Origin of the sequence: Salmonella sp. SAL4457 (assembly GCF_046548235.1) — a bacterium.
GTDB lineage: Bacteria > Pseudomonadota > Gammaproteobacteria > Enterobacterales > Enterobacteriaceae > Salmonella > Salmonella enterica.
In genome coordinates, this window is the sequence record NZ_JBGDZO010000009.1 from 1 (window position 1) to 57,671 (window position 57,671).

Here is a 57,671-nt window from a genome sequence, read left to right on the forward strand (position 1 = left end):
CTGCCCGGCCGAGAGCCGGGCGACCGGCACGTCCTCAAATCCCGCCAGCCCGGCCTGCGCCAGCGCCTCCGGGAGACGCGCGCCGTCGCCGGGGTGGAAGAAGTGCAGGTTCTCCCGCGCCGTCAGGCGGGTTTTAATCCCCGGCTGGTGCCCTATCCACAGCAGGCTGCGATGGAAGCTGTCGCGCACGCGGCGCAGGGGCTCGCCCTGCCAGTACACCTCGCCGCCATCCGGGCGCGCCAGCCCGGTCAGCAGGCGCAGCAGGGTGGTTTTTCCGGCGCCGTTGCCGCCGGTGACCTGCACCCACTCCCCGGCCTCCACGGTGAACGACAGCCCGCGAAACAGCGTCCTCTCGTCCCGCTCGCAGTACAGATCTCTGGCTTCAAGCATTCCCACTCATCAACGTCCTGTCAGAAACCTGGTTTAACATCACGCATATCCGGCAGTTTATGCGCGATCCCTTTGTGGCAATCGATACAGGTCTGTCCATCTTTTACCGCCTGATCGTGCATTTTCGCCGCGACGCCTTTTTGCGCGGTCAGATCCATAAAGTCGAAATTGTGGCAGTTACGGCATTCCTGCGAGTTGTTGTCTTTCATGCGCCGCCACTCATTTTGTGCCATTGTCAGGCGATGAGCTTCAAATTTCTGCGGTGTATCTATCAGCCCAAATACCTTCGCATACAGCTCTTTACTGGCTTTGATCTTACGGATCATCTTCGGCCCCCACTCATGCGGCACATGGCAGTCAGGACAGGTGGCACGAACGCCGCTACGGTTGTTGTAGTGGACGGTTTCCATATACTCCTCATACACCGTGTTGCGCATTTCATGGCAGCTAATACAAAACTCTTCGGTGTTAGCCTTTTCCATTCCGGTATTGAAGCCGCCCCAGAAGATGATGCCGCCGATAAAACCGATTAACAGCAGCGTCCCCAACGCCAGGCGGCTGGGGCTGCGCCACCATCGCCAGACGCGCTTTATCCAGCCGGGTTTACGGTTAGAATTTTCCATAATGACCTCTTATTTCCCGTAACCTTGCGAGGGGGTAAAGGTATTGTCGATAATCGGCGCGGTATCAGACTGCGGTACGTGGCACTGCAGGCAGAAATAACGACGCGGCGCGACGTTGCCCGACACTTTACCGTCGCTGTCCATAAAGTGCGTCGGACTGATACGCGGCGCGCCCGTCGTACGATAACTTTCCACGCCGTGGCATTGCAGACAGCGGTTGGTATTGGTCGTCACCTGGTAGCCCTCGACGCTGTGCGGGATCATCGGCGGCTGGTTGACGTAATTTAGCGGCATACGCTCCTGCTCTTTCGGCATACGAATCGCCCCTTCCTGCGTCCCGGATACTTCCGGCGACTGGCTCAGATCCACTCCGTTTGCCGCCCAAACCGCACCACTTACCACCAGGGCAAGCGTGGCCATCCATTGACACAGCGCTTTCATCAGGTCATGGCTTTTCATTGTTTCGCTCCCGAACTCCATCGCATTTACACTTCATCCTTCGAGCTGCCTCTTTGTTGGCTGCGCTCCAAAATCCCAGTCACATCGTTATCTATGCTCCTGGAGATTTCCTCGCTTACCGCCGCGATGCATCCCGAATGATGTTGCGTATCGTTATTGTAAAAACATCCTCAGAACAGACATCCACGCAGCGACCGCAGGTCATGCAGTCGCGGTGAGTGACCTGCGCCGGGCTTTGCTCATCCAGCACCGGCGCACGTAGCACATGCGGTTCCGGGCAAACATGAAAACAATCCATACAGCGATTACATTTCTCACGTTTTTTGGCCGTCACGGTCACTACGCCTTTACTGCCCAGCACGCCATACAGCGCGCCCATCGGGCAAATATGGCCGCACCAACCGTGCTCAACGACTAATAAATCAAATAAAAACAAAGCAATAATCAGCAACGCGCCGCTACTAAATCCCATAATCAGACTACGACCTAACAGCGACACGGGATTAATCCATTCCCACAGCAGCGTGCCGGTCAACGCCGAACCGATTAACACCACCACCAGAAGGACGTACCGTATATGGCGTGGAATCGTCGCAGACTGGTTCAGGTCAAATTTCCTGCGCATCCAGTTAGCCAAATCGGTAACGGGGTTTAGCGGGCAAACCCAACTGCAAAATAATCGCTTTCCCGCCAGCGCATACAGCACAGCGATAATCACTGCTCCCGTCAGCGCCACGGTAGCGGGAAGATGTCCACTGGCGAGACTTTCCAGAGTAATCAGCGGATCGGTCAACGGGAGGGTATCGAACAGCAAACTACTGCTGTAGTTGCCATGCAAAACCCAAAAGCCCAGCCACGGGCCGCTGAGAAACATCCCCAGCACCATAAACTGGCTGATACGGCGTAACACCAGCCAGCGGTGGCTACGCCACCAGCCTTTTTTCGCCCGCGCTTCTCGCCCGGCGTCGCGTTTACGATTTGCCATCTTTCCCCTCCAGCCAGCCGAAGCGGTAATGGTGTCCTAACTCCCCTTTCGCCAATGACAACGGCAACACTTTTATCGCTGGTTGCTCCAGTACGCAGACTTTTTCGCATTTGCCGCAGCCGGTACAGGCGTCGCTGTGTACGGTGGGCAGAAAGCGCGCATGTTTGCCGGTGCGCATGTTGCGATCCAGCTCCAGCGTGATGGCCTCATCGATTTTCGGGCATTCGCGGTAACAAACGTCGCAGCGCAGCCCCTGAAAGTTGAGGCAGTTTTCCTGATCCAGCAGCACCGCCAGCCCCATGCGCGAGTCATCAATGGAGGCGATATCTTTATTCAGCGCCCCGCTGGGGCAGACTTTGGCGCACGGAATGTCTTCACACATTTCGCAGGGGATGTCGCGAGCGACGAAATAGGGCGTACCTGCCGATAGCCCGGAGGCCAGCGTCGCCAGTTTTAGCGTGTCGTATGGACACGCCTGAACGCACTGCCCGCAGCGCACACAGGCGCTGGCGAAGACATTTTCATTCAGCGCGCCAGGCGGACGCAGCCGCACGCCCGTTGCGCGCGCGGTTTGCTGTTGCAAGCCCAGCGCCACGCCAACCGCCGCCAGCCCGCCCGCAGTGCGCACAACATCACGCAGGAAGCGGCGGCGGCCATTTTGGGGTTTCGCTGTACGGGACATAACGCGTTATACCTTCGCCAGCTTAACGGCGCACTTCTTGAAGTCCGTCTCTTTAGAGAGCGGGTCCGTCGCATCCAGCGTCAGGTTGTTCACTAGCTGAGCGGCATCGAAGAACGGCATATACACCAGTCCCTGCGGCGGACGGTTACGTCCACGCGTTTCGACAATCGAAATCACTTCGCCGCGGCGGGACGACACTTTAACCTTATCCCCACGACGCAGATCGCGCGCTTTCGCATCCAGCGGGTGAATAAAGACCACTGCTTCCGGGAAGGCGCGATGCAATTCAGGCACGCGGCGCGTCATACTGCCGGTATGCCAGTGTTCCAGCACGCGACCGGTGGAAAGCCACAGATCGTACTCGTTGTCCGGCGACTCCGCCGCGGGTTCAAATGGCAGCGCGAAGATCACCGCTTTGCCATCCGGTTTACCGTAGAATTTGTACCCTTCCCCCGCTTTTACATACGGGTCGTTGCCTTCGCTGTAACGCCATTGCGTCTCTTTGCCTTCGACGACCGGCCAGCGCAGACCGCGCGCGTTGTGGTAATCGTCGAACGGCGCCAGATCGTGCCCGTGGCCACGTCCAAACCAGGCGTATTCTTCAAACAGCCCTTTTTGCAGATAGAAGCCCAGCTCACGAGACTCATCGTTTAACTGATCCTCTTTCAGCTCGCTCAGCGGGAATTTGCTGACCGCCGGCGTGGCGAACAGAACGTCATACAGCGTTTTACCGCGCAGCTCCGGCTTCTGGGCCAGCAACGCCTCCGGCCAGACCTCCTCGGTTTTAAAACGACGGGAGAACTGCACCAGTTGCCAGAGGTCGGATTTAGCTTCGCCCGGCGCTTTAATTTGCTGACGCCAGAACTGCGTGCGGCGTTCGGCGTTGCCGTAAGCGCCTTCTTTCTCAACCCACATGGCGGTCGGCAGGATCAGATCCGCAGACAGCGCGCTCACCGTCGGGTAAGGATCGGAGACAATGATAAAGTTACGCGGATCGCGCCAGCCCGGCATCCGATCTTCATTGATGTTCGGCCCGGCCTGCATATTGTTATTACACATTACCCAGTAGACGTTCAGCTTGCCGTCTTTCAACGCGCGATCCTGCGCCACCGCATGTAAACCCACTTTTGCCGGAATAGTGCCAGCGGGGATCTGCCAGTGTTTTTCGCAGATATCACGGTGTTTTTCGTTCGTCACGACCATGTCTGCGGGCAGACGGTGTGAGAAGGTTCCCACTTCACGCGCCGTACCGCAGGCGGAAGGCTGGCCGGTCAGCGAGAAAGGACCGCAGCCAGGCTGGGAGATTTTTCCGGTCAGCAGATGGAGGTTGTAAACCAAGTTATTCGCCCACACGCCGCGGGTATGCTGGTTAAAACCCATCGTCCAGTAAGAGATCACGCGCTTATTCGGATCGGCGTAGAGCTGTGCCAACTGTTCCAGTTGATCTTTCGGCACGCCGGTCATTTCAGCAGTCTTGTCCAACGTATATTCCGCCACGAAGGCTTTATACTCGTCGAAGCTCATCGGCTCGGAAGCGTCGGAGCCCGGATTCTTCGCCGCTTTTTCCAGCGGGTGCGTCGGGCGTAAGCCGTAGCCGATATCCGTCGCCCCTTTACGCAGATTCACATGCTTTGTGAAGAAATCCTGATTTACCGCGTTGTTCTGAATAATGTAATTCGCGATATAGTTAAGGATCACCAGATCGCTTTGCGGGGTAAAGACAATACCGTTGTCCGCCAGTTCAAAGCTGCGGTGCTGGAAGGTGGAGAGGACAGCGACCTTCACGTTCGGGTCGGACAAACGGCGGTTAGTGATGCGCGACCATAAAATCGGGTGCATCTCCGCCATGTTGGACCCCCACAGCACAAACGCATCGGCCTGCTCAATATCGTCGTAGCAGCCCATCGGTTCATCCATGCCAAAGGTGCGCATAAAGCCCACCACCGCCGAGGCCATGCAGTGACGCGCATTCGGGTCGATGTTGTTAGAGCGGAAACCAGCCTTGAACAGTTTCGCGGCGGCATAGCCTTCCCAGATGGTCCATTGACCCGATCCAAACATGCCGATCGCTTCTGGTCCTTTCTCTTTCAGGGAGGTTTTAAACTTCTCCTCCATCACATCGAAGGCCTGTTCCCAGCTCACCGGCGTAAACTCGCCGTCTTTGTGATAGCTGCCGTCTTTCATGCGCAGCATCGGCTGCGTCAGACGATCTTTACCGTACATGATTTTGGGCAGGAAATAGCCTTTAATGCAGTTCAGACCACGGTTGACCGGCGCGTCGGGGTCGCCCTGGCAGGCGACCACACGGCCCTGCTGCGTTCCCACCAACACACCGCAACCCGTTCCGCAAAAACGGCACGGCGCTTTATCCCATTTGATGGCTTCCTGCTGCCCGACAACGGCGCGGGCGACGCCCGGCACGCTCAGACCGGCAGCCGCCGCAGCGGCCGCAACGGCGTTAGCTTTCATAAAGCTACGACGACTGAGTTTCATGGTGTTTCCTCACCTTGCTCATCCTGCTGGTGATAAACCAGCGACACCGCCAGTACGCCCTCGACATTGCGTACTGACTCAATTGTTTGCATCAGCGTTTCACTCTGGTCTGCTTCCGCCACCACGATCAGCTGCCCGCTTTCAACGTCGCTTAACGCGACTTCGCAACCCGGCAACGTGTTCAACTGTGTGCCAATGGCGGCGATGTTCTGACTTTTGGCCTGCACGACCAGGCTACAGACCTGCCAGTTAGTGCGCATGGTGGTTCTCCGCTTTGATGGCTGACACGGGACAGATAGCCACACACGCCCCGCATCCGTTACAGGCCTGCGAGTCAAGCTGCGGCTGGTAAATGCCGGATAGCGTGGGACGAAAGGTAATGGCCATAGGTTCACAACTGTCCTGGCAGCGATGGCATTCAACCGATTGCCTGGCGAGGCAGTTTTCCGTGAGTGTAAAAATTAAATCCCAGGCCCTGGTGTGGCGCGGAAGAAAAAGCGATTCGGTACAGGCCTGCGCGCAGGCATAACAAAAGCTGCACTCGCCCCGTTTGAAATCTACGCTCGGATACCCCCCCGTCCCTCGCTGCAGGATGTCGGCCTCACACGCCTGGATGCAGGCGTCGCAACGCAGACAATGTGCGAGAAAATAGGTTGTTTCTCTGGCCCACGGCGGAAGAATCCCATTGCTGGCGTTGCGCCAACTGCCGGTCAACATGCTTCGACGGGATAAATCAACCATGATATCGCCCTTCCATAACGACACGCTTCCATAGGGAGTGAATACCAATAAAAACCGTACAATTTATGAGTAGTTGTTTTTGTAAATAAGATATTTCAGGATGTGTAAGAGATGCATACCCCGATAGAGGTAAATGCTGTTGCCGGATCAAAAGAGTGCCGGGTAAAGACCCGTAAACGTGCTTTTTCTCACATTTCAATGAGTTATATAGATATTTATATAACGAAAACCACTAATAGCTGATAATTTCATTTGCATTATCAATATCAGAATATTCAACTATATAAAAATACGCTATTTTATTAATAATCTTGAAAATATGAGTAAATACAGATTAATAGATAATATGAATGTGTTAATCTGTTGCCCGTGCATACCGAAAACAGCAGAAAGGAAATACTGTGAACAATCAAATGAAGATGTTTGTCCCTGCCGTCGTCTTCGCCGCCCTCGCCAGCGCCTCTGCCTGGGCTAACAATGGTGATACCGCCCAGCCGCTGGAAAAAATCGCCCCCTATCCGCAGGCGGAAAAAGGAATGAAGCGGCAAGTGATAACCCTTACCCCTCAGCAGGATGAATCTACCCTCAAAGTGGAACTGTTGATTGGTCAAACGCTGAATGTGGATTGTAACCAGCATCGCCTCGGCGGCACGCTGGAAACAAAAACGCTGGAAGGCTGGGGCTATGACTATTATGTCTTTGATAACGTCACCTCTCCGGTATCAACCATGATGGCCTGCCCTGAAGGTAAGAAAGAGCAAAAATTCGTCACCGCCTGGCTGGGTGAAGACGGGATGCTGCGCTACAACAGCAAGCTGCCGATCGTGGTGTATACCCCGGCGAATGTGGACGTGAAATACCGCATCTGGAAAGCGGACGCTAACGTACAGAACGCCGTCGCGCGATAACGTTACGCTGCCCGGTCACACTTACCGGGCATCTGAACACGCCGGCTCACGCAGCGCTCCGGGGTTCTTTTCAAAACACGTCTGGAAATCCGCTCGCCCGCCGCAAGAAATAACCCGATGCCTGGTGGCGACGCGTGGCATCTTATCAGGCCTACCCGCGTGCGGACGTAGGGCTGCCATCAGGCGGTTTATCCGGCGCCATAATCCATTACGCAGTACGCGCAACCGCATCACGCGAGGCGGCATCACGTTCGTCGCCAGTGAGTTCGGTTAGCTGTCCGTTACGCATTTCAAGCAGACGATCGGCGTGAATAAAATAGTGATCATCATGGCTAATGGCGAAAATGGTTTTGCCCATTTCCTGCATTAACGGCAACAGTACCTGATAAAATTCCCGGCGGAAATGCGGGTCCTGATCGGCGGCCCACTCATCCAGCAAAATAATATCGCGCTCTTCCGCCAGCGCCAGCAGCAGCGCAATGCGCTTTTTTTGCCCTTTCGACAGTTTAAGATTCAAAATGCGCCCGTCGTTTAGCTCCAGCTTGTGCGTCATTTTCAGGTGCTCAAGCCACTTTTCGACCAGCGCGGGATTGGCGGGTTTCCCCTGCGGCCCCAGCAGGCGGTCGAATAACCACACATCGGTGAACACCGCAGAAAACAGTTTGCGATAATCTTCCGGCTGCCCGGCGGCAATAGGTTGACCATCAAGTAAAATCGTTCCCGATTGCGGCTGGTATAAACCGGTCAATAACATGGCCAGCGTCGATTTCCCGCTACCGTTGCCGCCAATTAAAAACAGCAGTTCGCCGCGGTGAATCGTCAGGTTGATGGGCCCCACGGAAAACGCGTTATCCTGATAGTGGAAAACCACGTTGCGCAGCTCCAGCGTCTTCCAGTCGGGAAAGGCTTTCGGCTGCGGAAAATCAGGCTTATACGGGGCGAGCGCGAATTTATTCAGTTTATTAAACGCCACCTGGGCGGTCAGTAGCGTTGGCAACGCCCCCACCGCAGACAGCAGCGGCGTGCGCAGGAACAGCAACGTCAGTGAATAGGTCGCCGCGACGTTGGTATCCGCCCAGCCGAGACTATTCGCCATCCAGAAGACCAGGCCTATCGCCCCCAGCATCATGATATTCGACCAGTTGACGGCGCTCAGATGAAAAGTATCGGCACGGATAATGTGATGACGGTACTCTTTGGCGTCCGGGGTATAGCATTGCTGAAAAATCTGCTCCGCACGCTCGCGGTTTAGCGTCAGCTCTTTGCGTCCTTCCAGCACCGTCTGATAGTCGTTGTACAGCTTATCTTCGGTCTCGCGCAGGGTCGCCATATGCTGGTAAACCCGCGCCACCAGCACGAATCCGCCCCAGATAGTGACCGCCATCCAGATAGCCGTAACCAGCAGCATTTTTGTCGATAGCATCGCCAGATACGCCGCCGAGCCGACGGTGAGGATAATGCCCTGCACCAGCTCAGGCAGACGCACAAAGGCGATAGTAATATTGCGAATATCGCTGGTCAGACCGGCCAGTAAAGAGGCGCTGCCCAGTTGCTCAATGCGTTCAACGTGCGTATCCAGAATACGCTTGATAAATTCGCTGCGCAGGCGGTAAACGAAATGGTGTCCCAGAGTGGTGAGCGCCAGTTGGGAACCTAATGTGACGACCATTAGTAACAGGAGCAGACCGAGAAATTCCGGCAGCACCATGACGGTGGTGTCCACCGTTTCAATCAGGCGCTGATTGATAAACGCGATCAGGCCAATCCCCAGCGCCGCGCTGGCGAGGCTCAGCGCCATCACGCTAATAAATGGCCAGCGGTACTGCCGCCAGACAAGAATAAGAAGTTCCATGCATACAACCCGGACCGATAATAACAGCCCGCAGTTTAACTAACTCCACCTGCACAGCAATAATAATTCTTATTTTTATTCTTTTTCAGCTGCCTTACGGAAGGTGAGATTGTAACGAAATTCACCGGTCATGGGATGAAAGCCCGCTTTAAGCGGCTGGATACCATGATAAAACAGCCGGGACTCGCCGCCCCAGACCACGATATCGCCATGCTCCAGTAAGATCCGCTGGAGCGGATCGCTGCGACGCAGGCCGCCAAACTGAAAAACCGCCGGCACCCCCAACGAAACTGAGATAATAGGCGCGCGCAGATCCGGCTCGTCTTTATCCTGATGCAGCGACAGTTTTGCGCCGGGCGCGTAGCGATTGATCAGGCAGGCGTCCGGTTGGAAGCTCGCATACCCTGCCGCGATTGCCGCCTGACGACATACGCTGGCAAACGATAACGGCAGCGCAGGCCAGGGTTTATCGGTCAACGGATCGCGCACGGCATAACAATAACCGTGACGATCGGTGGTCCACCCTAACGCGCCGCAGTTGGTCATCGCCACCGACATGGTGTAGCCGCCCGGCGTCACCATCTGACGAAACGGTGACTGACTGGCGACAAACCCGATATCGTCTAATAGCGACTGCGCCGCGCGAAACGCAAAGCGGCGCAACACCACCGCGCCAGGCGCCAGGGACTCTTGCCAGGGCGCTTCATCAGCAAACAGATCCAGCATTGCTACTCCTCTTTTTGTGCTTCTCGCTTTAATAGCTGCGCTTTTCGACGCACGCCCCAACGATAACCGGAGAGCGCGCCATCGCGACGCACGACCCGATGACACGGGATCACCATCGCCAGTTTGTTCGCGCCGCACGCGCTGGCGACCGCGCGTACTGCCGTGGGTTTGCCGATAGTCGCGGCAAGCTGTTGATAGCTTACGGTTTCGCCGCAGGGAATTGCGCATAACGCCTGCCAGACCTGCTGTTGAAACGCGGTTCCCTGGATATCCAGCGGCAACGAGAGCAGCACATCGCGTGTGTTGATAGCCGCGACAACCTGCCGCACCCGTTGCTGAAAAAGCGCGTCAGCAGGTTCGTGGCGGGCCGCCGGGAAAAGGGTGTGTAATTCAGCCAGTAGCGCGTCGTCGCTATCACCGGGGAGAATCGCGCAAATCCCCCGCTCGCTCTCCGCCACCAGGCACCGTCCGTAAACCCAGTCCGTCAGCGCATAGCGAACGGAGACATTATCGCCGCCTTTGCGAAACTGTTTTGCCGTCATGCCCAGCGTCTGGTCGGCATGACGGTAGTAGCTACTGCTATCCGGGAAGCCGGCGCGATAAATAGCCGCCGTGATCTGCTCTCCTTTCGCCAACGCCTCACGCAGCCGCCGGGCGCGCCACGCCTGCTGCCACCCTTTCGGCGTCATTCCGGTGCTCGCTTTAAACAGACGGTGCAGATGAAACGGGCTCATCGCCACCGCCTGCGCCAGAGACGCCAGCGTTACCGGCGTCTCCTGCTCAAGTAAACGGCAGGCGTAGGCAATCTTATCCAACCGCCGTTGCTGCGCGCGCGCATTATCCGGCTGACAGCGCTTGCAGGGGCGAAAACCGGCGTCCAGCGCCTGCTGCGCGTTGGCAAAAAAGCGAACATTTTTACGTAACGCCCGCTTCGAGCGACAAGAAGGACGGCAAAAAACGCCGGTGGTTCGCACCGCAAAAACGAAACGCCCATCCGCGCTGGCATCGCGCGCCTGCACCCGCAGCCAGCATTCATCATCGGTAAGTAACGCTTTTTTCATCATAGACTCCTTCATTAAGCATAGTGCTTGCTTACATGCAGTGTGTCCGTAAATCCGCCCACAAAAACCCGTAATCTTGCGTTTTAATTCTTATCGCTCACCAGGAACGTTTTGAACTGCGGCGACATCCAGGTTTTAAAGCCTTCACCTTCTTTCATGATCATAAAGACCGCCAGCCCTTCCCGCCGCACGACCTCTTGCGCCTTTTGCGTACCAAGCACCATCAGACCGGTGTCCCAGCCGTCCGCTTCCAGCGCCGTTGGCGCGATGACCGTAACCGATACCAGGTTGTGTTCAATGGGGCGCCCCGTTTGCGGATCGATAACGTGCGATACGCGCTTGCCATCCAGCTCATAATAGTTGCGGTAGCTGCCGGAGGTGCTGATGCCATGCCCGTTGATATCCACAATCGCCTGCACCGCGTTTTCCCGGTCGGTCGGCTTCTGAATCGCGACGCGCCACGGCTGCCCCTGCGCATTCATCCCGCGGCTGCTTAATGCGCCGCCCACCGAGACCAGATAACGCGCAATACCCTCCTGCTCCATCAGACGCGCCAGATGATCCGCCGCATAGCCCTCCCCGACCGTGGAGAGATCAACATAAAGATCCGGCAGATCTTTTTGCAAAAACTGATGTCCAGCCCTGTCGATAACCTGCAAATGTTGCAGGCCTGTTTTCGCTTTTGCCGCATCGATTTGTGCTGGCGTTGGGATATGCAGCGGCTGCCGATCCGGCCCAAACCCCCACAGATTGACCAGCGGGCCCACGGTGATATCCATCGCGCCATCCGTCTTCGCGCCAATACGCAGCGCCGAGGTCACGATATCCGCCATGGCTTCGCTGACCGGCCAGGGCGCAAGGCTGCGTGAATGGTTAAAACGCATTAGCGCGGAGTCATTTTTATAGGTAGAAAGCAACCAATCATCAGCATCAAGCTGAGTCTGGATTTTAGTCTGTAACTCTGCGGCGCGTTTCGCATCGATGCCAACCACGCTCACCCGCCAGAGGGTCCCCATCGTTTTACCTTCCAGCACCTGAGCGGCAGGTGACGCTGTTGTCGTTTCGGGAGCCTCATCGCAGCCCATAAGTAAAAAAGCCGCCGCCAGACACACGGCCCGGCAAAAAGTCATTTTCATCGCTGTTTATCCTCATTCGAATGGACGCAAGCGTATATCAAAACGTCGTATTTGTACGCCGGAATAAGGCATGAAAAAAGGGCCCGCAGGCCCTTTAGCAACATCTTTTGCTGATTAGAACTGGTAAACCAGACCCAGCGCTACGATGTCGTCGGTGTTGATGCCCGCATCGCGGGTAAAGTCGTTTTTATCCAGCAGGTTGATTTTGTAATCAACATAGGTGGACATATTTTTGTTGAAGTAGTAAGTCGCGCCGACATCAACGTATTTTACGATGTCCTGGTCGCCATAGCTGGCGCCGTAGCCGTTGCTGATGTCCTTACCTTTAGACTGCAGGTAAGCCACAGACGGACGCAGACCAAAGTCGAACTGGTACTGAGCAACCACTTCAAAGTTCTGCGCTTTGTTGGCAAAACCGTAAGAGGTGGACGGGTTGCTACCGTTAGAGGTACCAAAACGGGTTGCGTTATAGGTCTGAGAATACTGCGCTGCCAGATAGATGTTGTTCGCATCGTATTTCAGGCCGCCGGTGTAAACCGTGGCGCGATCGCCGTTACCATACAGGCGAGCGTTAGCGGTGTTGTTCTGATCGGCAGTACGTTTAGACGTGGTGATAGCGCCACCGACAGAGAAGCCTTCGCCGATTGCATAAGTCAGCGATCCGCCGTAACCGTCACCGTTCTGGTTCAGCAGGCTGCGCCCACCATCGTTTTCACCGCTCACGCTGCCGTTTTTGCCCTGATACTGCAACGCGAAGTCCAGACCATCCACCAGGCCGAAGAAGTCGGTGTTACGGTAGGTGGCATAGCCGTTACCACGCTGCTGCATAAAGTTGTCAGCGCCGTAGGTGTCGCCGCCGAACTCCGGCAGAACGTCGGTCCAGGAGGTCACATCATAGGTTACGCCGTAGTTACGACCATAATCGAAGGAACCTGCGTCAGCGAATTTCAGACCCGCAAACGCCACACGCGTCCAGGAGTCGTTGCTGCCTTCAGTCTGGTTGCCCTGAATCTGATATTCCCACTGGCCATAACCGGTCAGCTGATCGTTAACCTGCGTTTCGCCTTTGAAGCCGATACGCATGTAGGTCTGGTCGCCGTCGCTGCCTTTGTCGTCAGAGAAGTAGTGCAGGCCATCAACTTTACCAAACAGGTCTAATTTGTTGCCGTCTTTATTATAAATTTCAGCCGCATTCGCTGCGCCCGCCACCAGCAGAGCTGGTACCAGGAGGGACAGTACTTTAACTTTCATGTTATTAACCCTCTGTTATATGCCTTTATTGCTTTTTTATGCCACTGCTTACTGGTTAACCCTCATTAACCAGTCGGCAAGTCCATTCTCCGCAAAAATACAGAATAATCCAACACGAATATGATACTAAAACTTTTAAGATGTTACAGTTATCTACATAGATGTTTCAAAATATGAATTTTACGGAACTTTTTTAAAGCAAAAATCAAGTAAAAATAAGCACAAATAGACAAAATATATTCACGAAACTTTTAAAATCAACGGGTTAAATTGATGAAATTCATAGCACTGAATGATAAAACAGAATCTTCATTCGCAACTAAAATAGTGACCGCTATCATCATTAACTTTATTTATTACCGTCATTCACTTCTGAATGTCTGTTTACCCCTATTTCAACCGGATGCTTCGCATTCGGTTTTTTTTAGCCTTTTTCAGACACACCCGGCTGATTTATGCTACCTGCCTAAAACTATCACGGTTATTCACTACACTCCCCTGCTCGACCGTTCGTAAGACATTAGCAAATAATTTCTTGATATTTAGTGCTAAACATTTATAAGTAGTCTTTATATTTGTACCGTTCTGCGAAGGTTGTACGCTTTTCCCGTCCCGCCGACGGAGCGCGTGTTAAGTCGCCCGGCATGACGTAAGAGTCTGGAAATTCATTCATTACCCTTTATACTGCCCTTCACCTTCAGCGTTGCTTTTACAGGTCGTAAACATAAATGAGTCAGTCTGACACAACGGTCTCTACCCGATTCTCCCTTCTACCGGGAAGCATTACCCGTTTCTTCTTATTGCTGATCATTGTGCTGCTGGTAACGATGGGCGTTATGGTACAGAGCGCCGTCAACGCCTGGTTGAAAGACAAAAGCTATCAAATTGTCGATATCACCCACGCTATTCATAAACGCGTTGATACCTGGCGGTATGTTACCTGGCAAATTTATGACAACATCGCCGCGACCACTACGCCATCGACAGGTGAAGGACTTCAGGAAACGCGTCTGAAGCAGGATGTGTATTATCTTGAAAAGCCGCGACGTAAAACTGAAGCGCTGATTTTCGGTTCCCATGACAGCGCCACGCTGGAAATGACGCAGCGTATGTCAACCTATCTGGATACGCTGTGGGGCGCGGAAAACGTGCCGTGGTCAATGTATTATCTCAACGGACAGGATAACAGCCTGATTCTTATCTCTACCCTACCGTTGAAAGATCTCTCTTCCGGCTTTAAAGAGTCCACTATTGGCAATATCGTCGATTCCCGCCGGGCAGAGATGTTGCAGCAGGCGAATGCGCTGGATGAGCGCGAAAGTTTCTCCTCATTGCGAAAACTGGCCTGGCAAAACGGTCACTATTTTACGCTGCGCACGACCTTCAATCAGCCAGGACATCTGGCGACCGTGGTGGCGTTTGATCTGCCCATTAATGATTTAATCCCGCCGGGAATGCCGCTGGACAGTTTTCGGATAGAGCCTGACGCAACCCAGGCGACGGGGCGAAGCAGTGAAAAGGAAGCGCCAGATAGCGTCACGATTAGCTTTAACGGTTCAAAAATTGAGATCTCCTCAGCGCTTAACTCTACCGGAATGCGCCTGATCTGGCAGGTACCGTTCGGTACGCTTTTGCTTGATACGCTGCAAAATATTTTGCTGCCTTTACTGCTGAACATCGGGCTGCTGGCGTTGGCGTTATTTGGCTACGCCACGTTCCGTCATCAGCCGGGACGGTCGACGGAATCGACATCCGGCAACGCGGCGAATAACGAGCTTCGCGTCTTACGCGCCATTAATGAAGAGATCGTTTCTCTGCTGCCGCTGGGTCTGCTGGTCTACGATCAGGAAGGCAACCGCACCGTGATCAGCAATAAAATCGCCGATCATCTGTTGCCGCATCTTAACCTGCAAAATATTACCAGCATGGCGGAGCAGCATCAGGGCGTGATTCAGGCGACAATTAATAACGAACTGTATGAGATCCGTCTGTTTCGCAGCCAGATCGCTCCCCGCACGCAGATCTTTATTATCCGCGATCAGGACCGGGAAGTGCTGGTGAATAAGAAGCTTAAACAGGCGCAGCGTTTGTATGAGAAAAATCAGCAGGGCCGCGCCGCCTTTATGCAAAATATCAGCAACACGCTTAAAGAGCCCGTACGCCAACTGGCGGTTAACGCCGCGGCAGTCACCACGCCGGAAAGCCTGAAACTGGCGGATCAGGCGGATGTATTGGTACGTATGATCGATGAAATCCAACTGGCGAATATGCTGGAAAATGACGCATGGAAAAGCGAAGCAACGCTGTTCTCCCTTCAGGATCTTATTGACGAAGTCGTGCCGGAAGTGCTGCCCGCCATTAAGCGTAAAGGGCTGCAACTGCTGATTAATAACCATCTTAGCGGCAACGATGAACGCTGGGGCGATCGCGACGCCCTGCGCCGGATTTTGCTGCTGTTGATTCAGTATGCCGTCACGACGACCGCTATGGGTAAAATTACGCTTGAAGTCGAGCAGGATGAATCTATCGCGGAGCGTCTGACTTTCCGTATTCTGGATACGGGCGAAGGTGTAACGTTAAACGAGATTGATAATCTGCATTTCCCGTATATGAATGAAACGCAGGGCGATCGTTACGGCAAAGCGAATCCGCTCACCTTCTGGCTGTGCAATCAACTGGCGCGCAAACTGGGCGGTCATCTCAACATTAAAGCGCGAGAAACTCTGGGCACGCGCTATACCGTTCATGTCAAAATGCTTCCTCACGATCAGCATACTCAGGTCGAAGAGCGCCTGCTGGACGACGTGAGCGTGATGGTCGATGTGACGTCCAACGAGGTTCGCGCGATTGTGCTGCGTCAGTTAGAAAACTGGGGCGCCACCTGCATCACGCCGGATGAAAGGCAGATAAGTCAAGAATATGATCTCTTTTTAACGGATAATCCGTCTAATCTTACTGCCTCGGGCTTGCTTTTAAGCGATGATGAGTCAGGCGTGCGGAAAATTGGCCCGGGTCAGTTGCGCGTCAACTTTAATATGAGCAATGCTATGCAGGAAGCTGTACTACAACTTATCGAAGAGCAGCTGGCGCAGGAAGAGATTCCCGCCTCCCCGCTCGGCGGAGATGAAAATGCCGAGCTTCATGCCAGCGGCTATTATGCGCTATTTGTAGACACAGTACCGGATGATGTTAAGAGGTTGTATACTGAGGCGGCAACCAGCGATTTCGCTGCGCTGGCCCAAACGGCCCACCGCCTGAAAGGGGTGTTTGCCATGCTTAATCTGGTACCCGGCAAGCAGTTATGTGAAACGCTGGAACATCTGATTCGTGAGAAAGATGCTCCAGGTATAGAAAAATATATCAGCGACATTGACGCCTACGTCAAAAGCTTGCTGTAGCAAGGTAGCCCAATACATGAACAATATGAACGTAATTATTGCCGATGACCACCCGATTGTACTGTTCGGTATTCGCAAATCACTTGAACAAATCGAGTGGGTGAATGTTGTCGGCGAATTTGAAGATTCCACAGCATTGATCAACAACCTGCCGAAATTAGATGCGCATGTGTTGATCACTGACCTCTCCATGCCGGGAGATAAATACGGCGATGGGATCACCTTGATCAAGTACATCAAGCGTCATTTTCCGAGCCTGTCTATTATCGTTCTGACCATGAACAACAATCCGGCGATCCTGAGCGCCGTGTTGGATCTTGATATTGAAGGGATCGTACTCAAACAGGGTGCGCCAACCGATCTGCCTAAGGCGCTGGCCGCGCTGCAAAAAGGCAAAAAATTCACCCCAGAAAGCGTTTCTCGTCTGCTGGAGAAAATCAGCGCAGGCGGTTACGGCGACAAGCGCCTGTCGCCAAAAGAGAGCGAAGTATTACGCCTGTTCGCCGAGGGCTTCCTGGTCACCGAAATCGCCAAGAAGCTCAACCGCAGCATTAAGACCATCAGCAGCCAGAAGAAATCGGCGATGATGAAACTAGGCGTAGAGAATGATATCGCGCTGCTCAACTATCTCTCTTCCGTCACCCTGAGTCCGACAGACAAAGAATAAATCGCTTTTACGTTACCCAGCCTGATGGCGCTACGCTTATCAGGCCTACCAGTCGACTCATCTTTTGCAAGCCGGACAAGCGACGCCGCCATCCGGCATTTTTTATGCCCGCGTTTTACGTACTCGTTCGGCATACACCGCCAGCGTCTGTTTCAACACATCCAGCGTCACAGGCTTCGACAAACAGCTGTCCATACCGGACTCCAGGCAACGTTGTTTCTCTTCCGCCAGCGCGTTCGCCGTCACGCCGACGACCGGCAGCGTCAGCCCAAGCTGACGGATACGCTGCGTCAGGCGATAGCCGTCCATGTTCGGCATGTTCACATCGCTCAGAACAATATCGATAGCATTTTTACTCAGCACATTCAGAGCGTCCACGCCATCATTGGCTGTCTTACACTGATACCCCAACGATCCCAGTTGATCGGCCAGCAAGCGGCGATTGATCGGGTGATCGTCAACGACCAGAATCATCATGTCGTCATTTGAATCTGCAGTTTTATCCGTCGTCGGCAATGCGCTGGAAAGCGCTTCACTATCCAGCTCAATACTATAGATACGCGCCAACAGCGCGGGCAACTCATGCACCGACGCCACACTATGCACCCACTCGCCCGGCGCTCTTTCCAACGGAATCCCGATATGACGGCGGCAAAAGACAACCGCCGCCCTCCCCTGCCAGGTATGCTCCAGCGCGTCATCGACAATCAAAATATCGTCAGCGGCGGGTTCTTGCCCTTCATAACGCTGCGTATGAACGCCGCTACGCGCCAGACTGGTCTCAATAAACTGGCACAAAGAAGTATTGCGCACCGCCAGCCAACAGCAGGTTCCGGCAAGTCCTTCCACGCCCTTTTTCACAGGGTATTGCGCGCCATAAAGCGGGATGCGCAGCGTAAACTGGCTTCCCATGCCCGGCTCCGAATCGACGGAAATATCGCCGTCCATCATGCTGATCAATTTTTCGCAAATCGCCAGCCCCAGACCGGTCCCCTGAAAGTTACGCTGTACGCCGGTTCCCACCTGGAAGAAGGGATCGAACAGGCGAACCACCTCTTTTGCCGGAATACCGACGCCGGTATCCCGCACGCGAATGCTGAGATAATCCCCATCACAGCGCACATGCAGCACGATGCAGCCAATATCGGTAAACTTAATGGCGTTGCTCAACAGGTTTGAAATGACCTGCTGTAAACGCATCGGGTCGCCGTTCAGCGATACCGGCACGTCAGGCTCAATAAAACAATACAGACCGAGCTGCTTACGCACCACCAGCGGCAGATAATTGGCGGTGATATGGTTCATCACCTCTCGCGGTGAAAATTCGCGCGGCTCAATCTTTAGCTGTTCCGACTCAATTTTCGAGAAGTCTAGAATGTCGCTGATAATTTTCAGCAACAGACTGGAGGAGTTATTCATCGCCGTGACCAGCCGATCCACGCCTTTTGGCAGCTCTTTGGTTTGCAGCAGATCGAGATTGCCGATGATACCGTACAGCGGTGTGCGCAATTCATGGCTGACCGTCGCAAGGAACATGGATTTAGACTGGCTTGCCTGTTCCGCCGCCTGCGCCATCTCCTGCAGCGACTCTTCCATTTTGACGCGCGTACTCACATCTACCAACACGCAAATCGCGACGTTTTCATTGCGATAGCGGGAATGGACGAAGCTAATTTGCAAATTGGTATTATTGCTGGTCAATACATCAACAAAGTTGACCTGCTGGCCGCAAATGATTTGCGTCAGGCGCTGTCTGTCTTCATGCGTGAGCATGTTCAGGTAGGTGTGCGCCAGTTCGTTACTCAGAATATTGACACCATCAATAGTGCGCAGAATACAGATCCCCACCGGCGCGGAGGCAACGATTTTACGGTTGAACTGTTCATGCTCCTCCAGGCGCTGAGCATCGCTCTCCGCCGGAATGAAAATTCGCCGCTCATACATCCGCGCAAGCGTAAACAGCCCTGCACCCACCAGCACGTTCAGCAGGATAGCGTTCAGGATAAGAATACGAATACGCTCCAGGACTAAATCTACAGGCACAGAATAGACAATACTGAGCGAGGATGGCGGCAGGCTTTTTTTGAGTACCAGTTCGCGAAAACCTGGCGTATAACCAAACCAGGAACGCTCCTGCATCCAGCGCGGCTCCGCTTTAATAATGCCGTCAGGACCGGTCAACGAAATCAGCGAATGGCCGTTCTCATCAATAATGGTGACGCCCATCGGCAAACTGCCGGGCGTGAAAAAATTTTCCATGCGGATGGACTGCTCGACGCCCAGCAGCGCCTGCAGACGGTTGGCCAGATACACCGGCGTCAGCGCATAAAAGTAGCCCACGCCCTGACGCGCGCCCTGGCTTATCCAGAAAAGGTTATTCCCACTTTCTTCCTGCGGCGCGTTGCGGTATTTCATAATCCGCTCATGTAACGCTTTTAACGCATCATCGCGCTCCACGGGCATTTCACGCAGGCCGAAATTCGCCATACAGAGGTTATCGCTGCCAATCAGGAAAACGCGGTTAAGATCATACGCCGCTGAAAAGTTGTCGCGCCAGTAACGCATAAACCAGGCCAGCGACTCCAGCGAACCGCGCCAGGCGGAGCCCATCGCCGCACAGTCTGAGTCGGCGAATAGCGGTTCAAAGTCCGGCACCACCATTTTGTCATCACGCGCACGCGACGACATGACGCCGTTTTCCGCCGTTAAACGGTTCTCGGCGATATATTTGAGCTCTTTCATCACATCCGACGTGCGCTGGATAAAACGCTGCGCCTGATCGGAGCTAAGGTTGAACTCCTGACGAATTTCAGATTCCCGCTGGTGCAGGGCATTGACGATGTAAAACACCGAAACAAAGGCGATTAAGAGCCAAATGAGTAACGCTAACGCTCTGAATAAGTAGCGCGAGACTTTCAGCGTAGTTCGAAAGGAAGCAAGGTATTTCAAAGGGGCGAAGCTCCGCCTCAGGATGTAAATAGAGTGTGACTAAGGTAGCGGTAAATGACGTAGCCCGCAACGGCAAAGAAAAAGGGCCGGATATCCGGCCCTCGCACAGCAATAACATTACTCGTCAGCGTCATCCGCAACGTCGTCATCGCTTTCCGCTTCCGGGGCGATATCCTCATCCCCTTCCGCCACGCTGCCGTCGATAGCGTCGAGTTCTTCGTCATCTACCGGTTCAGCAACGCGTTGCAGACCCACCACGTTTTCATCTTCCGCCGTGCGGATAAGGATAACGCCCTGGGTATTACGTCCCACGACGCTGATCTCGGACACTCGGGTACGCACCAGAGTACCGGCATCCGTGATCATCATGATCTGGTCGCAATCGTCTACCTGTACCGCACCGACAACGGAACCGTTGCGCTCGGTCACTTTGATAGAGATAACGCCCTGCGTCGCACGAGACTTGGTCGGGTACTCGTCCGCTGCGGTACGCTTCCCGTAGCCGTTTTGCGTTACGGTCAGAATAGCGCCTTCGCCGCGTGGGATGATCAGAGAAACTACTTTATCGTCTCCCGCCAGCTTAATACCGCGCACACCGGTCGCGGTACGCCCCATCGCACGGACGGCGTCTTCTTTGAAGCGCACCACTTTACCCGCGGCCGAGAACAGCATGACTTCGTCAGAACCAGAAGTCAGGTCAACGCCAATCAGCTCGTCGCCGTCGTTGAGGTTCACCGCGATAATACCGGCGGAACGCGGACGGCTGAATTCGGTCAGCGCCGTTTTCTTCACGGTACCGCTGGCGGTCGCCATAAAGACGTTGACGCCTTCTTCATACTCACGAACCGGCAGAATCGCGGTGATACGTTCGTTGGCTTCCAGCGGCAGCAGGTTGACGATCGGACGACCGCGCGCGCCACGGCTGGCTTCCGGCAGCTGATAGACCTTCATCCAGTACAGACGGCCCCGGCTGGAGAAGCAGAGGATGGTGTCATGGGTGTTGGCCACCAGCAGACGGTCGATAAAGTCTTCTTCTTTAATACGCGCGGCAGATTTACCTTTCCCACCACGACGTTGCGCTTCGTAATCCGTCAGCGGTTGATATTTGACGTAACCCTGGTGAGACAGCGTCACGACAACATCTTCCTGGCTAATCAGATCTTCGATATTAATATCGGCGCTGTTGGCGGTGATTTCGGTACGACGCTCATCGCCGAACTGATCGCGAATTAACTCCATCTCTTCGCGGATCACTTCCATCAGGCGATCGGCGCTGCCCAGAATGTGCAGCAATTCAGCAATCTGCTCCAGCAGCTCTTTGTATTCGTCGAGCAGTTTTTCATGCTCCAGGCCGGTCAGTTTCTGCAAACGCAGATCCAGAATCGCCTGCGCCTGCTGCTCAGTCAGGTAGTACTGACCGTCACGCACGCCAAATTCTGGCTCCAGCCATTCCGGACGCGCGGCGTCATCACCGGCGCGCTCCAGCATCGCAGCGACGTTGCCCAGGTCCCACGGACGCGAAATCAGCGCCGCTTTCGCTTCCGCCGGCGTCGGCGCGCGGCGAATCATCTCAATGATCGGGTCGATGTTGGCCAGCGCAATCGCCAGAGCTTCAAGGATATGCGCGCGGTCACGGGCTTTACGCAGTTCAAAAATAGTCCGACGCGTCACCACTTCACGGCGGTGGCGCACGAACGCTGAAATGATGTCTTTCAGGTTCATGATCTTCGGCTGGCCGTGATGCAGCGCCACCATGTTAATACCGAAGGAAACCTGTAGCTGGGTCTGGGAGTAGAGATTATTAAGCACCACCTCGCCCACCGCATCGCGTTTCACTTCAATCACGATGCGCATCCCGTCTTTGTCGGATTCGTCACGCAGCGCGCTGATGCCTTCCACGCGTTTATCTTTCACCAGCTCGGCGATTTTCTCGATCAGGCGCGCTTTGTTCACCTGATAGGGAATTTCATGGACGATGATGGTTTCACGGCCCGTTTTCGCGTCAGCTTCAACTTCCGCGCGGGCGCGAATGTACACTTTGCCACGACCGGTACGGTAGGCTTCTTCGATACCACGACGACCGTTGATGATCGCGGCGGTCGGGAAGTCCGGCCCCGGAATATGTTCCATCAGCCCTTCAATGCTGATGTCTTCGTTGTCGATATACGCCAGGCAGCCGTTAATCACTTCCGTCAGGTTGTGCGGCGGGATATTCGTCGCCATACCTACTGCGATACCGGAAGAACCGTTCACCAGCAGATTCGGAATTTTGGTCGGCATGACGTCCGGAATTTTTTCCGTACCGTCATAGTTATCCACGAAATCCACCGTCTCTTTTTCGAGATCGGCCATCAGTTCGTGGGCGATTTTCGCCAGACGGATCTCCGTATAACGCATTGCCGCCGCGGAGTCGCCGTCAATAGAACCGAAGTTACCCTGACCATCCACCAGCATGTAACGCAGCGAGAATGGCTGCGCCATACGAACGATGGTGTAATACACTGCGGAATCGCCGTGGGGATGGTATTTACCGATTACGTCACCAACGACACGGGCAGATTTTTTATAGGCTTTGTTCCAGTCATTGCCCAATACGTTCATGGCGTAAAGTACGCGACGGTGTACCGGCTTCAGGCCATCTCGGACATCCGGCAGCGCACGGCCAACAATGACCGACATCGCATAATCCAGATAGGAGCTCTTCAGCTCTTCCTCAATGTTGACCGGTGTAATTTCTCTCGCAAGGTCGCTCATCTAACCGCTATCCCTCTACTGTATCCCGGATTCAAAGGTCGCAAATTATAACACATTCGCCCACGTACTGGTAAACGGAATGCAGCCAGACAATGCTTTATTCGGGTGCCGCATGCTCTCTTCATTTATAAGCGTGGTCTCGGCGTTTATCGGCTTCAGAGGCGATACAGGGGAGATCGGGGCCTGGCCAGGAAGAGGTTAGAAAATCAATACCTCCCGTGTATACCCGTCATACTTCAAGTTTCATGTGCGTTGGCGGCGAGTTACTCGGCCCATCCCTGGGCCTCGCCCCGTCGCGGTTAGCGCAAGCGCTGTTCAAGACGGTTAACCATTTTATCCTGCAACTCGAATTATTTAGGGGATATGCCGGGAGGCATAAACCATAATCAGTATCACCAGATGCTATTTAATCACATAGGCCAGATATTCTTTCACTACCTCATCGTTTAATTCCTGACCCAATCCGGGCTGTTCCGGCGCGACATAATAGCCATTTTCCGGTTGATAATCGTGGGTACAAAGTTCCCGAATAGATGCTTTCATCGCATTGGTATGATGCTCATGAATAATAAAGTTGGGAATTGCTGTTTCCATATGCAGCGCGGCTACCGTGGAAACAGGACCGCCGCAAACATGCACCTGTACAGTGGTGTCATAAATATTAGCATAGTCACAGATTTTCTTTCCTTCGGTAATTCCGCCGCAGAGACACAAATCAGGTTGCGCTACGGCAATAGACTGCTTCTCCAGTAATTCCCTGTATCCCCATCTTGTGTAGGAACGCTCGCCAGTGGCGATTGGAATCGTTGTTGAACGGGAAACTTTCTGCATATTATCAGAATTTAATGGATGAATCGGTTCTTCATAAAGAAAGATACGATACTTTTCTATCGCCTTCGCAAATTGAATAGCTGAGTTTGTACCGAGAAGAGAATGGATTTCCACGATAATATCAGCATCATCCCCCATTGCTTCACGCATAGCGGCAATTCGCGCTTCCCCCATTTTTAATTGATCGGCCAGTAACAATCCTGAATAGTTACGATTTTTATTCTGAAAAACACAGTCATCGCCATTACGATCGATTTCGAGTGGATCCACTTTAATCGCATCATATCCATCGTCAAGAGCCGCACGCGCCGCCTCAGCATATTCCTCAGGTGTCACTAATATCTGGCGTTTATCCCCCCAACCAAATTGTAACTGACTAGCATAGGTTCTTAATTTTTCATTAGTTTTCCCGCCAAGGAGCTGATAAACAGGTACACCTAAATATTTACCTTTGATATCCCAAAGAGCAATATCAATAGCGCTCATTCCGGCATAAAAAACGTTTCCGCCCCCCATCCCCCAAAAAGTCTTTCTGAAAAAGAACTCCCAAATTTTTTCGATATTTAATGGATCTTCACCCACAACCAATGGCGCCAGATCTCTGATGATCCCTACGCCAGCTTTAGCGCCTGCGCCATAGGCCAGTCCTACTTCGCCAATACCACTTAATCCTGAGTCGGTATTCACCCGGATAAGTACTGGATTATAGGATGACATCGTTTGATCTCTTTTTTTTAATTCACAGTCAAAAACTTCAATAGATGTAATTTTCATAATTTCTCCATTTATCAGGTTCGTGATACAACATTTGTTTGTTGGCTTTTTTCTTTTTTCACATCAATTTTCATTAACGCCAAAACGGCTACCGCAGCGAAGCAAAGTATTGCCTCTACAATAAATATTCCTGTCGCACCATAATGAGTAGAAACAAATCCCAGTGACTTATTAATCAGGAATCCGCCAAGACTTGAACATGAGTTAATAAACGCAATGCTGATAGCCAACCCTGACGGCGACAATAATGCAGAAGGCAGCGCCCAGTAAGGTCCGTAATAGCTGAGGATCCCAACACCATAGAACGTTAGCCCCAGCATTCTCAGCGACATTGAGGGGACAAGAGCAATCATCAGAAAACCACAGCCTGCCAGAAACATGGGTAATGCAGCATGCCATTTTCGTTCATTCTTTTTATCGGAATGCCAGCCCCACCAGGGCATGCTGAACATAGCGAAAATAAACGGAATACTCATGATTAAACCAACGTCAGTATCCGTAAAATCAGCTGAAAATCCCTTCACCAACCCCGGCAACCAGTAGTTTGCCGCCAGAGCAGCCGCCTGAATCAACATGTAGGCGAAAGAAAGCTGAAGCAAAACTGGATTTTTGATTACGGAAAGAAAGGATGAGTTGGTATTTTTATTTAATGCAGCTGCGGTTTCATTGTCAGTACGTAATTTATTAACTAAGGCCGATATCTGCTGTGGCGTAAGCCATTTAGCCTTTTCTGGACTGTCAGGCAGTAAATAAAATGTCAGGATGCCAAGGAATACGGTAGGGATACCTTCAATAGCAAAAAGCCAGCGCCAGCCTTCATAATCCGGGGTATTCAAATGCTCGATGATCCAACCAGACATCGGTGCAGCCAATACCGATGCAACAGCAATAGATAACATGAAGAAACTATTGACTTTTCCGCGTTCACGAGCCGGGAACCAGCATGCAAGATAATAAACCATGCCCGGGAAAAAGCCAGCTTCAAATACCCCCAAAAAAATGCGAGCCAGCAAAATATGTTGAGTATCTTTAGCAAAAAAAATCAGCCCTGTTACCGCTCCCCAGCCGATAATAATGGAACTAATCCATTTTCTTGCACCAAGCTTTTGCAAGCCAATGCTACTCGGAATTTGAAAGATTAAATATGATATGAAGAATATAGAAGAAATATTAGCGAAATCCTCAGGCGTAATACCGAGAGATTCATTCATGCGTAATGCAGCAAACCCAATATTGACACGATCCATATAGTTAAAAAAGTAAAGAATAAAGGCCAAAGAAATGATTTTCCTTTTTACAATACGAATTGCATCGTATAAATTTTCTTGTGGACTACTCATTTTGCATCACCTTTTATGATTCAATGAATAAGGGTATTGACCGGAATCGATGTTACGTAAAAAACAATACAATTCAAAAGCTAATGTGTCATATCTGATATATCAGCAAGCAAACTTAATGAAATATACAACAACAACAATAAAGTATGTAAATTTTCTTATATCTGATATATTAGATCCGTTAATTTTGAATAAATTAATTACAATGGAGCCGGGTTTAACCATGGAGGAGAAGAAAATGAAAAATAGATTAAAGCGTGACTTTAGTCACATATCAATTGAAATACCCAAATCCATCACCCAGGTGATTAAAGAGAAAATAAGGGAGATGATTATCCATGGCGATTTCGATCTTGGGCAAGCGATCAGTGAAAATGAACTATCAAATATTCTGATGGTAAGTAAAACACCAATTCGTGAAGCTTTTATTTGGCTGAGCTATAATGAAAACTTGGTCAACATCATTCCCCGCAGTGGGACATTTGTTTTTTCTGTCACCGACGAGGATATCAATGATCTCATCAAAATGAGGGTTATCCTTGAACAGGGCGCAATTCGTGAAGCGATGGAGAAAAATGCTAACAATGTCATAGTCGAATTAAGCAATATTTTATCGAAGTCAGCAAAAATTAATGCAGAGCGAGATACGCAAGCTTACCTCAAACTGGATCATGATTTTCATTATGTTTTTGTGAAATATGCCGATAATAAATACATTTCACAAGCACACCTGTTGATCTCAGCACGTTTATTGGCAATTCGCTACAGACTGGATTTTACCGCTGAATATATCACCAGCTCTAACCGTGGACATGCCACTATTTTGGATATGTTAAAAAACAACAACGTCGAGGGCGTCTGTAATTTTATCACGCACCACATCGGTAGCGGTTTTACAGAACGCGCAAGAAAACTTCTTGCGCTGAAAGCGTAATAAAGACGGCAGTAGATATAACGCAGCGACTTTGCACCTGCTATACTGCCCCGATAGATCAATAGCGGAATCTCATGTACTCATGAACACTGAAAAACCGTCGGTAGCTCACAACGTTGACCATAATGAAATCGCCAAATTCGAAGCCGTCGCGTCGCGCTGGTGGGATCTGGAGGGCGAATTCAAGCCATTGCATCGCATCAACCCCCTACGCCTTGGCTACATTACTGAGCGCTCAGGCGGCCTGTTTGGTAAAAAGGTGCTCGACGTCGGCTGCGGCGGCGGTATTCTGGCAGAGAGCATGGCGCGCGAAGGCGCAACCGTCACCGGGCTGGATATGGGCTTTGAGCCTTTGCAGGTCGCCAAACTGCATGCGCTGGAAAGCGGCATCGAGGTAGAGTACATGCAGGAGACGGTTGAGGAACATGCGGCAAAACACGCCCAGCAATACGACGTCGTCACCTGTATGGAAATGCTGGAGCACGTTCCCGATCCGCAATCGGTCGTCCACGCCTGCGCCCAACTGGTTAAACCCGGCGGCGAGGTGTTCTTCTCAACGTTGAACCGCAATGGAAAATCCTGGCTGATGGCGGTCGTCGGCGCTGAGTATATTCTGCGCATGGTGCCAAAAGGCACGCACGACGTGAAGAAATTCATTAAGCCTGCTGAACTGTTAAGCTGGGTAGATGAAACCGTCCTGAAAGAGCAACATATCACCGGGCTGCACTACAACCCGATAACTAATACTTTCAAACTCGGTCCCGGAGTAGACGTTAACTACATGTTGCATACCCGCGCTAAAAAAGCCTGACATCAAAGAATTTTCCTATAAGGGTTGCGTTAGATCATCGGGCGCAACCTTTCTCTTCGATGAAGAAATCAGCATTCGATCAAATTTTGATTTTTTTTTATGAATTGTTGACATCCTCTCCAGGCCTTATCAGACGCGCATTTAGCGATTCTTACGCTTTTGCAACCGCAATTTAACGCCAAAATCAACTCTTGTACTCAAAAGAATCCCTACTAGAATACTCACCATATAGCGTTTCACTTATCGATTACCCCCTATATATAGTATTTATCCACAGAGTTAGTCACAACGTGGCGTTGTGGATAAGCGGGGGGATATTTTTCTTTCACGGACAGGTAAACAGGTAGAAAACCACATGAATCAGAGTCTGCTGGTGACAAAGCGTGACGGCCGTACTGAGCGCATCAATCTCGACAAAATTCATCGCGTGCTTGATTGGGCGGCAGAAGGACTGAATAACGTATCGGTTTCTCAGGTCGAGCTACGCTCGCATATTCAGTTTTATGATGGGATTAAGACCTCCGATATCCATGAAACTATCATTAAGGCCGCCGCAGACCTGATCTCTCGCGATGCGCCGGATTATCAATACCTGGCTGCGCGTCTGGCGATTTTCCACCTGCGTAAGAAAGCCTTCGGCCAGTTTGAGCCGCCCGCACTTTACCACCATGTGGTAAAAATGGTTGAGCTTGGCAAATACGACAATCATCTGCTGGAAGACTACACGGAAGAAGAGTTCAAGCAGATGGATTCGTTTATCGTTCACGATCGCGATATGACCTTCTCCTACGCTGCCGTTAAGCAGCTGGAAGGGAAATATCTGGTGCAAAACCGCGTGACCGGCGAAATCTATGAAAGCGCACAGTTCCTCTACATTCTGGTAGCGGCCTGCCTGTTCTCGAACTACCCGCGTGAAACGCGTCTTGACTATGTAAAACGTTTTTACGATGCGGTCTCTACGTTCAAAATCTCGCTGCCGACGCCCATCATGTCCGGTGTGCGTACCCCAACCCGTCAGTTCAGCTCCTGCGTACTGATCGAGTGTGGCGACAGTCTGGATTCCATCAACGCCACCTCCAGCGCTATCGTGAAATACGTTTCTCAGCGCGCCGGTATCGGTATCAACGCGGGACGCATTCGTGCGCTGGGCAGCCCGATTCGCGGCGGCGAAGCGTTCCACACCGGCTGTATTCCGTTCTACAAGCACTTCCAGACGGCGGTGAAATCCTGCTCGCAGGGCGGCGTGCGCGGCGGCGCGGCGACACTGTTCTATCCGATGTGGCACCTGGAAGTGGAAAGCCTGCTGGTACTGAAAAACAACCGCGGCGTGGAAGGCAACCGCGTACGTCACATGGACTACGGCGTACAGATCAACAAACTGATGTATACCCGCCTGCTGAAGGGCGGCGACATTACGCTGTTCAGTCCGTCCGACGTGCCGGGGCTGTATGATGCGTTCTTCGCCGACCAGGACGAATTCGAACGCCTGTACGTGAAATATGAAAACGACGACAGCATCCGCAAACAGCGTGTGAAAGCGGTCGAACTGTTCTCGCTGATGATGCAGGAACGCGCCTCTACCGGTCGTATCTATATCCAGAACGTTGACCACTGCAATACTCACAGTCCGTTCGATCCGGTTGTCGCCCCGGTACGCCAGTCTAACCTGTGTCTGGAGATTGCCCTGCCGACCAAACCGCTGAACGATGTCAACGATGAAAACGGCGAAATTGCGTTGTGTACGCTGTCTGCATTCAACCTGGGCGCCATTAAAACTCTGGACGAGCTGGAAGAACTGGCTATTCTGGCAGTACGCGCTTTGGATGCTCTGCTCGATTATCAGGATTACCCGATTCCGGCTGCCAAACGCGGCGCAATGGGCCGTCGTACGCTGGGCATTGGCGTGATTAACTTCGCCTACTGGCTGGCGAAAAACGGTAAACGTTATTCCGACGGTAGCGCCAATAATCTGACGCATAAAACCTTCGAAGCCATTCAGTACTATCTGCTTAAAGCGTCCAACGAACTGGCGAAAGAGCAAGGCGCCTGCCCATGGTTCAACGAAACCACCTATGCAAAAGGCATTTTGCCGATCGACACCTACAAAAAAGATCTGGATGCGATCGTCAACGAACCGCTGCACTACGACTGGGAACAGCTGCGTGAGTCGATCAAAACCCACGGTCTGCGTAACTCCACGCTATCGGCGCTAATGCCGTCGGAAACGTCATCCCAGATCTCCAACGCCACCAACGGTATCGAACCACCGCGCGGCTACGTCAGCATCAAGGCCTCGAAAGACGGTATTTTGCGTCAGGTCGTGCCGGATTATGAGCATCTGAAAGACGCTTACGAACTGTTGTGGGAGATGCCGAACAACGACGGTTATCTGCAACTGGTGGGTATCATGCAGAAGTTTATCGATCAGTCGATTTCCGCCAATACCAACTACGATCCGTCACGTTTCCCGTCAGGAAAAGTGCCAATGCAGCAACTGCTGAAAGATTTGCTCACCGCGTATAAGTTTGGCGTGAAAACTCTGTACTATCAAAATACCCGCGACGGCGCGGAAGATGCGCAGGACGATTTGGCGCCTTCTATTCAGGACGATGGCTGCGAAAGCGGCGCTTGTAAGATCTGATGAATAGTGCCGGGTAGCGCTATGCTTACCCGGCCTACGATTGTACGGTTTGTAGGCCGGATAAGGCGCTTGCGCCGCCATCCGGCGCTCATCCCATAAAGGATTCACTTCAATGGCATACACCACTTTTTCACAGACGAAAAACGATCAGCTCAAGGAACCCATGTTCTTTGGCCAGCCGGTCAACGTTGCACGCTATGACCAGCAGAAATATGACATCTTCGAAAAACTGATCGAAAAACAGCTCTCTTTCTTCTGGCGTCCGGAAGAGGTCGACGTCTCCCGCGATCGTATCGATTATCAGGCGTTGCCGGAGCACGAAAAACATATCTTCATCAGCAACCTCAAATACCAGACGCTGCTGGATTCCATTCAGGGACGTAGCCCGAACGTCGCCCTGCTGCCGCTCATTTCCATCCCGGAGCTGGAGACGTGGGTAGAGACCTGGGCGTTTTCTGAGACGATTCACTCACGATCCTACACCCACATTATTCGTAACATCGTCAACGATCCGGCGGTCGTTTTTGACGATATCGTGACCAATGAGCAAATTCAGAAGCGCGCCGAAGGGATCTCCGCCTACTACGACGAACTTATTGAGATGACCAGTTACTGGCACCTGCTCGGTGAAGGCACCCATACCGTTAATGGCAAAACGGTTGTCGTGAATCTGCGTGAGCTGAAGAAAAAACTGTATCTGTGCCTGATGAGCGTGAACGCGCTGGAAGCCATCCGCTTCTACGTCAGCTTCGCCTGCTCTTTCGCATTTGCCGAGCGTGAACTGATGGAAGGCAACGCCAAAATTATCCGTCTGATCGCCCGTGACGAAGCTCTGCATCTGACCGGCACGCAACATATGCTGAACCTGTTGCGTAGCGGCGTGGACGACCCGGAGATGGCGGAAATCGCCGAAGAGTGTAAACAGGAATGCTATGACCTGTTCGTGCAGGCGGCGCAGCAGGAAAAAGAGTGGGCGGACTATCTGTTCCGCGACGGTTCGATGATCGGCCTGAATAAAGATATCCTGTGTCAATACGTTGAATATATTACGAATATTCGTATGCAGGCGGTGGGGCTGGATCTGCCGTTCCAGACCCGCTCCAACCCAATCCCGTGGATCAATACCTGGCTGGTGTCCGATAACGTTCAGGTCGCGCCACAGGAAGTGGAAGTTAGCTCTTATCTGGTCGGACAAATCGATTCAGAAGTCGATACCGACGATCTGAGTAATTTCCAGCTCTGATGGGACGCGTCACGCTGCGTATCACTGGCACACAGCTGCTGTGCCAGGATGAACATCCTTCTCTGTTGGCCACGCTGGAATCGCATAACGTTGAGGTGGAGTATCAGTGCCGCGAAGGATATTGCGGCTCCTGTCGTACCCGGCTGGTTGCCGGTCAGGTTGACTGGATTACAGAACCTTTAGCGTTTATCCAGCCGGGAGAGATTTTGCCCTGCTGCTGCAGGGCAAAAGGCGATATCGAAATCGAGATGTAACTCAGTGCAACTCGCTGGTGGAAACCAACGGCATCACGCCACGTTTTTTCATCTGCACGGCATACAGTGCGCCAGCGAGTACCACCAACACCGCGCCAGCGACATAAATCATACGATAGCCAACTGACTCAACCATCATTCCCATGATAAAGGCGCCAATCGCCATTCCGGCGTCCATCGCGTTAAAGAACAGTGAATTCGCCACACCGATTTTATGCGGTTCAACCGAGCTGATAATTTGCGTCTGGAAGACCGGCGTGACCGAACCGTAGCCGATACCGATGAGACCGCCGGAAATAATCATCATGATGCTGCCATTGGTGTAGCCCAGCGCCACCAGACCGATGGTAAAAGCCAACAGACATGGGAAAACAACGTATTTCGGCCCTTTTTTATCACAAATATTCCCGGTGAAGGTACGGCATATCATCAGGAAAATCGCGTAGCACAGCAGGAAATTACTGGCCGCCGCCATTAAATCCAGCTCACGCGCATACAGCGCCAGGAAAGCCGACACGCCGGCATAGGAGAAAGTCATAAAAAAGGTGACCAGCGCAAAAGGCAAGGCGGCGCGGTCAAACATCGCGGAAAAACCCAGATTCGGTTTCGAACCATCGGCATGACGAATTACCGGAGGGACCGTCACAATCAGGGAAAGTACAATCCCTAACGCCGCTACAGCGGAACAAAGCCAGAATGCGGCAGTGAACGCGTTCCAGCGGGCCATATTCAAACCGATCCACGGTCCTACGACCATCGCAAGGCCCATCGCTAAAGAGAAAAAGCTGATGCCCTCTCCACGTCGGGAGGCCGGAATTAACCGCGCTGAAATAGTTCCTTTTACCGTGGTAATAACACCAAACGTAATCCCATGAAGTACGCGGATAAAGAGCAGCGACTCGATAGAATGGCAAACCGGATACAGCGCGGTAATCACCAAAAAAGCCAGAGAAGAGAGCACCAGAATCTTTTTATTCGAATATTTTCCCACCCACTGTCCGGCAAATGGCCGAATAACAATTGCCGCGGCCAGGAAACATGTCACTAACAGCCCGGCCTTATCTGCAGAAGCATGCAGGCGGTCAGCGATATAAATGGGTAATAAAGTTAGCAGTACATAAAAAACAAAAAAGATAATAAAACTTACTATGGTGATTGCCCAAAAATCCTTCGTCCATAATTTTTCTTTCATTCTTAACGACCCGTTCAGATGGCGCACGCAGGCAACGCTCAGCTCAACTGAACACCTATCAGGTGCGTCAAAATGTGATGTATTCGATAGAATCACAGTATAAACAAGTGCACTCTATTAGAAAAATTAATCGTTTTAATTATATTGATTAGGTTTTACTAATGACACTAACCCAAATCCACGCCCTGCTTGCCGTACTGGAGTACGGCGGATTTACCGAGGCCAGCAAACGGCTATACATGACGCAATCCGCCGTCAGCCAGGCCATCTCCGCGCTTGAGGAGGAGCTCGGCGTTGACATATTGATTCGTGAGCGTCGTAAAGAGATTGAGCTTACCGCCGCCGGTAGCCGCATCGTCAGGCACTTACGCGCGATCCAGCGCGACGTCAACGCGGTAAAAGAGATTGCCGAACAAGAAAAAAAGAACCCGGCCCGTACGCTACGGATTGGCTGTTTTCCCAGCGCCTGCGCCTGCATTTTACCCGGCGTCATTCGCTATTTTGAAAGCCATCATCCAAATGTAAAAATTATCCCCTATGAAGAGAACAGTACGGCTATTATTGATTCGCTGCAGGACGGAAGTATTGATGCCGGTTTCGTTCCTTTTCCGGTCAACGGTATGTATTGCGTCCCCATTTACCGGGATAAATTCACCGTAGTGGTGCCTGAAAATCATCCCCTGGCGGCCAATAGTACAGTAACGGTCGAAGAACTGATGGACGAACCACTTATTGTCAGTAAAGGTCGTTATGAATTAAGCATTATGGCGTTGTTTAAAGAAAAGGGTATTGAGCCGATATTTAAATATGAATTTAACCATCCCGATACTGCGCTGAATTTTATTCGCCAGGGATTAGGTATCGCCTTATTGCCAGAATTAACCTTAAAAGCCACGACAGGAAAATTATGCTCCGTGGCGCTGGAACCCACCTTTTATCGACAAATTTCCCTGTTAGCAAAAGAACCGCCGGTAGAAGGAAGTCCGCTATTTTTATTACAAAAATGTATGGAAACACTGACCGATGAGGGGTTGCTATAAAACAACCCCGCCTGATGGCATTGCGTTTACCAGACTTACTCTGGCAAATGTTGCGCCAGGCCGGATGAGGCGTTTATGCCCTCATCCGGCGCGTCACTTCGACTATGGCAAACCTTTAGTCATTTTTTTGCAGGAACATGACCGCCTTATCCGGGAAGTCAGTGAACAGCCCGTCGACGCCCGCCTTGTTATACAGGATGTCGTACAACTGATTGACGTCTGTGGCATAGTCCGGCAATTGATCGGCACGCACAGTGTAAGGATGCACTACCATCTTATTCTGATGCGCGTCCTGCACCATTCCAGTCAGCTTGATATTCCCTTTCGTTGAGCCTTCCGCAACCAGCATATGGTAATCCGGACCAATACCGTCCGCATATTCCGCCACCTGCTTCATAGCGCCCGGCTTAAACATCCAGTCGTAGTTGTAATTTACCCAACGACCGTCCGGCTGTTTCTGCTGTGTTTCATTCCAGTCGGTATACGCAATAAGTTGAACCAGATTGAGATCCATCCCCATTTTGGGTTCCAGTTCATTCTTAATACGTTTCAGCTCAGCGACATCAAAACACTGCAAATAGACATTGTCCTGCTTGCCGGTGTAACCATACTTCTTCAGCACTTCCAGCGTTTTCGCGGCAATATCTTTCCCTTCCTGATGATGGAACCACGGCGCTTTAATTTCCGGATAAATACCGATATTTTTACCGGTAGAGTGATTTAATCCCTGAACGAATTCAATTTCCTCTTCAAAGGTATGAATGCGGAAATCAGATTTTCCCATCGGGAAACGGCCCGGATAAGTTTGTACTTTTTTGCCGTTTTCAATATCAAACCCTTCGGTAAACTTCAGGGATTTAATTTCATCCAGCGTAAAATCGATAGCGTAATAGCGCCCATCTTTACGCGCCCGGTCCGGAAAACGATCAGCGACGTCAGTCACCCGGTCAAGGTAGTGGTCATGGAGGACGACCAGATGGTCGTCCTTTGTCATCACTAAATCCTGTTCCAGATAATCTGCCCCTTGCGCATACGCCATCGCTTTCGCCGGTAGCGTATGCTCCGGCAGATAACCGCTGGCGCCACGGTGGGCGATAACGACTTTTTCAGCCGCCACGGCGCCGCTTCCGATGGTCATTCCTGCCAACATTAACGCCACGCTAAGGTTTTTCAGTGTGGTTTTCATGTTATTAGCCTCCGTTGCGTTTTAACTGCAGCTCATCATGATGGCGTTTTTCGCCAATCATCACGACCACCAGCAGGATTACCGCCAGAATGCTGCCGCCAATCATCACCATAAAGCCGCCATCCCAACCGAAGAAGTCAACGGTATAACCCACAATGGCGCTTGCAGCGACAGAACCGCCCAGGTAACCAAACAGACCGGTAAAGCCCGCCGCCGTACCCGCCGCTTTTTTCGGCGCCAGTTCCAGCGCGTGCAGACCGATCAACATTACCGGGCCGTAGATCAGGAAGCCGATGATAATCATACAAGCCATATCAACATTCGGGTTCCCTGCCGGGTTCATCCAGTAAACGATGGTCGCGATAGTCACCAGGGTCATAAAGAACACGCCGGTCGCGCCACGGTTGCCGCGGAAGACTTTATCCGACATCCAGCCACACAGCAGCGTGCCCGGAATACCCGCGTATTCATACAGGAAGTAGGCCCAGGAGGATTTATCCAGTGCGAAATGCTTCACTTCTTTCAGGTAGGTCGGCGACCAGTCGAGGATACCGTAGCGCAGCAGGTAGACGAACACGTTGGCGATAGCGATATACCATAGTAATTTGTTCGGCAGTACGTACTGCATGAAGATCTGCTTCGCAGTCAGCTCTTCTTCCGCTTTTTCGTTGTAGTCGTCCGGATAGTCGTTTTTATACTCTTCGATAGGCGGCAGACCGCAGGATTGCGGCGTATCGCGCATCATTGCGAAAGCGAACAGCGCCACCACAATCGCGCCAAAGGCTGGCATATAGAGCGCCGCTTTCCAGTCGTTAAACCAAGCCATCCCCAGCAGGAACAGCAGTGGCGGGATCCCGCCGCCGACGTTATGCGCGCAGTTCCAGACCGACACAATGCCGCCGCGCTCTTTCTGCGACCACCAGTGAACCATCGTACGACCGCACGGCGGCCACCCCATCCCCTGGAACCAGCCGCAAAGGAACAACAGTACAAACATCACGGCGATGCTGGATGTCGCCCACGGCACAAAGCCCATAAACAACATGACTGCTGCGGCCAGAATCAACCCTGCCGGCAGAAAAACGCGCGGATTCGAGCGATCGGACACCGAACCCATTATAAATTTCGAAAAACCATAAGCGATGGAAATCCCGGACAGCGCAAAGCCCAGATCGCCGCGTGAAAAACCCTGTTCTACCAGGTAGGGCATCGCGAGGGCAAAGTTCTTGCGCACCAGATAATACGCGGCATAGCCAAAGAATATCCCCAGGAAAATCTGCCAGCGTAATCGGCGATAGGTCGGATCAATCTCCGCCGCTGGCAAGCGCGCTTTATGCGGCGCTGGTTTAAAAATACTCAACATATTGTAGCCTCCGTGGCCCATATTTTATTTAGAGGTAAACACCGCAGTTCGTTCAAACAACCCCGCTGCTCCCAGTGTGGCCGCGATGTTAAGTAAAGATACGTCACGTTAATGTGAATTACAGCACATATTGTTACAGATTTATGACTAATGTTCAGAAAGGCGCACGAAATCACGTTTCATTTTCGAATAGTGAGCGATTATGCGCGAAATCAAACATTCCATATGATTTGTATGGCTAAATGATAAAAAACGAACTGTGAGGAAAAACAATGAAAACTCGCGACTCGCAAGCAAGTGACGTGATTATCATTGGCGGTGGAGCAACAGGCGCAGGGATCGCCCGCGACTGCGCGCTGCGCGGTTTACGTGTCATTCTGGTGGAGCGGCATGATATAGCGACTGGCGCAACCGGGCGTAACCACGGGCTGCTGCACAGCGGCGCTCGTTATGCGGTTACCGACGCGGAATCCGCGCGCGAGTGCATTAGTGAAAACCAGATTTTAAAACGGATCGCCCGCCATTGCGTCGAACCGACGGATGGTCTGTTTATTACGTTGCCGGAAGATGATCTTGCGTTTCAGGCCACCTTTATTCGCGCCTGTGAAGCGGCGGGCATTCGCGCTGAAGCCATCGATCCGCAGCAGGCTCGCATCATCGAACCTTCCGTTAACCCTGCGCTCATCGGTGCGGTAAAAGTGCCGGATGGCACCGTGGACCCTTTCCGCCTTACCGCCGCCAATATGCTGGATGCCAGAGAACATGGCGCAATCGTGTTAACGGCGCATGAAGTGACCGGGCTCATTCGTGAAGGCGCAACGGTCTGCGGCGTCCATGTGCGCAACCATCTCACTGGCGAAACCCAGACGCTTCACGCGCCGGTGGTGGTCAATGCGGCTGGTATCTGGGGGCAACGGATCGCCGAATACGCCGACCTGAGTATTCGCATGTTCCCGGCGAAAGGCTCGCTGTTGATCATGGACCATCGGATCAACCAGCATGTCATTAACCGCTGCCGGAAACCATCGGATGCCGACATTCTGGTACCTGGCGATACGATTTCATTGATCGGCACTACCTCTACCCATATTGATTACAATGAGATAGACAGCAACCGCGTCACCGCAGATGAAGTCGATATCCTGCTGCGTGAAGGGGAAAAACTGGCCCCTGTCATGGCGAAAACGCGTATTCTGCGCGCGTATTCCGGCGTCCGCCCGCTGGTGGCCAGCGATGACGATCCCAGCGGTCGGAACGTCAGCCGCGGTATTGTGTTGTTCGACCACGCCGAGCGCGACGGGCTTGATGGCTTCATTACCATTACCGGCGGGAAGCTAATGACTTACCGCCTGATGGCGGAATGGGCGACCGACGCCGTGTGCCGCAAGTTGGGCAATACTCGCCCCTGCATCACGGCGGATACGCCGTTGCCTGGCTCAAAAGAGTCCACGGAACATACGCTGAAACGCATTATCTCGCTTCCCGCGCCGCTACGCGGATCGGCGGTTTATCGGCATGGCGATCGCACGCCGGGGTGGCTGAGTGAAGGCCGCCAACACCGTAGCCTGGTCTGTGAATGCGAGGCCGTCACGGCGGGGGAAGTGCAGTATGCCGTCGAAAACTTAACCGTGAATAGCCTGCTGGATCTGCGCCGTCGCACCCGCGTAGGGATGGGCACTTGCCAGGGCGAGCTATGCGCCTGCCGCGCAGCCGGGCTATTGCAGCGTTTTAATGTGACGACCGCGGCGCAATCTATTACGCAACTCTCTGAATTTCTGAATGAGCGCTGGAAAGGCGTACAACCTGTCGCCTGGGGAGACGCGCTGCGCGAAAGCGAATTCACGCGCTGGGTTTATCAGGGATTATGCGGTCTGGAGAAGGAGCACCAGGATGAAATTTGATACGGTTATTATGGGCGGCGGTCTCGCCGGTTTGCTATGCGGACTGCAACTCCAGCAGCATGGATTACGCTGCGCCATCGTCACCCGCGGACAAAGCGCGCTGCATTTTTCCTCCGGCTCGCTGGATCTACTCAGCGCCCTGCCCGACGGCCAACCGGTGACCGACATTACCGCCGGGCTTGATGCGCTGTGCCGCCAGGCGCCTGAACATCCTTATTCGCGTTTAGGCGCGCAAAAAGTCCTTATGCTGGCGCAACAGGCGCAAACGCTACTTAACGCCAGCGGCGCGCAGTTATACGGCGACGTACAGCAGGCGCACCAGCGTGTCACGCCGCTTGGCACATTGCGTTCAACCTGGCTTAGCTCGCCGGAAGTACCGGTCTGGCCGTTATCCGCACAGCGAATTTGCGTCGTCGGCGTTAGCGGATTACTGGATTTCCAGGCGCACCTTGCGGCAGCGTCGCTGCGCCAACGCGACCTCAACGTGGAAACCGCAGAAATCGACCTTCCGGAACTGGACGTACTGCGTGATAACCCGACGGAATTTCGCGCGGTCAATATTGCGCGTCTGCTTGATAACGAAGAAAAATGGCCACTGCTGTACGACGCGCTGTCGCCAATAGCGACAAACTGCGACATGATCATCATGCCCGCCTGTTTCGGGCTGGCGAACGATACGCTGTGGCGCTGGCTTAACGAACGTCTGCCCTGCGCGCTCACGCTGCTGCCGACGCTGCCGCCATCGGTGCTCGGTATTCGTCTGCACAATCAGCTCCAGCGCCAGTTTGTCCGTCAGGGCGGCATCTGGATGCCGGGCGATGAAGTGAAGAAAGTCACCTGCCGTCGCGGTACCGTGAGCGAAATATGGACCCGCAACCATGCCGATATCCCACTGCGCCCGCGTTTTGCCGTACTTGCCAGCGGTAGCTTCTTTAGTAGCGGTCTGGTTGCCGAGCGCGAAGGGATCCGCGAACCTATTTTAGGGCTCGACGTACAGCAAACGGCCACCCGCGCCGAATGGTATCAACAACATTTCTTCGACCCACAGCCCTGGCAGCAGTTTGGCGTCGTGACGGATGACGCTTTCCGCCCCTCCCTTGCGGGCAACACGGTAGAAAATCTGTATGCAATAGGTTCTGTGCTGGCGGGATTCGATCCTATAGCTGAGGGATGCGGCGGCGGCGTCTGCGCAGTCAGCGCCCTCCAGGCCGCGCACCATATCGCTGAGCGTGCAGGAGAACAGCAATGAGCGACACACGTTTTGAAAGTTGTATTAAATGTACGGTGTGCACCACCGCGTGCCCGGTCAGCCGCGTTAATCCTGGCTACCCTGGCCCTAAACAGGCCGGACCGGATGGCGAGCGCCTGCGTCTGAAAGACGGCGCACTGTATGATGAGGCGCTGAAATATTGCATTAACTGCAAACGGTGTGAGGTCGCCTGTCCGTCGGACGTGAAGATTGGCGATATCATCCAGCGCGCCCGCGCGAAATACGATACGACGCGCCCGTCATTGCGTAATTTTATTCTCAGCCATACCGATCTGATGGGCAGCGTTTCAACGCCGTTCGCGCCGGTGGTCAATACCGCCACCGCATTAAAGCCAGTGCGCCAGTTGCTTGATTACGCGCTCAAAATCGATCATCGCCGCACCTTACCAAAATACTCTTTCGGCACCTTCCGCCGCTGGTATCATAGCGTGGCGGCGCAGCAGGCTAAATACAAAGATCAGGTCGCCTTTTTCCATGGCTGTTTTGTGAATTACAACCATCCGCAGCTCGGAAAAGATCTGATTAAGGTGCTGAACGCAATGGGTACTGGCGTACAGCTGCTGAGTAAAGAGAAGTGTTGCGGCGTACCGCTGATCGCTAACGGTTTTACGGATAAAGCTCGCAAACAGGCTATCAGCAATGTGGAGTCGCTACGCGAGGCGATTGCCGTCAAAGGTATTCCGGTCATCGCCACGTCATCCACCTGTACGTTTGCGTTGCGCGATGAATATCCTGAAGTGCTGGACGTGGACAACGCCGGGCTGCGCGAACATATCGAGCTGGCCACCCGCTGGCTATGGCGCAAACTGGATGCCGGGAAAACGCTGCCGCTTAATCCTTTACCGCTGAAAGTGGTCTACCATACGCCGTGTCATATGGAAAAAATGGGCTGGACGCTTTACACGCTTGAACTGTTGCGGCAAATTCCGGGGCTTGAATTGACGGTACTTGATTCACAGTGCTGCGGCATTGCCGGTACGTATGGATTTAAAAAGGAAAACTATCCGACATCACAGTCCATCGGCGCGCCACTGTTCCGCCAGATTGAAGAGAGCGGCGCCGACATTGTCGTCACCGATTGTGAAACCTGTAAGTGGCAAATTGAGATGTCTACAAGCAAACGCTGCGAACACCCCATTACGCTACTGGCGAAAGCGCTGGGCTAAGTAAAAAGCGCCGGAGCCCCTCCGGCGCCATTACCCTACTCACCAGGGCCGATTTTCCATCAGACATATACCCTTCATACTTCAAGTTGCTTATGTGTTGGCTACGGATTATTTTGGGTATAAACGCGGATGTCTCTTTGCAATAACCTGCCCTATTTGGTTAACCATGACCGCTAACCCACGGTGGCATGACAGATAACGACGTTACTGTTTATAGAGCAATATCTCTTGTATCGACGCGTTACCAGCCACCTTTAAAGAGGGGGATAACTGAATATCCCCAATAATAATTGAGTGTTATGTGAATAATAAGAAAATCAGGTCTATGCCTGATTTAATATATCCCCCGCTAATAATAATATTTTTACAAATAATTATACATTACATCATATTCGCTACTTTCACTTACCAGGAAACAGAGCAAAATGAATATATGTGTAAATTCACTTTACCGATTGAGCATACCGCAATTTCACAGCTTATATACAGAAGAGGTGAGCGATGAGGCGCTTACATTGTTGTTTAGCGCCGTAGAGAACGGTGATCAGAATTGTATTGATCTGTTATGCAATCTTGCGTTACGCAACGATGACCTGGGGCATAGAGTTGAGAAATTTCTTTTTGATCTCTTTAGCGGGAAAAGATCGGGATCATCAGATATAGACAAAAAAATCAATCAGGCTTGCCTTGTATTACATCAAATCGCCAATAACGATATAACAAAAGATAATACTGAGTGGAAAAAGCTACATGCCCCTTCCAGATTACTTTATATGGCAGGTTCCGCGACAACCGACCTTTCTAAAAAAATAGGAATAGCACATAAAATTATGGGCGACCAGTTCGCTCAGACAGATCAAGAACAGGTAGGAGTTGAAAATCTTTGGTGTGGTGCGCGAATGTTGTCGTCAGATGAGCTGGCAGCTGCAACGCAAGGTCTGGTTCAAGAATCACCTCTTCTCTCGGTAAACTATCCTATTGGGCTGATTCATCCTACCACCAAAGAAAATATATTAAGCACTCAGCTACTTGAAAAGATTGCTCAATCAGGATTATCTCACAATGAAGTCTTCCTGGTAAATACAGGAGATCACTGGCTTCTCTGCTTATTTTATAAACTTGCAGAAAAAATAAAATGCCTTATATTTAATACTTATTATAATTTAAATGAAAATACTAAGCAAGAGATTATAGAAGCAGCAAAAATTGCAGGCATATCAGAAAACGAAGATATTGATTTTATTGAAACTAATTTACAAAATAATGTACCCAACGGCTGTGGTCTATTTTGTTACCATACAATTCAACTCTTATCGAATGCCGGACAAAACGATCCTGTTACCACACTACGAGAATTTGCGGAAAAATTCTTAACGCTTTCAGTAGAAGAACAAGCACTATTTAACACCCAAACCCGGCGGCAAATATATGAATACAGTCTCCAGTAATGGTGAGTACTTAGAGCCTATCCCATTAGGCTCTTATCCTGAAATGATGCTCTGCGAAGAATTTATAAGTATATAAGGATGGGAAGGCCAAGCCTTCCCACTAAAAGTTCTATGCCGTCAATGATTCAACCACGTCTATCCAGCCATGCTCGCTGGTAATGTCCTCGCCATTAAGCCAACGGCGCAGCATATTTAGCGCCATCACCGCACAAACCTCCTGACGTATTGCCAGACTATACCGATAGGCGCTAAAACGCATGCGTAAGGCATACGTGCCATCCGGCATTTTTCTCAATAACTACGTTTTGCCGTGCTTACTGACTGAACAGATTTAAACATCGCCAACCTGCTGTCCAGCGCCTCGGTGTAGAGCATCGTATCTACCCCGACCGCGACAAAATTCGCGCCCCACGCCAGACATTTCTGCGCCATTGCCGGATCGACCGCCAAAAAACCCGCCGCTTTTCCGGCGGCGCGAATACGATAAATACACGCTTCAATGATTCGCTGCACTTCCGGGTGTCCGGCATTATCGGGGTAACCCAATGAAGCAGAGAGATCTGCCGGACCGATAAAGACGCCATCAATGCCTTCAACCTCCAGAATCGCGTCAAGGTTTTCCAGCGCCACTTTGCTTTCAACCTGCACCAACAGGCAGAGCGACTCATTGGCCTGTGCCATATAGTTGTCGATTCTCCCCCAGCGCGCCGCACGCGCCACGCTCGCGCCAACGCCTCGTTGCCCCAACGGCGGGTATCGGGTAGCGGAAACGACCTGGCGCGCCTGTTCTGCGGTGTCAACCATCGGGATCAGTAGCGTTTGCGCCCCGATGTCCAGTACCTGTTTAATGAGCGCTTTACTTCCCTCGATCGGGCGAATCACCGGCTGGCTGGCGTATGGGGCGATGGCCTGTAACTGATGATACAAGTCCTGCACCGTATTAGGCGCGTGCTCGCCATCTATTAACAACCAGTCATAACCCGACGTCGCCGCAATCTCCGCCATATAAGAGGTGGTTGAACTGAGCCACAAACCAATTTGCGTATCCCCTTTACGTAATCCTTCTTTAAAAGGATTTGATAACAATGCGTTCATAGCGATCCTTACAACGTAGATAAGATTAATGATGCGCAGCGCCGGATTGCGCCACCGGACGATTAACGCTCAGCGTGAAGATAATTAATGAGCCAATGATGGCGACTCCGGCCAGCGTCAGCAGGCCCGCCGCATCGCTGGCAAACAACGTTTCCGCTTTTACGCGCAGAATTGGGGCAATAAAACCGCCCACAGCGCCAAACAGATTAACGAAACCAATTCCTGCCGCCAGAGCCGTACCGGAAAGTAGCTGCGTCGGCATGGTCCAGAATACGGGCTGAACGGCAATAAATCCTACTGCTGCAACACAGAGCGCCAGAATAGCGAGCACCGGAGAAACCAGACCTGACAGGCCAATGCCAATGCCCGCAGCCAGTAGTGTCACTGCCGCAACGTTACGGCGATCGCCGGTACGGTCGGAGTAGCGAGGAATAAGCCATGTGCCAAGCAAAGCCGCCACCCAGGGAACCGCTGTTACCACCGAAGCGGTAAAGCCCACTTTAGTGCCCAATAGCGCGGCAACCTGGGTCGGCAGGAAAAAGATGAGTCCGTATACCGCCACCTGAATCGTCAGATAAATAATAGCCAGTTGCCAGACGCGTCCATTACGCAGCGCATCCGCAAGCCTTGACGTGACCTTTTTCTCTTCTTCGCTCGCCAGTTGCCTGATAAGCGCGTTCTTTTCTTCCAGGCTAAGAAAACGCGCCTGCTGCGGAGTGTCATCAAGCCAGAAAAAGGTGAATATCCCTGCGCCAATCGCAAGTAGGCCTTCGATAACGAACATCCAGAACCATCCCGGGTGCCCCATAAAACCATGCATCTCCAGCAGAGCGCCGGAGAGCGGCGAACCCAACGTTAACGCCAGCGGCGCGCCCATATAAAATAGCCCCATAATGCTGGCACGGTTACGCTGCGGGAACCATTGTGAAGTTAGATAGATCATGCCGGGGAAAAATCCAGCCTCCGCCGCGCCCAATAGCGTGCGGATTATCAGAAATTTTGCTTCACTATCCGCCCAGGCCATCGCAGCAGAGAGAAAGCCCCACAGCAGGGTAGTCGTGCCGATCCAGGTTCTTGCGCCAAATTTGCGCATCAGCAGGTTAGCCGGTACGCCAAGGAAAGCGTAAACCACAAAGAAAATACCGGCCCCTAGCGCGTAGGCTTCATTACTTAGCCCGGTATCTATCTGATAGGTCTCTTTGGCAAAACCAATATTTGAACGATCCAGAAACGCCAGTACATACAGCGCCAACATAAAAGGAATTAAACGTGCGCGGTTTTTCTTCACTACGCCGTCAAGTAAAGTGATGCTCATAGCAATATCCTCAACAGGATGAGGGCGTTGCCGTACAAAGGCAACGCACGAGTTATTAGTGGCTATAAGGGCGTTTCAAGTGACAGTCACGGTTAAGCTCGACGCCGAAGCCCGGCTTATCCAGCACTGATTTATGGATGCGTCCATTCACCGGCACCGGCTCATCCAGGAGAATCGGGTCAAATTGCGGACGCAGGGTGGAGCAGTCCGGGCTGGTCATCAGGAACTCGCTGAAAGGGGTATTAGTGAAAGTAATAACTGCATGGTGCGAATAGACAGACGAACCGTGCGGCACCACCAGTTGCCCGCGCGATTTGGCAAGCGCGGCGATCTCAACCAGCGTGGTTAATCCGCCGCACCAGCCAACATCCGGCTGCATAATATCAATGCCGGTTTCTGCCAGAGTGCGGAAGGATTGCAGCGTACCATGGTGTTCGCCGCTGGTAACCATCATCCCTGCAGGCGCGTTGCGTTTTAATTCGCGATAGCCTTCATACTGCTGCGGCGGCAGACACTCTTCAATCCATTTGAGATTAAATGGCGCACAGGCGTGAGCCAGTTTAGTCGCATAGTTCACATCCTGACTCATCCAGCAGTCGAGCATCAGCCAGAAATCCGGCCCGCACTTTTCACGCATATCCGCCACCATCGCGGCATCTTTACGGATCCCCGCATCACCATCGTGCGGTCCCCAGTGAGTCGGCATTTTACCGCCGATAAAGCCCATTTCTTTAGCCAGATCCGGGCGTGCGCCGGTGGCGTAAAACTGAATTTCATCGCGCACCGCTCCGCCCAGCAATTTATAAACCGGCAGCCCCACCACCTTGCCAAACAGATCCCACAGCGCCAGATCCACACAGGAAATCGTGTTCATCACCAGACCGCCGGAACCGGAGTAGTACATGGTCGCGCCGAGCATCTGATCGTGAATAAGTTTGATATCGCTTACGCATTTGCCTTCAATAAACCGGTTAAGATGTTTTTCTACGATAAAACAGCCCATCTCCCCTGCTGTCGAAACGGCGAACCCCGTCTGCCCATTTTCCGCCTCTACTTCGACAATCAGCGTCCCTAACACGTTGATTCCAAAAGACTGACGAGACTGCTCATAGTCGCGATATTTGCTCATGGGAGTGGCGATATGGTCATCAATCCAGTGATTTCCTCCCTGGTCGTGATAATCCCCGCCGCCAGCCCCTTTCTCTGCGGTAGCGCCCCCAATAAACCAGGCTCGAACGTGTTTAATTTTAGGAAGAGTCATAATATTCTCCATTTTAAGATGCGAGTGAGTCGAAGGGACTTTTCCATCCCAACAGGCGTGAAATATCTTTGGCACAGGCAATAGCTTTACCGGCCAAATAATCTAGATTCTCTTCGTTGATTTGCAGGCGCGTGCCGACCACTGAAATTGCCGCGGTCAGTTCGTTTCTGGCATTAAATACCGGTGCGGCAACGCAGCGGACATCCGGATAATCCTCCCCGTTATCAAAGCTCCATCCTCGCTGGCGAATGCGTTCCAGCTCATCATTCAATTGTTGCGGCTCGGTGATGGTGGTCAGCGTGGCTCGCTCCCATACCAGTTGTTCAATAATGGCTTTGCGTACGGCGGCCGGCTGCCATGCCAGCAGGCATTTGCCGATGCCGGAACGATAAAGAGAGAGGCTTTTCCCCTCATGCGAGCGCACGCTGATAGTGGATGAGGATTCCACTTTCAGTATGTAATACGCATTTTCGTGGTCGATGATCCCCAAGTGACACAGCAGCCCGGTTTCATCCATCAGTTGTGTTAGACGAGGACGCGCCAGCTCCCGCAGATCCATCTTGCTGAGCGCATGACCCGACAATTCAACGAGCTTAGTCCACAGGCAGTAGTTATCCTGATGATCGAGGCTAATAAATCGCTGACGTTTTAATTCATTCAACAGCAGGTACGCGGTGCTTTTTGGAATACGCAGCGTTTCAATAATGATTGCCGCGCTGCATGGGCCAATACGCGCGATCAAATTGAGGATGTCGATTGCGCGAGTAAGAGCCGGGACTTTACTTGATTCCAACATATTGGACTCCAGTCTGAGACACTGGAATCAGTGTGAAAGGTCAGTAGGGAAAAAATTGTGAAGCGCGTCAAAGCTTATCCGCCTTCCAACGGAGTGGAAGGGTTAACCATATAAATGTGAATTAACGCACGTATTACTTTGTATTCAGTACAATTGGCTGGACAAAAAAGCAGATAATATTGCCGGATAATGGCATAGCGGCCTTATCCGGCTCACGATGTCGTTCCCATCGCAGATAAGAGAAAGGGATTATGATGTCAATGATTCAACCACGTCTATCCAGCCATGCTCGCTGATAATGTCCTCGCCATTAAGCCAGCGGCGCAGCATATTTAGCGCCATCATCGCGCAGACCTCCTGACGTATTGCCAGACTATACCGATTGGCGCTAAAACGCACGCGTAAGGCATACGTGCCATCCGGCGTCGCCAGCGCGAAATTAAGATGTTCGTTTTCCAGCCCCGACACGGCCAGCGCCAGACCGGCATAATGATTGCTGCGTCGTTCTGTCGTCCAGTGCGCCGTTTGCGCCAGCGTCTCTTCCTGAGAAGGAACGACTTCGCTGGCAAGAACAGGCGCCCCGGCGCGGGAAAGCTGTAGCGCCAGTAAGCCGCTGGTGTATTGCTCGCTCAACGTCAGACTCAACTGCCTTTCCTGCAGGCGGCGGGCTATTTGCGCCGGCAGATTTTCCGTACCTTCAAAAATCAGGTTCTGTCCGGCGACCCGTTTGACCTCTGGCCATAACGCCAGCATCGCCTCCCGTTGCGTCGCCGGGCCGGTCAACTTCAGTTCAATGATCGGCATTGATGAGCGATACCCCATCGTCACGCCGGGCGGCAACGGCAGTGAATCGAGACGCTGCGCGAGGTCGCTTTCTGAACGTCCAAAAGTCGTTAACCGCAGGCAAAGCGGCGGCTCCGGCAGCGAAAAACGCGCGCGTAACCGCGGTAAGATTTCCTTCTCCACCATAACCTTAAATTCAGACGGTACGCCGGGGGTGAAAAACATCAGGCAGCGGTTGAGCTGTAGCGCAAATCCACAGGCAGTGCCGACCGGATTATTAATAAACTCCGCGCTGGCAGGCAGTTCCGCCTGTTTACGGTTGCTCGGCGCCATCACGCGGCCACGCTGCTGAAAGTAGCGTTCCATTTCGGTCAGCCACGCCTGGTGCAGTACTAATCCTTCGCCTTTTGCCGTTGCCGCGGCGAGCGCGCTTAAATCATCGCTGGTCGGCCCTAACCCGCCATTAACAATCAAAACATCAGCATGTTGACTGCGTTCACGCAAGATAGCGACCAGACTGTCCAGATTATCGCCTACCGTATTTCGCCGTGATAACGGAACGCCCTGATGAAAGAAAAAATCAGCCAGCCAGGCGGCATTGGTGTCAACGATTTGTCCGTGCAACACCTCATCCCCGGTGGATAGCATTTCCACATTTAGCATTGTGTTCTCCTGCTCTTATGATGAAAACACTATAACGCAAAGAGGAATAGGACGTGGAAAGAAGAATGACGGGAAAAGGAGGAATATGGCGCGACGATTGCCGCGCCGTTAGCATCAAAAGCTGGCGTTTACGCCAACATAAGGGCCGTCAGCAATCGCATTATCGCGGTTGCCGTCTTTACCCGCCAGGTTCAGGTAACGATAACCGGCTTCAATGCTCAGCGGGCGCATAATGGTGAAACGCGCGCCTGCATTCGCTTCTTCATAACTGTCGATACCGCTGGACAGCGAATCTGGTGAATAATAATACTCGCCGAACAGACGGAAGCTGTTGCCGATTTTCCATTGTAGCCCACCGCCGACAGCCGCCGCATAGCCTTCATCGCTGTCTTTCGGATTGGTATAAATACCTTTACCGCCTACCGTCGCCAGCAGCGGTCCCACCGGAATGTTCAGCCCCAGACCCACGCCCGCAGCATCGCCATCATCATCGTTGTGCATCCAGTTGCCGCTTAGCGCCAGTCCCGTCGATTCCGTACCAAAACCCACGCCAATGTTGGTGTAATCTTCGCCCGCCTGGCCGCTAATACTGATGGCCTGCGCCGATGCAGAAACGAACAGCATTCCGGCAAAACCTAATAATATGCTTTTTTTCATTTTTACCCTTTCCAGCAAGCACATAAAGAAAAACTCCCCAAAACGGCAGAATTGTACTGCCAGACGCTGAGGAATCAATGCACTAAGAAACCATTCCAAAAACATATTGTAACGAAATACTACTTTCGCCATGACGCATCATTGCGCCATCACATGGCGACGCCTGCATCAACAAAATTAACAAAAAACGCAGTCTGCGTTATCGCTTCCATTTTTCACAAAGAATTTCGCAGAATGATTTGTTAAGCTGATGGCCTGGTGGTTTAAGGAAGCGACTTATGCGTCAACGAACTATAGTTTGCCCATTAATTCAAAATGATGGCTGTTATCTGCTGTGCAAAATGGCCGACAACCGCGGCGTCTTTCCCGGTCAGTGGGCGCTGTCGGGCGGCGGGGTCGAGCCAGGCGAACGCATTGAAGAGGCGCTGCGTCGGGAGATTCGGGAGGAACTCGGCGAACAACTGATTCTGAGCGATATTACGCCGTGGACCTTCCGCGACGATATCCGCGTTAAAACCTACGCTGATGGCAGACAAGAAGAGATTTATATGATTTATCTCATCTTCGACTGTGTTTCCGCTAACCGCGATATATGTATTAACGACGAATTTCAGGACTACGCCTGGGTCAAGCCAGAAGAACTGGCGCTGTATGATTTGAATGTAGCGACACGCCACACATTAGCATTGAAAGGGTTATTATAATGACGACAGCCGCTTCAGGCTGTCTTTACGCTTTTAACATGCGGCTAGCCGGGAACAAATTCACCATCTAAAAAGAGTTTTCCGTTTTCCGCATGCATAACGAGCGCATTAAGATAGTCCGGATCAAACTTTACGCCGCGCTTATTTTTTGCAATATACGTCAAACAATGATTATGGGTAAAAATGACTATATTTTTATTCTGCGACTTTTTCAGTAACGTATTGATTGAAGCATAAATACCGCTGCCGCAATCCATCATTTCTTTATCCACCGTAAGCGACCTGCCCGCAGAAAACCAGGTTGCCGACTGGATGGTGCGCACCGTATTACTGGAATAGAGATTGTAATTTTGTATATCGGCACTGAAGGCTTTACCCAGCGCTCTGGCATCTTGCGCACCGTTGACCGTAATCCCCGTGCTGTCTGACAGGCAGGTATTATCGGAACGATCGCACCGCTCGGCATGGCGGAATAACACGACTACCGGATGCTGCTTCGCCAGCGCCGCCAGCGCTTTACCGTTAATCTGCGGTAGACCGTTACCACTCCAGGCATGTTGTGAGGTCAACCCGGCGATAATAACCAACGCCCCCGCCAGAGTCGCGAGATAGCGTTTGTTTTTAATAAAGCGTAGGGTAAATGCCAGCACATTAACCTCTCAGGCAGACAGTGCAGCTAACTTAATAGCAATACGATTAAAATGAAATTCCGCAACGGAAGACCAGGCCAGAAACATAAAAACAGCTTTTGGGCATGCATAAAATGCCTTAAACTTTCGGCGAAAGCAAAGCATAATTCCGTTAAAAATTATCTTTTTACTTCACCTTAATTTCTTAATGTTAATTTAATATTCATCCAGTAGGGTTCAGCTAAATGCGTTAAAAAATAAGCCCTTTTCTATTGCCGAAATATTTGAAAAGCGGCTTTCAATGGCTGAAGGAAAAATGATGTCGGACTTTTTGCCTTTCTCCCGTCCGGCGATGGGCGCGGAAGAGCTTGCTGCCGTTAAGACCGTACTGGACTCAGGTTGGATAACAACCGGCCCGAAAAATCAGGAACTGGAAGCGGCGTTTTGTCGGCTAACTGGCAATCAATATGCCGTTGCCGTCAGTTCAGCCACTGCCGGTATGCACATCGCGTTGATGGCGCTGGGCATTGGTGAAGGCGACGAGGTCATTACACCGTCAATGACGTGGGTTTCTACGCTAAATATGATCGTTTTACTCGGCGCGAACCCCGTCATGGTCGATGTCGATCGCGATACGCTGATGGTCACGCCTGAACATATCGAAGCCGCGATTACGCCACAAACCAAAGCAATTATCCCCGTCCACTACGCTGGCGCGCCCGCCGATCTGGACGCTATTTACGCTCTTGGCGAGCGTTATGGCATTCCAGTGATTGAAGACGCGGCGCACGCGACAGGAACCAGCTACAAAGGTCGCCACATTGGCGCCCGGGGCACCGCGATTTTCTCCTTCCACGCCATTAAGAACATTACCTGCGCTGAAGGCGGTATCGTCGTCACGGATAACCCGCAATTCGCCGATAAACTGCGCAGTCTCAAGTTTCACGGGCTTGGCGTTGATGCCTGGGATCGACAGAGCGGAGGACGCGCGCCACAAGCGGAAGTCCTGGCGCCGGGCTACAAATATAATTTGCCCGACCTCAACGCCGCTATCGCGCTTGCTCAGTTACAGAAACTGGATGCGCTTAACGCTCGCCGCGCCGCCATCGCAGCGCAGTACCACCAGGCAATGGCAGACCTGCCTTTTCAGCCTCTGAGCCTTCCGTCGTGGGAGCATATTCACGCCTGGCATTTATTCATTATCCGGGTCGATGAAGCCCGCTGCGGTATTACCCGGGATGCTCTGATGGCATCGCTGAAAGCGAAAGGCATCGGCACAGGGCTGCATTTCCGCGCCGCGCATACGCAAAAATATTATCGCGAACGTTTCCCAACGCTCACGCTGCCTGACACCGAGTGGAACAGCGAGCGGATCTGCTCACTGCCGCTCTTCCCGGATATGACCGAGAGTGACTTTGATCGGGTCATTACCGCCCTTCATCAGATAGCAGGACAATAAGCATGTTTGACGCCGCCCCCATAAAAAAAGTCTCGGTGGTTATTCCTGTCTATAACGAACAGGAAAGCCTGCCGGAATTGATAAGACGCACCACCATCGCCTGCGAGAGTCTGGGCAAAGCGTGGGAGATTTTATTGATAGATGATGGTAGCAGCGATAGCTCGGCGGAGCTGATGGTTAAGGCGTCCAAGGAGGCCGATAGCCATATCATCTCTATTTTACTCAACCGTAACTACGGTCAACATGCAGCGATTATGGCGGGGTTTAGCCATGTAAGCGGCGATCTTATCATTACGCTGGATGCCGATCTGCAAAACCCGCCGGAAGAGATCCCGCGCCTGGTGGCGAAAGCCGATGAAGGGTTCGATGTGGTAGGCACCGTGCGCCAGAACCGACAGGACAGCCTGTTTCGCAAATCGGCGTCAAAAATCATTAATCTACTGATCCAGCGCACAACGGGCAAAGCGATGGGCGATTACGGCTGCATGTTACGCGCCTATCGCCGCCCTATTATCGATACTATGTTGCGCTGCCATGAACGCAGCACCTTTATCCCTATTCTGGCCAACATTTTCGCTCGTCGGGCTACCGAGATCCCGGTGCATCACGCTGAACGTGAATTTGGCGACTCTAAATACAGTTTTATGCGTCTCATTAACCTGATGTATGACCTGGTGACCTGCCTGACGACGACGCCGCTGCGCCTGTTGAGCCTGCTGGGCAGCGTTATCGCCATCGGCGGGTTTAGCCTGTCGGTATTGCTTATTGTACTTCGCCTGGCGCTGGGGCCGCAGTGGGCGGCGGAAGGCGTATTTATGCTCTTTGCCGTCCTGTTTACCTTCATCGGCGCGCAATTCATCGGTATGGGACTGCTGGGCGAATACATCGGTCGCATTTATAACGATGTCCGCGCCCGCCCCCGCTATTTTGTTCAACAAGTTATCTACCCGGAAAGCACGCCGTTTACTGAGGAAAGTCACCAATGAAAGCCGTTATTTTTGCCTATCACGATATGGGATGTCAGGGCGTGCAGGCCGTACTGGATGCCGGGTATGAGATTGCCGCGATTTTTACTCATGCCGACAATCCTGCGGAAAACACCTTTTTTGGCTCCGTCTCCCGGCTGGCGGCAGGATTAGGGATTCCGGTTTATGCGCCGGATAACGTAAATCATCCTATCTGGGTCGACCGCATCGCTGAGCTTGCGCCGGATATTATTTTTTCGTTCTATTACCGCAACCTGTTAAGCGAAGAAATTCTGCACCTCGCCCCGGCTGGCGCGTTCAATCTGCACGGTTCTCTATTGCCTGCCTATCGTGGCCGTGCGCCGCTAAACTGGGTTCTGGTTAACGGCGAAAGCGAAACGGGCGTAACGCTGCATCGTATGGTCAAACGTGCCGACGCCGGAGAGATTGTCGCCAGTCAACGCGTCGCTATTGCGCAGGACGATGTTGCGCTTACCCTGCATCATAAGCTATGTCAGGCCGCGCGCCAGTTGCTTAATAGCATCCTGCCCACCATGAAATGCGGCGATATACCTTCTGTTCCTCAGCGTGAGTCTGACGCTACATATTATGGTCGCCGCAGGCCGGAAGATGGCCTTATCGACTGGCACAAACCGGTTTCCACGGTGCATAACCTGGTGCGGGCGGTAGCCGCCCCCTGGCCCGGCGCGTTCAGCTATAACGGCTCGCAAAAATTCACTATCTGGTCTTCCCGAATTTGTCCGGATGCGCAGGGCGCGCTTCCCGGCTCGGTAATTTCGGTCTCTCCGCTGCGGGTCGCCTGCGCCGATGGCGCGCTGGAGATTATTACCGGCCAGGCCGGAGACGGCATTACTGTACAGGGCTCGCAGCTTGCACAGACGCTTGGTCTGGTGGCGGGCGCGCGTTTGAACCGTCCACCAGCGACCAGCGGTAAACGTCGCATTCGCGTTCTCATCCTCGGCGTCAACGGTTTTATCGGCAATCATTTGACCGAACGGTTACTGAATGAAGAGAATTACGAGGTCTACGGTATGGATATCGGCAGCAACGCCATTAGCCGATTCCTGCTCCACCCTCGCTTTCATTTCGTGGAGGGAGATATCAGCATCCACTCAGAATGGATCGAATATCATGTCAAAAAATGCGATGTCGTACTGCCGCTGGTAGCGATTGCTACCCCGATTGAATACACCCGCAACCCGCTGCGCGTCTTTGAACTTGATTTTGAAGAAAACCTGCGGATTATCCGTTATTGCGTAAAATACCGTAAACGCGTGGTTTTTCCGTCTACCTCTGAAGTGTACGGCATGTGTACGGACGCCTCTTTTGACGAGGACAAATCGAATCTGATCGTCGGGCCGGTGAATAAGCCGCGCTGGATTTACTCCGTTTCCAAACAGCTTCTCGACCGGGTGATTTGGGCTTATGGCGAAAAAGAGGGATTGCGCTTCACGCTTTTCCGTCCCTTTAACTGGATGGGGCCGCGGCTGGATAGCCTGAACGCGGCGCGTATCGGCAGTTCACGCGCGATAACGCAGTTGATTCTGAACCTGGTAGAAGGGACGCCGATCAAGCTTATCGACGGTGGTCAGCAGAAGCGCTGTTTCACCGATATTCGCGATGGGATCGAAGCATTATTCCGCATTATTGTGAATGAGGGCGATCGGTGCGATGGCAAAATCATTAATATCGGCAATCCTGACAACGAAGCCAGTATTCAGGAACTGGCGACGCTGTTGCTCGACAGTTTTGATAAGCATCCGCTGCGCTGCCATTTCCCACCGTTTGCCGGTTTCCAGGTCGTCGAAAGCCGTAGTTATTACGGCAAGGGTTATCAGGATGTCGCACACCGGAAACCCAGTATCGACAATGCCAGGCGCTGTCTGGGCTGGGAACCGTCTATTGCGATGCGTGATACGGTTGAAGAAACGCTGGACTTCTTCCTGCGCAGCGTAGATGTCGCGGAACGCGCATCATGACGAAAGTCGGTTTACGCATTGATGTTGATACCTTGCGAGGAACGCGTGAAGGTGTTCCCCGGCTGCTGGCGACATTGCATCGCCACGGCGTTCAGGCCAGCTTTTTCTTCAGCGTCGGGCCGGACAATATGGGACGTCATCTTTGGCGTCTGATAAGACCGCGATTTTTATGGAAAATGCTACGTTCAAACGCCGCTTCGCTCTACGGCTGGGATATCCTGCTGGCCGGTACCGCCTGGCCGGGAAAAAATATCGGCAACGCCAATGCCGGGATTATTCGTGAAACGGCAACATACCATGAGACGGGACTACATGCCTGGGATCACCATGCGTGGCAGACTCACAGCGGCCACTGGAGTATCCGCCAGCTTGAAGAAGATATCGCGCGCGGCATAACGGCGCTTGAGGCCATTATCGGAAAACCCGTCACCTGCTCAGCCGCGGCCGGCTGGCGAGCGGATGGGCGCGTTGTTCGTGCGAAAGAGCCGTTCAACCTGCGGTATAACAGCGATTGCCGTGGAACCACCTTATTCCGTCCGCTACTGATGCCGGGCCAGACCGGGACGCCACAAATCCCGGTCACCTTACCCACGTGGGATGAGGTTATCGGCCCCGCCGTTCAGGCGCAGTCGTTCAATACCTGGATTATCTCCCGTATGTTGCAGGACAAAGGCACGCCGGTATATACCATCCATGCGGAAGTCGAAGGTATTGTCCATCAGCCGCTGTTTGAAGATTTGCTCGTTCGTGCACGCGACGCGGGGATCACCTTTTGCCCTCTGGGCGAACTGCTGCCGGCATCGCCTGAGTCTCTGCCGTTGGGGCAAATTGTACGTGGACACATCCCTGGCCGTGAAGGTTGGCTGGGGTGCCAACAGGCCGCGAGCGCCTCATGATGAAATCGATACGCTATTATCTGGCTTTCGCCGCATTTATCGCGCTCTACTATGTTATTCCTGTCAATAGCCGCCTGCTCTGGCAGCCGGATGAAACGCGCTATGCCGAAATAAGTCGGGAGATGCTGGCGTCTGGCGACTGGATCGTGCCGCATTTTCTGGGATTACGTTATTTTGAAAAACCGATAGCCGGTTACTGGATAAACAGTCTGGGTCAGTGGCTTTTTGGCGCTACCAATTTTGGCGTGCGGGCTGGCGCTATTTTAACGACATTGCTGGCCGCAGCGCTGGTGGCGTGGCTGACGTTCCGCTTATGGCGGGATAAACGTACCGCGTTGCTCGCCTCCGTTATCTTTCTCTCCCTCTTTGCCGTTTACAGTATCGGGACGTATGCGGTACTCGACCCGATGATCGCGCTTTGGCTTACGGCCGGGATGTGTTGTTTCTGGCAGGGGATGCAGGCCACGACCCGAACGGGCAAGATTGGGATGTTTTTGCTACTGGGCGCAACCTGCGGTCTGGGTGTATTAACTAAAGGCTTCCTCGCCCTGGCCGTACCGGTAGTGAGCGTGCTGCCGTGGGTCATTGTCCAGAAACGCTGGAAGGACTTTTTGCTATACGGCTGGCTGGCGGTCTTGAGCTGCTTTGTGGTTGTCCTTCCCTGGGCGATCGCCATTGCGCGACGCGAAGCCGATTTCTGGCATTACTTTTTCTGGGTGGAGCATATCCAGCGATTCGCCATGAGCGATGCCCAGCATAAAGCCCCTTTCTGGTACTATCTGCCGGTGCTGCTCGCGGGAAGTTTACCGTGGCTGGGGTTACTGCCTGGCGCGCTTAAACTGGGCTGGCGCGAGCGAAACGGCGCATTCTATTTGCTCGGATGGACGATCATGCCGCTTCTCTTTTTCAGTATTGCGAAAGGGAAACTGCCCACCTATGTTCTTTCCTGTTTCGCACCGATAGCGATACTCATGGCGCGCTTCGTCCTGCATAACGTAAAAGAAGGCGTTACCGCGCTGCGTGTCAACGGCGGGATCAACCTGGTGTTCGGGTTAGTCGGGATCGTCGCAGCGTTTGTCGTCTCCTCATGGGGCCCGCTGAAATCGCCGGTGTGGACGCATATCGAAACTTATAAAGTTTTTTGCGTCTGGGGCGTCTTTACTGTTTGGGCGTTTGTGGGCTGGTATAGCCTCTGTCATAGCCCAAAATACCTATTACCCGCGTTTTGTCCGCTGGGACTGGCGCTGCTGTTCGGCTTTTCCGTCCCCGACAGGGTGATGGAGTCCAAACAGCCACAGTTTTTTGTCGAAATGACCCAGGCGCCTTTGGCATCAAGCCGCTATATTCTTGCCGACAGCGTGGGCGTCGCCGCCGGGCTGGCCTGGAGTCTGAAACGAGACGATATTATGCTCTACGGACACGCGGGCGAACTCAGGTATGGTCTTAGCTATCCTGATGTACAGAATAAATTCGTTAAAGCCGACGATTTTAACGCCTGGCTCAACCAGCATCGTCAGGAGGGCATTATTACGCTAGTACTTTCAATAGACAAAGACGAAGACATCAGCGCTCTTTCCCTTCCCCCTGCGGACAATGTTGATTATCAGGGGCGTCTGGTGTTAATTCAGTATCGGCCTAAATGATCGGCATCGTTCTGGTGCTTGCCAGTCTGCTCAGCGTTGGCGGTCAGCTCTGCCAGAAGCAAGCGACACGGCCATTGACGACGGGCGGACGCCGCCGCCACCTGATGCTGTGGCTGGGCCTGGCGCTGATATGCATGGGCGCAGCGATGGTGCTGTGGCTGCTGGTGCTACAAACCCTGCCGGTGGGAATTGCTTACCCGATGTTGAGTCTGAATTTTGTCTGGGTCACGCTGGCGGCCTGGAAAATCTGGCATGAACAGGTTCCGCCCCGCCACTGGTTGGGCGTCGCATTGATTATCAGCGGCATTATCATTCTGGGGAGTGCGGCATAATGGG

The 57,671-nt window shown here is 52.5% G+C and carries 49 protein-coding genes (1 of these 49 running past the window's edge); 21 read left to right on the forward strand and 28 right to left on the reverse strand.

From position 1 onward, the window contains the following. The 8 genes from ccmA to napF form a co-directional block, all read right to left on the reverse strand. On the reverse strand, positions 1-390 hold a 390-nt coding region (gene ccmA, locus ACLJNW_RS20825; RefSeq protein WP_198870183.1), incomplete at its 3' end, for a heme ABC exporter ATP-binding protein CcmA. A 20-nt stretch (positions 391-410) separates the two neighbouring features. Then, positions 411-1,013 (reverse strand): cytochrome c-type protein NapC, encoded by a 603-nt coding sequence (gene napC, locus ACLJNW_RS20830; RefSeq protein ID WP_000431778.1) that lies wholly within the window; start codon positions 1,011-1,013, stop codon positions 411-413. Between the two features lie 9 nt (positions 1,014-1,022). Beyond that, positions 1,023-1,472 carry a nitrate reductase cytochrome c-type subunit gene (gene napB / locus ACLJNW_RS20835; protein WP_000835182.1) on the reverse strand — a complete coding sequence of 150 codons (450 nt, stop codon included), beginning with the start codon at positions 1,470-1,472 and terminating at the stop codon, positions 1,023-1,025. 115 nt (positions 1,473-1,587) lie between these two features. Further along, positions 1,588-2,457: a quinol dehydrogenase ferredoxin subunit NapH gene (gene napH / locus ACLJNW_RS20840; RefSeq protein WP_000013529.1), complete on the reverse strand. Its 870-nt coding sequence runs from the start codon at positions 2,455-2,457 to the stop codon at positions 1,588-1,590. After that, the gene (gene napG, locus ACLJNW_RS20845; RefSeq protein WP_000091679.1) at positions 2,444-3,139 is read right to left on the reverse strand and encodes a ferredoxin-type protein NapG; all 696 of its coding nucleotides are present in this window, start codon (positions 3,137-3,139) and stop codon (positions 2,444-2,446) included. Before napG ends, napH begins: the two co-directional genes overlap by 14 nt. 6 nt (positions 3,140-3,145) lie before the next feature. Further along, positions 3,146-5,632, reverse strand: a complete 2,487-nt coding sequence (napA, locus tag ACLJNW_RS20850) for a nitrate reductase catalytic subunit NapA (protein WP_000778097.1) — start codon at positions 5,630-5,632, stop codon at positions 3,146-3,148. Then, positions 5,629-5,892, reverse strand: a complete 264-nt coding sequence (napD, locus tag ACLJNW_RS20855) for a chaperone NapD (protein ID WP_001260058.1) — start codon at positions 5,890-5,892, stop codon at positions 5,629-5,631. The genes napA and napD overlap by 4 nt, the downstream gene beginning before the upstream one ends. Next, positions 5,882-6,373 (reverse strand): ferredoxin-type protein NapF, encoded by a 492-nt coding sequence (napF, locus tag ACLJNW_RS20860; RefSeq protein ID WP_000228072.1) that lies wholly within the window; start codon positions 6,371-6,373, stop codon positions 5,882-5,884. Before napF ends, napD begins: the two co-directional genes overlap by 11 nt. Positions 6,374-6,786: 413 nt before the next feature. On the opposite strand from napF, the gene eco reads away from it, so the two are divergent. Further along, positions 6,787-7,281: a serine protease inhibitor ecotin gene (gene eco / locus ACLJNW_RS20865; protein ID WP_000781589.1), complete on the forward strand. Its 495-nt coding sequence runs from the start codon at positions 6,787-6,789 to the stop codon at positions 7,279-7,281. 208 nt (positions 7,282-7,489) lie between these two features. Here eco and ACLJNW_RS20870 read toward each other — a convergent pair whose 3' ends face one another. The 5 genes from ACLJNW_RS20870 to ACLJNW_RS20890 all read right to left on the reverse strand — a co-directional run bounded on the left by ACLJNW_RS20870 (position 7,490) and on the right by ACLJNW_RS20890 (position 13,307). Further along, entirely contained in the window at positions 7,490-9,133 is a 1,644-nt protein-coding gene (locus ACLJNW_RS20870) for a multidrug ABC transporter permease/ATP-binding protein (protein ID WP_000421589.1), read from the reverse strand. A 75-nt stretch (positions 9,134-9,208) separates the two neighbouring features. After that, the gene (gene alkB, locus ACLJNW_RS20875; protein ID WP_024154553.1) at positions 9,209-9,859 is read right to left on the reverse strand and encodes a DNA oxidative demethylase AlkB; all 651 of its coding nucleotides are present in this window, start codon (positions 9,857-9,859) and stop codon (positions 9,209-9,211) included. 2 nt (positions 9,860-9,861) lie between these two features. Continuing rightward, the gene (gene ada / locus ACLJNW_RS20880; protein WP_031624478.1) at positions 9,862-10,923 is read right to left on the reverse strand and encodes a bifunctional DNA-binding transcriptional regulator/O6-methylguanine-DNA methyltransferase Ada; all 1,062 of its coding nucleotides are present in this window, start codon (positions 10,921-10,923) and stop codon (positions 9,862-9,864) included. Between the two features lie 80 nt (positions 10,924-11,003). Further along, positions 11,004-12,056 carry an FAD:protein FMN transferase ApbE gene (gene apbE, locus ACLJNW_RS20885; RefSeq protein ID WP_000784307.1) on the reverse strand — a complete coding sequence of 351 codons (1,053 nt, stop codon included), beginning with the start codon at positions 12,054-12,056 and terminating at the stop codon, positions 11,004-11,006. Between the two features lie 114 nt (positions 12,057-12,170). After that, a complete protein-coding gene (locus ACLJNW_RS20890) occupies positions 12,171-13,307 on the reverse strand; it encodes a porin OmpC (RefSeq protein ID WP_023204444.1) in 1,137 nt (378 codons plus the stop codon). A 728-nt stretch (positions 13,308-14,035) separates the two neighbouring features. On the opposite strand from ACLJNW_RS20890, the gene rcsD reads away from it, so the two are divergent. Continuing rightward, on the forward strand, positions 14,036-16,705 hold the full coding sequence (gene rcsD, locus ACLJNW_RS20895; RefSeq protein ID WP_000083201.1) for a phosphotransferase RcsD: 2,670 nt from the start codon (positions 14,036-14,038) through the stop codon (positions 16,703-16,705). 16 nt (positions 16,706-16,721) lie between these two features. Then, positions 16,722-17,372: a response regulator transcription factor RcsB gene (gene rcsB / locus ACLJNW_RS20900; protein ID WP_001061919.1), complete on the forward strand. Its 651-nt coding sequence runs from the start codon at positions 16,722-16,724 to the stop codon at positions 17,370-17,372. Positions 17,373-17,474: 102 nt separating this feature from the next. On the opposite strand, the gene rcsC is transcribed toward rcsB, so the two are convergent. The 4 genes from rcsC to ACLJNW_RS20920 all read right to left on the reverse strand — a co-directional run bounded on the left by rcsC (position 17,475) and on the right by ACLJNW_RS20920 (position 26,020). Then, complete coding sequence (rcsC, locus tag ACLJNW_RS20905) at positions 17,475-20,321, reverse strand: two-component system sensor histidine kinase RcsC (protein ID WP_023204445.1); 2,847 nt, start codon at positions 20,319-20,321, stop codon at positions 17,475-17,477. Between the two features lie 117 nt (positions 20,322-20,438). Beyond that, positions 20,439-23,075 carry a DNA topoisomerase (ATP-hydrolyzing) subunit A gene (gene gyrA, locus ACLJNW_RS20910; protein ID WP_134938892.1) on the reverse strand — a complete coding sequence of 879 codons (2,637 nt, stop codon included), beginning with the start codon at positions 23,073-23,075 and terminating at the stop codon, positions 20,439-20,441. A gap of 402 nt (positions 23,076-23,477) precedes the next feature. Beyond that, positions 23,478-24,680, reverse strand: coding sequence for a mandelate racemase/muconate lactonizing enzyme family protein (locus ACLJNW_RS20915; RefSeq protein WP_000705590.1), 1,203 nt, complete (start codon positions 24,678-24,680; stop codon positions 23,478-23,480). Between the two features lie 14 nt (positions 24,681-24,694). Continuing rightward, positions 24,695-26,020 (reverse strand): MFS transporter, encoded by a 1,326-nt coding sequence (locus ACLJNW_RS20920; protein WP_024154551.1) that lies wholly within the window; start codon positions 26,018-26,020, stop codon positions 24,695-24,697. A 49-nt stretch (positions 26,021-26,069) separates the two neighbouring features. On the opposite strand from ACLJNW_RS20920, the gene ACLJNW_RS20925 reads away from it, so the two are divergent. The 5 genes from ACLJNW_RS20925 (at position 26,070) to yfaE (ending at position 31,903) form a co-directional block, all read left to right on the forward strand. Further along, positions 26,070-26,954 carry a GntR family transcriptional regulator gene (locus tag ACLJNW_RS20925; RefSeq protein WP_077464446.1) on the forward strand — a complete coding sequence of 295 codons (885 nt, stop codon included), beginning with the start codon at positions 26,070-26,072 and terminating at the stop codon, positions 26,952-26,954. Positions 26,955-27,036: 82 nt separating this feature from the next. Beyond that, positions 27,037-27,765, forward strand: coding sequence for a bifunctional 2-polyprenyl-6-hydroxyphenol methylase/3-demethylubiquinol 3-O-methyltransferase UbiG (gene ubiG, locus ACLJNW_RS20930; protein WP_001091008.1), 729 nt, complete (start codon positions 27,037-27,039; stop codon positions 27,763-27,765). 355 nt (positions 27,766-28,120) lie between these two features. Further along, positions 28,121-30,406, forward strand: a complete 2,286-nt coding sequence (nrdA, locus tag ACLJNW_RS20935) for a class 1a ribonucleoside-diphosphate reductase subunit alpha (protein ID WP_001076494.1) — start codon at positions 28,121-28,123, stop codon at positions 30,404-30,406. A 112-nt stretch (positions 30,407-30,518) separates the two neighbouring features. Further along, positions 30,519-31,649: a class Ia ribonucleoside-diphosphate reductase subunit beta gene (gene nrdB / locus ACLJNW_RS20940; RefSeq protein ID WP_000332026.1), complete on the forward strand. Its 1,131-nt coding sequence runs from the start codon at positions 30,519-30,521 to the stop codon at positions 31,647-31,649. Then, a complete protein-coding gene (yfaE, locus tag ACLJNW_RS20945) occupies positions 31,649-31,903 on the forward strand; it encodes a ferredoxin-like diferric-tyrosyl radical cofactor maintenance protein YfaE (RefSeq protein ID WP_024154550.1) in 255 nt (84 codons plus the stop codon). The genes nrdB and yfaE overlap by 1 nt, the downstream gene beginning before the upstream one ends. A gap of 1 nt (position 31,904) precedes the next feature. Here yfaE and ACLJNW_RS20950 read toward each other — a convergent pair whose 3' ends face one another. Next, on the reverse strand, positions 31,905-33,095 hold the full coding sequence (locus tag ACLJNW_RS20950) for an MFS transporter (RefSeq protein WP_000660249.1): 1,191 nt from the start codon (positions 33,093-33,095) through the stop codon (positions 31,905-31,907). Positions 33,096-33,256: 161 nt separating this feature from the next. On the opposite strand from ACLJNW_RS20950, the gene ACLJNW_RS20955 reads away from it, so the two are divergent. Then, complete coding sequence (locus ACLJNW_RS20955) at positions 33,257-34,135, forward strand: LysR family transcriptional regulator (RefSeq protein ID WP_000176719.1); 879 nt, start codon at positions 33,257-33,259, stop codon at positions 34,133-34,135. A gap of 115 nt (positions 34,136-34,250) precedes the next feature. Here the strand turns inward: ACLJNW_RS20955 and glpQ are convergent, their stop codons facing one another. Next, on the reverse strand, positions 34,251-35,321 hold the full coding sequence (glpQ, locus tag ACLJNW_RS20960; RefSeq protein WP_000858952.1) for a glycerophosphodiester phosphodiesterase: 1,071 nt from the start codon (positions 35,319-35,321) through the stop codon (positions 34,251-34,253). Positions 35,322-35,325: 4 nt separating this feature from the next. Then, a complete protein-coding gene (gene glpT / locus ACLJNW_RS20965) occupies positions 35,326-36,684 on the reverse strand; it encodes a glycerol-3-phosphate transporter (RefSeq protein WP_000948739.1) in 1,359 nt (452 codons plus the stop codon). 272 nt (positions 36,685-36,956) lie between these two features. Here glpT and glpA point away from each other — a divergent pair, with 272 nt between their 5' ends. The 4 genes from glpA (at position 36,957) to sseL (ending at position 42,469) form a co-directional block, all read left to right on the forward strand. Further along, positions 36,957-38,585: an anaerobic glycerol-3-phosphate dehydrogenase subunit A gene (glpA, locus tag ACLJNW_RS20970; RefSeq protein WP_000857205.1), complete on the forward strand. Its 1,629-nt coding sequence runs from the start codon at positions 36,957-36,959 to the stop codon at positions 38,583-38,585. Then, entirely contained in the window at positions 38,575-39,834 is a 1,260-nt protein-coding gene (gene glpB / locus ACLJNW_RS20975; protein WP_023204448.1) for a glycerol-3-phosphate dehydrogenase subunit GlpB, read from the forward strand. The genes glpA and glpB overlap by 11 nt, the downstream gene beginning before the upstream one ends. Continuing rightward, positions 39,831-41,021, forward strand: a complete 1,191-nt coding sequence (glpC, locus tag ACLJNW_RS20980) for an anaerobic glycerol-3-phosphate dehydrogenase subunit GlpC (RefSeq protein ID WP_023204449.1) — start codon at positions 39,831-39,833, stop codon at positions 41,019-41,021. The genes glpB and glpC overlap by 4 nt, the downstream gene beginning before the upstream one ends. A gap of 425 nt (positions 41,022-41,446) precedes the next feature. Then, positions 41,447-42,469 (forward strand): SPI-2 type III secretion system effector deubiquitinase SseL, encoded by a 1,023-nt coding sequence (gene sseL / locus ACLJNW_RS20985; RefSeq protein ID WP_024154548.1) that lies wholly within the window; start codon positions 41,447-41,449, stop codon positions 42,467-42,469. 109 nt (positions 42,470-42,578) lie between these two features. On the opposite strand, the gene ACLJNW_RS20990 is transcribed toward sseL, so the two are convergent. The 7 genes from ACLJNW_RS20990 to ACLJNW_RS21020 all read right to left on the reverse strand — a co-directional run bounded on the left by ACLJNW_RS20990 (position 42,579) and on the right by ACLJNW_RS21020 (position 49,039). Further along, positions 42,579-42,755 carry a hypothetical protein gene (locus tag ACLJNW_RS20990; protein WP_001112763.1) on the reverse strand — a complete coding sequence of 59 codons (177 nt, stop codon included), beginning with the start codon at positions 42,753-42,755 and terminating at the stop codon, positions 42,579-42,581. 5 nt (positions 42,756-42,760) lie between these two features. Then, positions 42,761-43,564, reverse strand: coding sequence for a 2-keto-3-deoxy-L-rhamnonate aldolase (gene yfaU / locus ACLJNW_RS20995; RefSeq protein WP_000992941.1), 804 nt, complete (start codon positions 43,562-43,564; stop codon positions 42,761-42,763). Between the two features lie 25 nt (positions 43,565-43,589). Beyond that, positions 43,590-44,879, reverse strand: coding sequence for an MFS transporter (locus ACLJNW_RS21000; protein ID WP_000028931.1), 1,290 nt, complete (start codon positions 44,877-44,879; stop codon positions 43,590-43,592). A 55-nt stretch (positions 44,880-44,934) separates the two neighbouring features. After that, positions 44,935-46,140, reverse strand: coding sequence for an L-rhamnonate dehydratase (gene rhmD / locus ACLJNW_RS21005; RefSeq protein ID WP_001530644.1), 1,206 nt, complete (start codon positions 46,138-46,140; stop codon positions 44,935-44,937). Between the two features lie 13 nt (positions 46,141-46,153). Continuing rightward, complete coding sequence (locus tag ACLJNW_RS21010; protein ID WP_000894170.1) at positions 46,154-46,936, reverse strand: IclR family transcriptional regulator; 783 nt, start codon at positions 46,934-46,936, stop codon at positions 46,154-46,156. 249 nt (positions 46,937-47,185) lie between these two features. Further along, positions 47,186-48,382, reverse strand: a complete 1,197-nt coding sequence (locus ACLJNW_RS21015; RefSeq protein ID WP_000935683.1) for a nicotinamide mononucleotide deamidase-related protein YfaY — start codon at positions 48,380-48,382, stop codon at positions 47,186-47,188. A 114-nt stretch (positions 48,383-48,496) separates the two neighbouring features. After that, a complete protein-coding gene (locus tag ACLJNW_RS21020; RefSeq protein ID WP_001670658.1) occupies positions 48,497-49,039 on the reverse strand; it encodes a YfaZ family protein in 543 nt (180 codons plus the stop codon). Positions 49,040-49,317: 278 nt separating this feature from the next. On the opposite strand from ACLJNW_RS21020, the gene nudI reads away from it, so the two are divergent. Then, the gene (nudI, locus tag ACLJNW_RS21025) at positions 49,318-49,743 is read left to right on the forward strand and encodes a nucleoside triphosphatase NudI (protein ID WP_001249902.1); all 426 of its coding nucleotides are present in this window, start codon (positions 49,318-49,320) and stop codon (positions 49,741-49,743) included. Between the two features lie 44 nt (positions 49,744-49,787). Here nudI and pmrG read toward each other — a convergent pair whose 3' ends face one another. Continuing rightward, positions 49,788-50,393 (reverse strand): lipopolysaccharide core heptose(II)-phosphate phosphatase PmrG, encoded by a 606-nt coding sequence (pmrG, locus tag ACLJNW_RS21030; protein WP_023204452.1) that lies wholly within the window; start codon positions 50,391-50,393, stop codon positions 49,788-49,790. A gap of 298 nt (positions 50,394-50,691) precedes the next feature. Between pmrG and arnB the strand changes: the two genes are divergently transcribed. The 7 genes in view from arnB to arnF are tightly spaced (at most 2 nt apart) and all read left to right on the forward strand, a layout consistent with a single transcriptional unit that may run on beyond the window. Continuing rightward, entirely contained in the window at positions 50,692-51,831 is a 1,140-nt protein-coding gene (gene arnB / locus ACLJNW_RS21035; RefSeq protein ID WP_024154547.1) for a UDP-4-amino-4-deoxy-L-arabinose aminotransferase, read from the forward strand. A 2-nt stretch (positions 51,832-51,833) separates the two neighbouring features. Next, positions 51,834-52,817: an undecaprenyl-phosphate 4-deoxy-4-formamido-L-arabinose transferase gene (gene arnC, locus ACLJNW_RS21040; RefSeq protein ID WP_023204454.1), complete on the forward strand. Its 984-nt coding sequence runs from the start codon at positions 51,834-51,836 to the stop codon at positions 52,815-52,817. Next, the gene (gene arnA, locus ACLJNW_RS21045) at positions 52,814-54,796 is read left to right on the forward strand and encodes a bifunctional UDP-4-amino-4-deoxy-L-arabinose formyltransferase/UDP-glucuronic acid oxidase ArnA (RefSeq protein WP_000648772.1); all 1,983 of its coding nucleotides are present in this window, start codon (positions 52,814-52,816) and stop codon (positions 54,794-54,796) included. The genes arnC and arnA overlap by 4 nt, the downstream gene beginning before the upstream one ends. Then, entirely contained in the window at positions 54,793-55,692 is a 900-nt protein-coding gene (arnD, locus tag ACLJNW_RS21050; RefSeq protein ID WP_000169765.1) for a 4-deoxy-4-formamido-L-arabinose-phosphoundecaprenol deformylase, read from the forward strand. The genes arnA and arnD overlap by 4 nt, the downstream gene beginning before the upstream one ends. Next, positions 55,689-57,335 carry a lipid IV(A) 4-amino-4-deoxy-L-arabinosyltransferase gene (gene arnT / locus ACLJNW_RS21055; RefSeq protein WP_031624479.1) on the forward strand — a complete coding sequence of 549 codons (1,647 nt, stop codon included), beginning with the start codon at positions 55,689-55,691 and terminating at the stop codon, positions 57,333-57,335. Before arnD ends, arnT begins: the two co-directional genes overlap by 4 nt. Further along, entirely contained in the window at positions 57,332-57,667 is a 336-nt protein-coding gene (gene arnE / locus ACLJNW_RS21060; RefSeq protein WP_000579484.1) for a 4-amino-4-deoxy-L-arabinose-phosphoundecaprenol flippase subunit ArnE, read from the forward strand. Before arnT ends, arnE begins: the two co-directional genes overlap by 4 nt. After that, on the forward strand, positions 57,667-57,671 hold the start of the coding sequence (arnF, locus tag ACLJNW_RS21065; protein WP_000538694.1) for a 4-amino-4-deoxy-L-arabinose-phosphoundecaprenol flippase subunit ArnF. It continues 373 nt past the right edge of the window; the window shows 5 of its 378 coding nt (coding positions 1-5); its start codon is at positions 57,667-57,669; its stop codon lies beyond the right edge, outside the window. The genes arnE and arnF overlap by 1 nt, the downstream gene beginning before the upstream one ends.

Coding starts and splice junctions, on each gene's coding strand:
- napC (WP_000431778.1), bottom strand. CDS start 1,013: ATGGAAAATTCTAACCGTAAACCCGGCTGGATAAAGCGCGTCTGGCGA.
- napB (WP_000835182.1), bottom strand. CDS start 1,472: ATGAAAAGCCATGACCTGATGAAAGCGCTGTGTCAATGGATGGCCACG.
- napH (WP_000013529.1), bottom strand. CDS start 2,457: ATGGCAAATCGTAAACGCGACGCCGGGCGAGAAGCGCGGGCGAAAAAA.
- napG (WP_000091679.1), bottom strand. CDS start 3,139: ATGTCCCGTACAGCGAAACCCCAAAATGGCCGCCGCCGCTTCCTGCGT.
- napA (WP_000778097.1), bottom strand. CDS start 5,632: ATGAAACTCAGTCGTCGTAGCTTTATGAAAGCTAACGCCGTTGCGGCC.
- napD (WP_001260058.1), bottom strand. CDS start 5,892: ATGCGCACTAACTGGCAGGTCTGTAGCCTGGTCGTGCAGGCCAAAAGT.
- napF (WP_000228072.1), bottom strand. CDS start 6,373: ATGGTTGATTTATCCCGTCGAAGCATGTTGACCGGCAGTTGGCGCAAC.
- eco (WP_000781589.1), top strand. CDS start 6,787: ATGAAGATGTTTGTCCCTGCCGTCGTCTTCGCCGCCCTCGCCAGCGCC.
- ACLJNW_RS20870 (WP_000421589.1), bottom strand. CDS start 9,133: ATGGAACTTCTTATTCTTGTCTGGCGGCAGTACCGCTGGCCATTTATT.
- alkB (WP_024154553.1), bottom strand. CDS start 9,859: ATGCTGGATCTGTTTGCTGATGAAGCGCCCTGGCAAGAGTCCCTGGCG.
- ada (WP_031624478.1), bottom strand. CDS start 10,923: ATGATGAAAAAAGCGTTACTTACCGATGATGAATGCTGGCTGCGGGTG.
- apbE (WP_000784307.1), bottom strand. CDS start 12,056: ATGAAAATGACTTTTTGCCGGGCCGTGTGTCTGGCGGCGGCTTTTTTA.
- ACLJNW_RS20890 (WP_023204444.1), bottom strand. CDS start 13,307: ATGAAAGTTAAAGTACTGTCCCTCCTGGTACCAGCTCTGCTGGTGGCG.
- rcsD (WP_000083201.1), top strand. CDS start 14,036: ATGAGTCAGTCTGACACAACGGTCTCTACCCGATTCTCCCTTCTACCG.
- rcsB (WP_001061919.1), top strand. CDS start 16,722: ATGAACAATATGAACGTAATTATTGCCGATGACCACCCGATTGTACTG.
- gyrA (WP_134938892.1), bottom strand. CDS start 23,075: ATGAGCGACCTTGCGAGAGAAATTACACCGGTCAACATTGAGGAAGAG.
- ACLJNW_RS20915 (WP_000705590.1), bottom strand. CDS start 24,680: ATGAAAATTACATCTATTGAAGTTTTTGACTGTGAATTAAAAAAAAGA.
- ACLJNW_RS20920 (WP_024154551.1), bottom strand. CDS start 26,020: ATGAGTAGTCCACAAGAAAATTTATACGATGCAATTCGTATTGTAAAA.
- ACLJNW_RS20925 (WP_077464446.1), top strand. CDS start 26,070: ATGTTACGTAAAAAACAATACAATTCAAAAGCTAATGTGTCATATCTG.
- ubiG (WP_001091008.1), top strand. CDS start 27,037: ATGAACACTGAAAAACCGTCGGTAGCTCACAACGTTGACCATAATGAA.
- nrdA (WP_001076494.1), top strand. CDS start 28,121: ATGAATCAGAGTCTGCTGGTGACAAAGCGTGACGGCCGTACTGAGCGC.
- nrdB (WP_000332026.1), top strand. CDS start 30,519: ATGGCATACACCACTTTTTCACAGACGAAAAACGATCAGCTCAAGGAA.
- yfaE (WP_024154550.1), top strand. CDS start 31,649: ATGGGACGCGTCACGCTGCGTATCACTGGCACACAGCTGCTGTGCCAG.
- ACLJNW_RS20950 (WP_000660249.1), bottom strand. CDS start 33,095: ATGAAAGAAAAATTATGGACGAAGGATTTTTGGGCAATCACCATAGTA.
- ACLJNW_RS20955 (WP_000176719.1), top strand. CDS start 33,257: ATGACACTAACCCAAATCCACGCCCTGCTTGCCGTACTGGAGTACGGC.
- glpQ (WP_000858952.1), bottom strand. CDS start 35,321: ATGAAAACCACACTGAAAAACCTTAGCGTGGCGTTAATGTTGGCAGGA.
- glpT (WP_000948739.1), bottom strand. CDS start 36,684: ATGTTGAGTATTTTTAAACCAGCGCCGCATAAAGCGCGCTTGCCAGCG.
- glpA (WP_000857205.1), top strand. CDS start 36,957: ATGAAAACTCGCGACTCGCAAGCAAGTGACGTGATTATCATTGGCGGT.
- glpB (WP_023204448.1), top strand. CDS start 38,575: ATGAAATTTGATACGGTTATTATGGGCGGCGGTCTCGCCGGTTTGCTA.
- glpC (WP_023204449.1), top strand. CDS start 39,831: ATGAGCGACACACGTTTTGAAAGTTGTATTAAATGTACGGTGTGCACC.
- sseL (WP_024154548.1), top strand. CDS start 41,447: ATGAATATATGTGTAAATTCACTTTACCGATTGAGCATACCGCAATTT.
- ACLJNW_RS20990 (WP_001112763.1), bottom strand. CDS start 42,755: ATGCCGGATGGCACGTATGCCTTACGCATGCGTTTTAGCGCCTATCGG.
- yfaU (WP_000992941.1), bottom strand. CDS start 43,564: ATGAACGCATTGTTATCAAATCCTTTTAAAGAAGGATTACGTAAAGGG.
- ACLJNW_RS21000 (WP_000028931.1), bottom strand. CDS start 44,879: ATGAGCATCACTTTACTTGACGGCGTAGTGAAGAAAAACCGCGCACGT.
- rhmD (WP_001530644.1), bottom strand. CDS start 46,140: ATGACTCTTCCTAAAATTAAACACGTTCGAGCCTGGTTTATTGGGGGC.
- ACLJNW_RS21010 (WP_000894170.1), bottom strand. CDS start 46,936: ATGTTGGAATCAAGTAAAGTCCCGGCTCTTACTCGCGCAATCGACATC.
- ACLJNW_RS21015 (WP_000935683.1), bottom strand. CDS start 48,382: ATGCTAAATGTGGAAATGCTATCCACCGGGGATGAGGTGTTGCACGGA.
- ACLJNW_RS21020 (WP_001670658.1), bottom strand. CDS start 49,039: ATGAAAAAAAGCATATTATTAGGTTTTGCCGGAATGCTGTTCGTTTCT.
- nudI (WP_001249902.1), top strand. CDS start 49,318: ATGCGTCAACGAACTATAGTTTGCCCATTAATTCAAAATGATGGCTGT.
- arnB (WP_024154547.1), top strand. CDS start 50,692: ATGTCGGACTTTTTGCCTTTCTCCCGTCCGGCGATGGGCGCGGAAGAG.
- arnC (WP_023204454.1), top strand. CDS start 51,834: ATGTTTGACGCCGCCCCCATAAAAAAAGTCTCGGTGGTTATTCCTGTC.
- arnA (WP_000648772.1), top strand. CDS start 52,814: ATGAAAGCCGTTATTTTTGCCTATCACGATATGGGATGTCAGGGCGTG.
- arnD (WP_000169765.1), top strand. CDS start 54,793: ATGACGAAAGTCGGTTTACGCATTGATGTTGATACCTTGCGAGGAACG.
- arnT (WP_031624479.1), top strand. CDS start 55,689: ATGATGAAATCGATACGCTATTATCTGGCTTTCGCCGCATTTATCGCG.
- arnE (WP_000579484.1), top strand. CDS start 57,332: ATGATCGGCATCGTTCTGGTGCTTGCCAGTCTGCTCAGCGTTGGCGGT.